Below are 55,793 nucleotides of genomic sequence, written 5' to 3' on the forward strand. Positions count from 1 at the left end.
GCCGGTGTTCAGCCGAGGTCGAAGAAGATCGTCTCCTTCTCGCCCTGCAGGTGGACGTCGAAGCGGTGGACGCCCTCTCGCTCCGGCGTGGCCAGCAGCGTGTGCGCGCGCTCGGACGGCATCGAGTCGAGGAAGGCGTCGTGGGCGAGGTAGATCCGCGTGTAGAGGTGGTGCAGCAGGCCGCGGGCGAACACGCACACGCTGATGTAGCCGTTGCCCGGCACGAGGGTGCGCAGCGTCCAGCGGCCGTCGGCGTCGGTGGGAACCCTGCCGAAGCCGGTGAAGTCGACACCGTTCCTGCCGAGAACCGCGCCGTTCACCGCGTCGCGGCGCAACGTGCCCGGCGCGCCGGTGAGGTCGCCGGACGGGGCGGCCTGCCAGAACTCCAGCAGCGCGTCCGGCACCGGGGCGCCGGCGCCGTCGTAGACGTGGCCGTGCACGATGATCCCGCCGGTCGCGATGTCGCCGCCGCCGGGGAACGGGAGCGCGTAGCCGTAGAAGGGGCCGACGGTCTGCGAGGGGGTGGGGGTCATCGAAACTCCTTGAGCGCGGAGACCCCGGGCTTCGGCCTTGGGGAGGACGTCAACGGCTCTCCTCCGTCCAGGTGGCGGCGGGGCCGTCCAGGACGATGTCCCACCGGTAGCCGAGGGACCACTCGGGGACGGACAGGTCGTGCTCGTAGGCGGCGACCAGGCGCTGCCTGGCCCGGTCGTCGGTCACGGAGTTGAGGATGGGGTCGTAGGGGAACAGCGGGTCGTTCGGGAAGTACATCTGGGTGACCAGGCGCTGGGCGAAGGCGGTGCCGAAGACGGAGAAGTGGATGTGCGCGGGACGCCAGGCGTTGACGTGGTTGCGCCACGGGTAGGCGCCGGGCTTGATCGTGGTGAAGGCGTAGCCGCCGTCGCCGTCGGTGAGGCAGCGGCCCACCCCGGTGAAGTTGGGATCGAGCGGGGCCGGGTGGTCGTCGCGCTGGTGCGGGTAGCGGCCGGAGGCGTTGGCCTGCCATATCTCCACGAGCTGGCCGCGCACCGGGCGCCCGTTCCTGTCCAGGACGCGGCCGTGCACGGTGATGCGCTCGCCCAGCGGCTCGCCGAGATGCTGCCTGGTCAGGTCGGCGTCGAGCGCGGTGACGTCGGTGACGCCGAAGACCGGCCCGGTGAGTTCGGCCGCGTCCGGGTCCTTGAGCGCGATCAGCGGTTGCCCTGGGTGACGGAGCGCGGTGCTGCGGTAGGGGGCGTAGTCGCGGGACGGGTGGTGCCTCTCCCCGCCGTCCCCGGCTACGCGGAGCTCGCGGAGCTCGGCGATCTCGCGGTCGATGTCGGCCTGCGTGGGCGGTGTTGACATGAACTCCTACCTTCCGGGAACGAGGGCCGGACTCCGGCCGGAGCCGGACGCGAGGGTCCTGGTGTCGTACGCGGCGGGATCGTCGGCGCCTTGACGGCCGGACGGTGCGCGTACGGCGTCCTCGGCGAAGACCGTCCTCACCCTCTCACCCGCGCGCCCGTACGATCGCGCAGTTGCGCCGGGCTCACCCCGGGCGCGGTCTCCACCAGCGCCAGTCCTTGCCCCGTGACGTCGAGGACTCCGAGGTCTGTGATGATCCGGTGCACGCACTCCTTGCCCGTGAGGGGCAGCGAGCACTCCTCGACGATCTTCGGCGAGCCGTCCTTCGCGGTGTGCTCCATGATCACGATGACCCTGCGGGCGCCGTGGACCAGGTCCATCGCGCCGCCCATGCCCTTCACGAGCCTGCCGGGGACCATCCAGTTGGCGAGGTCGCCGCGCGCCGAGACCTGCATCGCGCCCAGCACCGCCACGTCGATGTGCCCGCCGCGGATCATGCCGAACGACAGCGAGGAGTCGAAGAACGACGCGCCCGCGAGCACGGTCACGGTCTCCTTGCCGGCGTTGATCAGGTCGGGGTCGACGTCGCCGGGAGCGGGGTAGGGGCCGACACCCAGGATGCCGTTCTCCGAGTGCAGGATCACGTCCACCTCCGCCGGCAGGAAGGAGGGGATGCGGGTGGGCAGGCCGATGCCGAGGTTGACGTAGTCGCCGTCGCGCAGCTCGGCCGCCGCGCGTGCGACCATCTGGTCACGGCTCCAGCTCATGAGGCGTCCTCCCCCGGGGAGGCGGGAGCGGAGGTGGTGCGCCGTTCGACGGCCTTGTCGGCGGCCTGCTCCGGGGTGAGCCGCACGACGCGCTGGACGAACACGCCCGGCAGGTGGACCTCGTCGGGGTCGAGCTCGGCCAGCTCCTCGACCTCGGCGATCGTGATCCGTCCGGCCATCGCGGCCAGCGGGTTGAAGTTCGCGGCGGCCTTGTTGAACACGAGGTTGCCGTACCGGTCTCCCCTGGCCGCCCGCACCAGCGCGAAGTCGGTGGTGATGCCGTACTCCAGCACGTGGTCCCGTCCGCCGAACTCGCGCACCTCCTTGGGCGGCGAGGCGAGCGTCACCGAGCCGTCCGGGCCGTGCCGCAGCGGCAGCCCGCCCTCGGCGACCGGCGTGCCGACCCCGGCCGGGGTGTAGAAGGCGGGGATGCCGCAGCCTCCTGCGCGCAGCCGCTCGGCCAGGCTGCCCTGCGGGGTCAGCTCCACCTCCAGCTCCCCGCTCAGATACTGGCGGGCGAACTCCTTGTTGTCACCGATGTAGGAGGCCGTCACCCGGCCGATCCGCCCGGCCGCGAGCAGGACGCCCAGGCCGCCGCCGTCCACTCCGCAGTTGTTCGACACCACGCCGATGCCGCGTACGCCCGTGTCGTACAGGGCCTGGATCAGCACGTTCGGGATGCCGCTCAGGCCGAACCCGCCCACCGCGAACGACGCGCCGTCGCGCACGTCCGCCAGCGCCTCCGCGGCGTCGGCGACCACCTTGTCCCTGCGCACGACACTCCGTCCCGTCATGCGTTCGCTCTGCGAACTCTAGTTCACTATTCGCATCCGAGTATGTTTATCCCTGACTTTCCTGTCAAAGCACCTTCGCCGCCCGGAGGGGGAACCGGCGCCGGCGCCCGGTCCGTCGCAACGCGCCACGGCGGCCTTCTCGGTCATGGCGTATCGGGCGCGCAGATCCCCGCCCTCGCCCCACGTCACCACGCCCGATGCCCGCGGCCGGTCCGTCGACGCCCCGGCCCCCATCACCACACCGACGACCTCGCCGCGCCGCTCACAGGTGTCGTAGCCGATCGCGGAGTGTACGCGCGACCTGCGCCATGAGCGCCTCGGCCCCGGGCTGGTCGATGGCCGGCACACGAGACTCGGTGAGCACGACGACTCCGAAGACCTGACCGTCGGCGTGCTCGACGACGCCGATCTCGTGGCGGAGGTTGAGAAGCGTTCCGGTCTTCGAGGACCACTTCGAGGCGTCGGAACTGAAATCGGGTGCCAGCCGATGCCGCAGCACGTTGTCGGCCATGAGGGTCCGTACGCGCTCGCTGACGCCGGCGTCGATCCGGGACGGCGTCCACAGTGCCTGCAGGAGTTCCATCAGCGCTCGCGCGGTTCCCGAGTTCGCGTGGGTCACGTCCAGGAGCGGGAGGCGATGTCCTCGCCCGGCCGTACCCGCTTCGATGGCGAGGAAATGGGCCAGATGGGCGTCTGTCGGGTCGAGGCGTGCCGTCGGGGTCTCGGAGAGTTCCCGCATGGTGTGACGCACCGCGATGCCCTGAAGCCCCAGTCCGTGCAGCAGCGCCGAGACCTCGGCGGGCGGGGTGAAGGTGAACAGCGCGTCCGCCGCGATGTTGTCGCTCACGGCGATGCTGAGGTAGAGCAGGTCGTCGATGGCGATCCGGGCCGGGTGCCGGAACCTGCTCAGCCCGGTCGGCCCCGAGGTGGTGATCCCGCCCGGTCGCACGATGACCTGGGTGGAACCGTCGAGTTCGCCCCTGCGGATGCGTTCGAGCGTCGCGACGGCGAGCGGGATCTTGACGACCGAGGCGATCGGGAACTCCAGATCCGGCTCGATACCGATCTCCTCGCCGGAACGCAGGTCCCGGACCAAGAACGATCCGTTCAGTCCGGCGTCGTCGAGCGTTCCTCGCAGTTCGCGGATCAGGGTCTCGACGTTCACGGCGTCCCTCCGTCCTGGTCGTGCGCGCCCAGGCAGCGGGCGATCGCGTGCCACAGCCGGGTACGGATGCGTTCCGCGTCGTCCCTGACGGCGGCGACGACATCGAATCCGCGGACGGGCTGGATCTCACCGATGGGGCGCCAGTGCAAACCCAGTTCCTCGGCCTGCTTGGACGAGCACAAAAGGAGATCCGTCGAGCCGAGGACCTCGGCGGTGGCGGCGGCGAGCGCGGTGGAGACGGTGACCTGCGTGGGCTGGAGACCGACGGCGTCCCGGATCCGGAACATCCGGTCGCGGATGTGGGGGACGTCGTCCTCGGGCTGGATCCAGACCCGGCTCCTGCGCGACGACCGCGCGGCTCGACCGGCCCGCAGGGTCTCGACGTAGACGGTGTCCGCGATCTGGTCCGTGGCACCGGCGAGTCCGAGCCTCACCGACCAGGTCGCGTCGCTCGGCGGTACCGCCGCGAGGGCGGCGCGGACCTCACGAGAGCGGACGAGTTCCGTCCGCCCGGCCGGGGCGGCGGCCTGAAGGTCGAGGTAGACGCCGTTGCGACGCGCCTCCGCGTCGAGCCGTGCCAGATCGCGCGTGGTGCAGACGTCGGGAACGACGAGGCGAAGGGGGTTGCGCCTGGCTCGTTTCGCCTCGTGCTCCATGTCGTCCACCAGGCGCACGAGACGCTTCGCCCACGGCAGCATGTCACGGCCGAACTGCGTGAGCCTCGCTCCGCGCGACGACCGATCGAACAGCCGCTCCCCGAGGTGAGTCTCCAGGGCGGCGATGCGGCGGCTCGCGACCGACTGCGGCACCCGGGTGGCCGCCGCGCCCTCCGTGAAGCTCCCCCGCTCGCTCACGTTGACGAACGCTCTGCACGCTCCGACGACGTCCACGCCGCAAGCGTATGCCATTTCAGCATGGAATCGGCCATTTCTGTCTTTGACGGCATCAAACGCCAGCGCGAGACTCTCACCGAATCCCATCGACCGCCGGAAGGCATCGCATGCTCACTCGTTCCGTTCGACGCGCCACCCTCTCGGCGCTGGCCTCACTCATGCTCATCCCTGTGGCAGGTGCCCCCTCGGCAGCCCACGCGACCTCCGCTCCGCCGGTGACGACACCGGCGGCTGCCGAGCGGGTCTTCAAGGAGTTGCGCGCGCTGGAGACGTCCTTCAAGGGCCGGATCGGCGCGTACGCCGTGGACACGGCCACCGGCAAGACGGTGACGTACCGGGCCGGTGAGCGTTTCCCGCTGCTGTCCACCTTCAAGGCGCCCCTCTGCGCGGGCGTGCTGCACAGGGCGCGCACCGTTGAGCCCGGCCTGATGAACAAGGTCGTCAAGTGGACGGCCGCCGACGTGAAGCCCGGCTCGCCGGTCACCGAGAAGCACACCGACGACGGGCTCACCGTCGCGCGGCTGTGCGAGGCGACCATCACCCGGAGCGACAACACCGCGGCCAACATGCTGCTGAGGCAGATCGGCGGTCCCGCCGGGTTGACCCGCTACTTCCGGACGCTGAAGGACCCGATCTCCCGGCTGGACCGGTGGGAGACCGAGCTCAACAACTGGAGTCCCAAGGAGAGGCGCGACACCACGACGCCCGCGTCCATGGGCCGTACCCTGCGCGCGGTCACGGCGGGGAACGCCCTCAACGCCAAGGACCGGGAACGGCTGAACACCTGGCTGGTCGCGAACACGACGGGAGACAGGCGCATCCGGGCGGGCCTGCCCAAGACCTGGAAGATCGGCGACAAGACCGGCACGAACTCCGACGGATTCGGCGGCGGGCACGATATCGCCGTCATCTGGCCCAAGAAGGGCGTCGCTCCCGTCATCATGGCGATCTACACCAACCGCACTCCGGGCCTCGCCACCGACGACAAGGCCATCGCGAAGACCGCCACCATTCTGGCCCGCGGGCTCGGCAAACTCTGAGGCCCCGCCCGGGCAACCTCCGAGCTTGAAGATCCCGACCTCATCCAGGCTCTCAGCCGCGTCGTCCGGGGCGGCTGAGAGCCGGTCGTCGCCTCCTCAGGTCCGCCGGACGCCGATGAGCCGCTGCAGCAGGATGAAGGCGAACAGCAACAGGCCGATGAAGATCTTGGTCCACCAGGAGCTGAGGGTACCCTCGAAGCTGATGATCGTCTGGGTCAGACCGAGGACGAGGATGCCCAGAACGGTGCCGAAGAGATACCCGGAGCCGCCGGTGAGCAGCGTGCCGCCGATGACCACGGCCGCGATGGCGTCCAGTTCCATGCCGACGGCGTGCAGGCCGTAACCGGACAGCATGTAGAAGGACAGCAGGATCCCGCCGAGCGCGGAGCACAGCCCGCTGATCGTGTAGACGGCGATCTTCGTTCGTCCCACGGGGAGACCCATGAGCAGCGCGGACTGCTCGCTGCCGCCGACGGCGTAGACCGTGCGGCCCAGACGCGTGTAGTGCAGCACGTACGCGGCGACCAGCACCACCACCGTGGCGATCACCACGCTGGGCGAGATCCACATCTCTCCGACCAGGTCGATCCTGGTCTGCGCGAAGGCGGTGAAGAGACCGTCGGTGATCGGGATCGAGTCGGTGCCGATCGTGTAGCACAGCCCGCGCGCCAGGAACATCCCGGCGAGGGTCGCGATGAACGGCTGGACCTGGAAGTAATGGATGATCGCCCCCATCCCTGCTCCCAGCGCCGCGCCGACGGCCAGCACCAGCACGATCACCACCGGCGCCGGCCAGCCCTGGTTCGTGACGAGGCTGGCCGTGATCATCGTGGACAGCGCCACCACCGCGCCCACCGACAGGTCGATGCCGCCGGCGAGGATCACGAACGTCATGCCGACGCCGACGACGAGCAGGAAGGCGTTGTCGACGAAGACGTTGAGTATCACCTGGCCGCTGGCGAACCCCTCGTACCGGATGCCGCCGGCCGTGAACATCGCGATGAGCAGGCCCGCGGTCACCGCGACCGGAACGTACCTGCGGGGGATCGCGAACCGCCCGGCGGGACCGGCCGTGATGGTGTCCGTCGTCATCTGTTCCTCACCGTCTCTTCCCGTACCTGCCCGCCCTCTTCCCGCGCCTGCTCGGCGACGGCGCCCGGACCTGCGGAGGGGCGGCCGTGCTCCTCCTTGGGAACCGGAGGCGGTGGGGCAGGACGTCTGTTCCCCCCGAACACCTTCTGCCGGAAGGCGGGCGACTGCAGCAGGCACACGATGGTCACCACGAGGGCCTTGAACAGCAGCGTCGTCTCGGGCGGCACACCGATCGAGTAGATCGTGGTGGTCAGGGTCTGGATGATCAGGGCCCCCAGCACGGTGCCGCTGAGCGAGAACCGGCCGCCCGCCAGCGAGGTGCCGCCGATGACGACGGCCAGGATGGCGTCCAGCTCGATCCACAGGCCGGCGTTGTTGCCGTCCGCGCTGGACACGTTGGAACTGATCATCAGACCCGCGATGCCCGCGCACAGCCCGCAGAAGGTGTACGCCACGATCAGCACGCCCCGGGAGCGGATCCCCGACAGCCTGCTGGCCTCGGCGTTGCCGCCGACCGCCTCGATGAACATGCCCAGTGCGAGCCGCCGGGTGAGAAAGGCGGTCAGCGCGATCAGCGCGATCACGATGAGGATGCCGAACGGCAGCGTGAGCCAGTAGCCACCGCCGATCAGCTTGTACGGGCTGCTGTTGATCGTGATGATCTGCCCGTCGGTGATCAGCTGGGCCAGGCCCCGTCCCGCGACCATGAGGATCAGTGTCGCGATGATCGGCTGGATGCCGATGGCGGCCACCAGGAACCCGTTCCAGGCCCCGAGCACGAGTATCACCAACAGCGTGAGGCCGATCGCCGACAGCACGCCGCCGACGGCGTTCTGGTCGGTCAGGTCGCTGATCTGCATGCAGGCCAGCGCCCCGCTGATCGCCACCACCGATCCGACCGACAGGTCGATGCCGCCGGTGGCGATGACGAGCGTCATGCCCAGCGAGACCAGGATCAGCGGCGCCCCGAAGCGGAGGATGTCGATGAGGCTGCCGTAGAGGTGGCCGTCCCTCATCTGCACGTTCAGGAAGTTGTCGGTGAACACCACGTTGAGCGCGAGCAGCGCGCCCAGGATCACGGCGGGCCAGAACAGCCGGTGCCGCGTCAGCGCGCCGAGGGCACCGGAGGTGCCGTTTCCCACAGTGCTCATACCGGTGCTCCACTCGCGATTTTCTGCATCAGGACATCGGTGGTGAGCGCGTCGTCGTTGTCGAGCTGGGCGATCAGCGTACGGTCGCGCAGCACCCCGACCCGGTGACTGAGCCGCAGGACCTCCTCCAGCTCCGCGGAGATGAACAGCACGGCCATGCCACCGTCGGACAACTCGACGACCAGCCGCTGGATCTCCGCCTTCGCGCCGACGTCGATCCCCCGGGTGGGCTCGTCGAGGATGAGCAGCCGGGGTTCCATGATCAACCAGCGGGCCAGCAGCACCTTCTGCTGGTTGCCGCCGCTGAGGGTGCGGACCGGCTGCTCGGGATCACCGGGCCGGATGTTCAGCGCGGTGATGTACTTGGCGACCAGCTCGTCCTGCTTGCGCCGGGACAGCGGCCTGCTCCAGCCGCGATCGGCCTGCAGCGCGAGGACGATGTTCTCCCGCACCGTGAGCTCGTCGACGAGTCCCTCCGCCCGGCGGTTCTCCGAGCAGAAGGCGATCTTCTGGTTCATCGCCGCCCTCGGTGTGCGCAGCGCGACCCGCTTGCCCTCGACCCGCAGCGAGCCGCTGTCGGCGTGGTCGGCGCCGAACAGCAGGCGCGCCAGCTCGGTACGGCCGGAGCCGAGCAGCCCGGCCAGCCCGATCACCTCACCCTGCCTGATGGTGAGCGTGAAGGGGCTGACACCGCCCGCCCGCCCGAGGTCGCTCGCCTCCACCAGCGGCTCCGCGACCCGAGCGGGCGGCTTTCCTTCGAGTTTCTCCAGATCGGCCAGCTCCCGCCCGATCATCTTGGCGACCAGATCGACCTGGGAGAGCTCGCGGGTGAGGTACTCCCCCACGAGCTTCCCGTTGCGCAGGATCGTCATGCGATCCGATATCTCGTAGATCTGGTCGAGGAAGTGCGAGACGAACAGGATGGCGATGCCCTTGTCCTTCAGCCGGCGCATCACCCGGAACAGCTGGGCCACCTCGCCGGCGTCCAGGCTGGAGGTCGGCTCGTCGAGGATCAGCACCTTGGCCTCGATGTCGACCGCCCTGGCGATCGCCACCATCTGCTGAACGGCCAGCGAGCACGACGCCAGCGGCGCCGACACGTCGATGCGCAGATCCAGGTCGCCCATCAGTTCATCGGCCCGGCGGCGCATCTCCCGCCACCGGATGCGGCCGAAGCGGCGGGGTTCGCGGCCCACGAAGATGTTCTCCGCCACCGAGAGGTTCCCGCACAGGTTGACCTCCTGGTAGACCGTGCTGATACCGCCCTGCTGGGCGGCGGACGGACTGGAGAAGGCGACAGGCTTCCCGGCCAGCTCGATCTCGCCCTCGTCGACGCCGTACACGCCGGTCAGGACTTTGATCAGTGTCGACTTCCCCGCGCCGTTCTCTCCCATCAGCGCGTGCACTTCGCCCGGCAGCAAACGGAAGCCGACATCGTCCAGGGCCTTGACGCCGGGGAATCGTTTGCCGATTCCGCTCATCCGTACGATCGGTGCCGGTTGGTCCATGCCGCGCTCTCCTCTCTTTCCCAGGTGGGCGGCTCAGTACTGGCGGTTGGGGAGGGCTTCCTTCGCCTGCTCCTGGGTGAAGGTGGTCTCCTCGGTCACCACGCGCTCGGGGACCTGCTCACCGGCGACGACCTTCTTGGCCAGGTCCATCAGCTGAGGGCCAAGCAGCGGGCTGCACTCGACGATGTAGCTGATCTTCCCGTCGGCCAGGGCCTGCATCCCGTCCTTCACGGCGTCAATGGTGATGATCTTGATGTCCTTGCCCGGCACCTTGCCCGCGCCCTCGATCGCCTCGATGGCGCCCAGCCCCATGTCGTCGTTGTGCGCGAACAGCACGTCGATGTCCGGAGTGGACTTCAGGAACGCCTCCATGACCTCCTTGCCCTTGGCCCGGGTGAAGTCACCGGTCTGCGAAGCGGCGATCTTGAACTTCGAGTCGGCCGCGATCACCTCACCGAAGCCCTCCTTGCGGTCGTTGGCCGGGGCCGAACCGGTGGTGCCCTGGAGTTCGACGATGTTCACCGGGTCGGTGGAGTCCTTGTACTCCTCCACCAGCCACTGGCCGGCCTTCCTGCCCTCCTCCACGAAGTCGGAGCCGAGGAAGGTCTTGTACAGGGTCTTGTCCGCGGAGTCCACCGCCCGGTCGGTCAGGATCACCGGGATCTTGGCGTTCTGCGCCTCCTTCAGCACGGTGTCCCAGCCGGACTCCACCACCGGCGAGAACGCGATGACGTCGACCTTCTGCTGGACGAAGGACCGGATCGCCTTGATCTGGTTCTCCTGCTTCTGCTGGGCGTCGGAGAACTTCAGCTCGATGCCGGCGCTCTTCGCCGACTCCTGCACCGACTTGGTGTTGGCGGTGCGCCACCCGCTTTCGGCACCCACCTGGGAGAAGCCCATCACGATCGTGTCGTTGGCACCGGCTCCGGCGCCGCCGGCGTCGGCGGTGTCCGGTCCTTCCGTACTGCTGCAACCCGTCATCGCCGCGGCCATGACGCCCGCCAGGACGAGCGCTGAGATCTTTCGGAACATGGGGGGATGTCCTTCTATGTGAGCGTTAACATTTGAACGGAGGACCATGATTGGCGCCGGTCGTCCGGGTTGACGGCCGCGTCGACGAAGCGCCGCTCACCCGCAAGGCGATCGAGGGTACGCGATGGATGTCCGCGCACCACGCCCGACGCCTGGACCTGCTATGACGGCACGTCGATACCGCGCCACTTCACAGTTCCGCAGTCTCCGGTCGCGTGTTTTCTCCCACGCGCCCGAAGGTCCGTTGTGTAGCCGGGCGACCGTCTGGCGCGACATGCTCGCCTCGGCCGTCACCGGCGGTTGGAGCTCCACACCTGTCTGCACGGCCGCTCCTCATCTTGCGTTGGACAAGACTGTGAACGCTAACAACCGTGCCGTCAAGCGGTCGCCTTATTACGGTCTAATCACACCGGAAACCTGGGCTCTGCTAGACCTCGACCATCCACTGCCACGGGCAAGGACATTACTCACCATGACTCCCGGCTCCGGGAGAGCCCACCTGGACACGGAGCCGGACCGGGATACCCGCTCACCGGAAACGCCGGAAAACGCGCGGAGGGCGGCGGCACGGGACGGCGATCCGCGGCTCTCCCCCGACCACCACGGGCATGCGCTCCGCACCCCCACCCCGATACCGGTTCGGCGCCACCGCGAGCCCGGAGAGCGGAAAAAGGGTATTGACAGCGGTTACGTTAACGACAAAACTCGTGTTTGAAACATATCGGTAACCAGGCCGCCTCTCGCATCGCGATTGCCGCACCGCCACCCGGCGGCGCGCATCCTTCCTTCGCGAGACGTTCTCCCAAGAGCACAATTTTCCAAGAAGGCGGCGTGAAAACCGACGTGAGATGTTAACGCTAACAAAAAGTCTCACCCGGAGCGGCGCGACGGGAGCCCGACCGTGCGCCCCAGGACGTCCGGGCCCGCCGGGAAGCCCCGACGGCACCGACCGCGACGATTCACTCACTTCTCGTCGGCACCCGCCCTCCGCGACACCGGCCCCGGGAAACCCTCCCCCGCGGCACTACTCTTTGGCCCTGGGCTGGGCGCGGACGTGCATGCGCTCCCCCTGGGGACCGAAGAGGCTGAGGATCTCCACCGCCCCCGCCCCCGCGCTGCCGAACCAGTGCGGGAGCCGGGTGTCGAACTCGGCGACCTGACCCGCGACCAGCACGAGGTCGTGGTCGGCCAGCACGAGCCTCAACCGGCCGGAGAGCACATAAAGCCACTCATAGCCCTCGTGAACCCTGGGATCGGGCTCGGTCTGGTCCGCGGGGACGATGATCTTCCAGGCGGCGATGCCCCCCGGCTGACGGGTGAGCGGGACCACGGTCCGGCCGTGCGCGCGGCGAGGCGTGAGCCGGACCCTGGGATCGCCCACCTCGGGCGTGCCGACCAACTCGTCCAGCGGCACCTGGTGGGCCAGGGCGATGGGAAACAACAACTCCAGGCTCGGCTTGCGCTGCCCGGACTCCAGGCGAGACAGCGTGCTCTTCGAGATCCCGGTCGCCTCGGACAGCGCGGCGAGGGTGATCTCGCGCTGGATCCTGAGCCGCTTGAGGCGAGGCCCGACCTCGGACAGAGCTTGAGCGATCTTGTCCATGCCACCAATTGTCACAGGGAACCGCCCCCGCGGCGGGCCCGGTCCCTCACGAGGTTTTTGTCGTACCGGCGTGGCAGCATGCCTCCATGGCGACATCGAAACAGCCGGTGACGGTTCCGACCGGCGTGAGCGCCGACGACTTTATGGCCACGGTCCCCGACCCACGCCGGCGAGCCGACGCGGAGCGCCTGCGCGCGATCCTGTGCGAGGTGACCGGTGAGCCCGCAGTGATGTGGGGTCCGAGCATCGTCGGTTTCGGCAGTTACCGTCGCACCTACGAGAGCGGGAGGACGGACGAGTGGCCCCTGGTGGGCTTCTCGCCGCGAAAGCAGCATCTCGTCGTCTACCTGGTGGGCGGGTTCGAGGAGCGCTACGCATCGGTGCTCACCCGGCTGGGTCCGCACAAAGCCGGAAAAGGCTGTCTCTACCTGAAAAGGCTCGACGACGTCGACGAGAGCGCACTGCGTGAGCTCGTCGACCGCGCGGCTCGGGTGCACAGGGGCGTCGACCGGGCCGGGTGAGCGCCGACGATCACCGTTGCCCATCCCGCGAGGGCGGCTCCGCGGCACGACACGCCTGCCGACGACCCCGCGCGACCCGGCGGCGCCGCCGGACGCGCGCGTCCACGGCTTTCCTGGCCGCCTCGCGGTTCGGTCAGCGTTCTTCCAGCATGTCGGTGACCGGCCGGCGGACTCCCTTGCCCTCGTCGAAGGTGACGCCCAGACGCATGATCATCTGGGGATACTCCTGCGAGCACAGCTCCTGTCGCAGGAATTCCCGCAGGTGAAACATCTCCAGAGCCTGGGTGTGGAAGGCCGCGCTGAGACCGTGGGCGCAGGCGCGCAGCAGGACGCGCTGCAACGCCTGACCGGCCGTGATCCAGTCCTCGCGGGAGTCGCCCTTCGTGGTCAGGACCGCCACGACACCGGTGGAGACGGAGAAGAACTGGTCGCTCTCGTTGCCCCAGGGATGACCGTGGGTGTAGTCACGCTGGGCGAAGTGCGGGCGGGTCCGCCGGGGAGTGCGCGGGTAGCCCTCGGCCGGGACCCCGTCCGCGCGGGCGCTACCCGGCGGCCGCGCCCAGCGGATCAGCTCCAGCGACAGCGCCCGGTCCTGCGACTGCGCGTCCTGGGCGGCGCAGGTGATCGCGGCGAGCACCCGGATCGCCGCCTCGGAGCGGACCGGTGTCAGCCGCGCCCCCTCACCGTCCGCCTCGGCCACCAGCGTCTCGACAAGACGCTCCGGGACGGGCAGTTCGGTGAAACCGGCCCGGTGGGTGCGGCGACGCTCGATCTCGGCATACAGCAGCCGGGCGCTCTCGTCGGCGGGTATGGCCGCTCCCGGCCGTATCGTGGCCAGCAGCGCCGGGCGGTCGGGGTCGGGCAGCACGCGCACGTGCGGCTCGTAGCCGAGCGCGCGCAGCGCGAGCCGCACGTTCATCAGGGCCGCGCCACAACTGATCAGCATCTCCCGGCCGGCGGCGTCACCGATCCGCAGTTTCCTGTCGCTGTCGGCGCGCAACGCGATCTCGTCGCCATCGACACCGAAAGACCACGGCTGGGTGTTGTGCACCGACGGCGCCCACGTGGCGGCCTGGAGCGCCGTGCGGATCACCGAGGTGATCTCCTCGCCGGTGCGGACGTTCATGATCTTCCCCTTGTCCATGGTCTCACTCCTGTCACAGGAACGGCGGAACGGGAACGAGGTCATCGGATCGGCAGGTGAGGGCGTTCTCGACCTTGAGGACACCCTCGATCTCGCCGACCGCCGCGACCAGGGGCGCGATCTGCGACCGGAAGGGGAGCCGTCCCCTCAGCGTGACCACCCCCGCCTCGACGGCCACGCTCATCGCCTCCGGGGCGACGGCGAGCCGGTCACGGACCTCGGCGACCTCGCGTTCGATCTCCTCGGGCGGGCGGGCGAAGACCTGGAGCAGATCGCTCTGGTGAACGGTGCCGGTGATACGCCCGGTGACCGCGTCGATCACCGGTAGCTGCTTGATCCGATGCCGGTGCATCAGCCGTGCCGCGTCCCGCACGGCGGTGTCCTTCGTGATGGTGATCGCGGGGGTGGTCATGATCTGCCTGGCCGTGCCGCCCGCGGCCTTACGGTGCTCCTGGCGTCTTTTGTGACTGTCGAAGACGCCGCCGGCGCGCGCGCCCGAATCGGTCTCCCTGAGCAGGAGATCATCGTCGGAGACCATGCCGATGGGATGGTCGTCGGCGTCGATGACGGTGAGCGCGCCGACCTTGAAGCGTCGCATGGCGTCGACCATCTCGGTGAACGTCGCCTCCGGCCGCACCGCGATCGCCGTGCCGCCCATGACTTCCCTGACCTTCATGACGCACCTCCTCACGACGAGCATCGCAAGGCGGTCCTGGAGGCGTCAGCGGCGAAAGTCCCTGAACAGGAGGACTTATGGTCTGCGCACGACGATGATCTCCCAGATCTCCCGTCCCGGCACCCCGCACCCGTCCGAGGGCGGACGCGGGGCGCCGGGACGGGTCCCTTTAGTGGGGCCAGGTCCAGTCGCGGATCTCGGGCAGGTCCTCACCGTGCTCACGGGTGTAGGCCCGGGCGGTCAGGCGGGCGTCGGCCATGTGCTGGCGCAGGTGCGCCGACCGCTCGGCCAGCCCGGGAACCCGGTCGATGACGTCCATCACGAGGTGGAACCGGTCGATGTCGTTGAGCATGACCATGTCGAACGGCGTGGTCGTGGTGCCCTCCTCCTTGTAACCGCGCACGTGGATGTTCTCGTGACCGTTGCGCCGGTACGTCAGGCGATGGATCAGCCACGGATAGCCGTGAAAGTTGAAGATGATCGGCCGGTCGGCGGTGAACACCGTGTCGAAGTCCGCGTCCGACATGCCGTGCGGATGCTCCGACGGCGGCTGCAACCGCATCAGGTCCACCACGTTGACCACCCGGACCCGCAGTTCGGGCAGATGCTCACGCAGCAGCGCGGCCGCCGCCAGCGTCTCCAGGGTGGGCACGTCGCCCGCGCACGCCAGCACCACGTCCGGTTCGACGCCGGCGTCGGTGCTGGCCCACTCCAGGATGCCCAGCCCTCGGGTGCAGTGCGCGATCGCCTCGTCCATCCCCATCAGATCCAGCACCGGCTGCTTACCCGCCACGATCACGTTCACGTAGTCGCGCGAGCGCAGGCAGTGATCGGCCGTCGACAGCAGCGTGTTGGCGTCCGGCGGCAGATACACCCGCACTACCTCGGCCTTCTTGTTCATCACCACATCCAGGAAACCGGGGTCCTGGTGGGAGAAGCCGTTGTGGTCCTGGCGCCACACGTGCGACGACAGCAGATAGTTCAGCGAGGCCACCGGACGACGCCAGCCGATCTTCCGCGAGGACTCCAGCCACTTGGCGTGCTGGTTGAACATCGCGTCGATGATGTGGATGAACGCCTCGTAGCAGTTGAACAATCCGTGGCGGCCGGTCAGCAGGTAGCCCTCGAGCCAGCCCTGACACAGGTGCTCGCTGAGCACCTCCATGACCCGGCCGCCCGCCTGGAGGTGGTCGTCGCCGTCGCGGATCTCGGCGTTCCAGGCGCGGCCGGTGACCTCGAAGACCGCCTGCAGCCGGTTGGAGGCGGTCTCGTCGGGGCCCATCAGCCGGAAGGTCTCGGGGTTGGCGGCGATGACCTCGCGCAGAAACTCGCCCAGTACCCGGGTGGGCTCACTGCTCGCGGTGGCCGGTGAGGTGACCTTGACCGCGTGCTCGCGAAAATCGCCGAGCGCCAGCGGCCGCAGCAGTTCGCCGCCGTTGGCGTGCGGGTTGGCGCTCATCCGCAGTGGTCCTTCGGGCACCGTGTCCAGGATCTCGGCCACCGGCCGTCCGTCGGCGTCGAACAACTCCTGTGGCCGGTACGAGCGCATCCACTCCTCCAGCATCGCCAGGTGTTCGGCGTTGTCGCGCACCCCCGACAGCGGGACCTGGTGCGAGCGCCAGGTGCCCTCCACCGGCAGGCCGTCGACCCGCTCGGGACCGGTCCACCCCTTCGGCGTCCGCAGAACGATCATCGGCAACCGCTCGGCCCGCCCCCGCCGGTAGTCGGCGATCTGCTCCCAGACCGTCTCCAGCGTCTGGGCCATGAGCGCGTGCATCGCCTCGGGCTCGTCCCCGGCCACCACGTGCGGACGGTATCCGTACCCCTCCATCAACGCGAGGAGCTCTTCTTCCGGGATGCGGGCCAGCACGGTGGGATTGGCGATCTTGTAGCCGTTCAGGTGCAGGATCGGCAGCACCACGCCGTCACGCCTTGGATCGAGGAACTTGTTGGAATGCCAGCTGGCCGCGAGCGGCCCGGTCTCGGCCTCCCCGTCCCCGATGACACTCGCGACCACCAGCTCCGGGTTGTCGAACGCGGCCCCGTAGGCATGCGCCAGCGCGTACCCGAGCTCCCCTCCCTCGTGGATCGAACCGGGCGTCTCGGGCGCCACATGGCTGGGAATGCCACCGGGAAAGGAGAACTGCCGGAACAACCGCCGCATCCCCTCCCCGTCACGGGAGATGTCGGGATAGCACTCGGTGTAGGAACCCTCCAGCCAGGCGTGCGCCACCGCCGCCGGGCCGCCGTGACCCGGACCGGCGATGTAGATCATGTCCTGGTCGCGTTCGGTGATGATCCGGTTCAGGTGGGCGAAACAGAAGTTCAGTCCCGGGGTGGTCCCCCAGTGTCCCAGCAGCCGCGGCTTGATGTGCTCGGGCCGCAACGGCTCGGTCAGCAGCGGGTTGTCCAGCAGATAGATCTGACCGACCGACAGATAGTTGGCCGCGCGCCAGTAGGCGTCGACATGCGCGAGTGCGTCCATACATCGACAGTTCCTCGGCTGAGGCGTTCAAACCCCGATACGGCGAACACGTTCGTCACATCGCGCGGCGCGGGCGCACCACGCGCACGACGGCGTACCGGGACCAATCGGGGCAGGCGCGTCGAAACACCGGACCTCGCCTCGCCATGATCGACAGCGCCTTCCCTCTACCGGATCGGGATGGAATAGACGAAGATCTCCGGGTGAGCCGAGAGTGCCGTATGGACGCGTTCGAAGTCGCCGCGGTTCACATCGCCAGGAGCATCGGGACGCCGCCCCGGCAGCACAGCGGTACCTCGGGGTGAGACGCCATCCGACGAGAGGAGCCCCTGAGTGAAGGTCGCCATTGTCGGCGGAGGTCTCGGCGGGTTGACCGCCGCCCTGCTCCTGCGGCAGGCCGGTGTCGAGGCCGTCGTGTACGAGCAGGCCGCCGAGCTGCGCGAGGTGGGAGCGGGGATCGGGGTGAGTCCCAACATGGTCCGCCCCCTGGTGCGTGCCGGACTCGGCGAGCGACTGGCCTCCTTCGCCGTCCCCATGGATGCCGCCTGGGAGTTGAGGCGCTGGGAGGACGGCCGGGTGCTGGCCTCCCAGACGATGGGCGAGGAGTGCCGGCGGCTGTACGGCAGCGACTTCTACGTCGCGCACCGCGCCGACCTGCTCGACATGCTGGTGAAGGCGCTGCCCGAGGACGTCATCAGGACAGATCGGCGACTGGAGGTGCTGAGGCAGGACCCTGACGGGGTCGAGCTGACCTTCGGCACTGCCACAGGCGCGAAGGCGACGGTGGTCGCCGACGCGGTGATCGGCGCCGACGGCATCCACTCGGCGGTCCGGCCTGCGGTCGTCGACGAGGAGCCCCCGCGCTTCTCCGGGCTCTGCGCCTACCGGTGCCTCATCGACGCCGAACGGGCCCCTGAGCTGTCGGTGCGCCGGGTGCAGACGCTCTGGCTGGGGCCGGGGCGCCACTTCGTCCACTACCCGATCAGGGACAGAAAGCTGATCAACGTCGTCGCGATCGTGCCCGCGGGCGAGTGGCGCGTCGAGTCGTGGACGGCCGACGGGCGGCTTGAGGACCTGAGGGGCGAGTTCGAGACCTGGGACCCTCGGCTGAGAGGGCTGATCGACGCGGCCACCGCGACCAAGCGCTGGGCCCTGTACGACCGCTCTCCCCTGGAACGCTGGACGTCGGGGCGGGTGACCCTGCTGGGGGACGCCGCCCACTCGATGCTGCCCTTCCTCGGTCAGGGCGCCGCCCAGGCGGTCGAGGACGCGGTGGTGCTCGCGATCTGCCTGCGCGAGGCCACCCGCGAGACGGCGGCGAAGGCGCTGGCCCGCTACGAGAGGATCCGCAGGCCCCGGGCCTCGCAGGTGCAGCTGATGAGCCGGGGCCGCGAGGTGCTGAACCATCTGCCCGACGGGCCCGCCCAGCTGGAACGCGACGCGACCCTGGCCGCCAGTAGTCCGCTCCGGCAGAGCGCCTGGCTTTACGGCCATGACCCCGAGACCGCCGTGACGGACTGAGACGACGATCCCGGCCGCGGACCGGACGGCGGGCCCGACAGCGAGCTCGGAGCCGGGCTCACCCGCGGACGACGCCTCGGCGAGGCTCGCCGTCGCGCTCGGGCAGGGCCCCGTTCATCTGCCGGCCTCGGCGCGCAGCTCGGCGAGCAGCTCGCCCTGCTCGGCGAGAACCTCGGCCAGGATCGATCGCGCCACGGACATCAGGTCGGCCAGGTCCCTGGTGGACAGGGCGTAGACGACGGTGGCGCCGTCCCGGGTGGCGGTCACGACTCCCGCGCGGCGCAGCACGGCGAGTTGCTGGGAGAGGTTGGAGGCCTCGACGTCGATGGCGCTCAGCAGGTCCCGCACCGGCCGGGGGCCGTCCTGGAGAAGCTCCAGGACCTGGATGCGGACCGGATGGCCGAGGGTGCGGAAGAATTCGGCCTTGGCCTGGTGCAGCGGCACCGGCATGATCACGCAGCTCCGGCGGCAGGCCCGCCACCGGCGTGTCGTACGTCGACGCCGTGCTGGTCGGCGATGCGCAACAGGTTCTCCAGGCGCCCGGACAGGACCTCGATCGCGTGGTCGTCGAAGGCCTGGCGCATGAGCTCCAGCTCGCCGTCGACATCGGCGATGCGTGCCCGTAGCTCCGCCGCGAACTCGCTCATGTCCCCCACCTCCCGTGGATCAGGTCACTCCCCGGCGTCTGGTTTTATCGGCACACCGTTCCTCATGATGTGGCAAATTGCATAATTCTTCAAATCGTAATGACGTTGGCTATGATGGCGAAGGCCGTTTTCCACCAGGGCCCGCGGCCGGTTCGAGCCCGATCGATGACGGATCGACCGCGAAGCGGGATACTTGGTACGGCTACCGCAGACTGACCTGCGGCGTCAGAGCGCGCCAGCCGGCGATGCGACAGTGACGAGGGGCCGAGCACGGCCTGCGCGAGGGAGTACAGCCAATGGGACGGGGCCGAGCCAAGGCTAAGCAGACGAAGGTTGCCCGTGAGCTGAAGTACAGCAGCCACAGCATGGATCTTGACCGGTTGCGCAAGGAGCTTGGCGCCGGCGACGATCCCGCGCCGGAGAGCGAGGCCGACGACCCCACCGGTGAGCCCACCGGCAGGTGACACCGCGGACGGGCCCTGCCCCCCGACCGGCCCCGCCCGGCCGCCATGACACCGGCGGACTCCGGCCCTCGGACCTCGCGACTCCGTCGTGAGGGTTCTTCTCGGCGTATCGTGCGGCCGTGAGCCGCTCGAGGGACATATCGATCGGCGGTGAACCCCCGAGGCGGTGTCCGCCGCGCCGGGGCGGAATTCCGCGCAACATCCGGCAACATCATTGAGGCACCCGCCCAGGGCTGCTTACCGTCACGGTTGTGCGTACCGCAGCGTCGCGGTCGCACTCCCGGTCAGCGCGTCGACGGAGAGCTCTGGCGGGTCCCATTCATCTCTCGGTGGCCGGCTTCCCTTCCTCGCCGGGCATCCGGGATCCGCCAGTTCACACGCCGTGGCCCCGGGACGAATCGCCGGATCGCGCGAGGTCGTGCCTCGCGCGGGCGGAAAGTCTCCCCGGGCCACGGCCACCATCGACCTCCCGGCCTTCACCGCGCCTCAGCGTGCCTTGCGCCCTCTCGCCCGGGATCGCCGAAGCCCTCCGGACAGACAGCACGGCCGCCCCATGTCCTGACTTGTCCGGTTATGCTGGCTGGTCCGATGGACCTGACCGGGTGGAGTTCTCGATGACGATCTCCTGCGGGGTGGCCGGAGCCACCCCGCGAGCCGTGCCCGGCGGCGACGGGCCGCGACACGCGCGGGCCGGGACCTTCCCGCCGGAGGAACAGTGACGAACCGCTACGGGCCCCAGTTCGGGCCCGACATCACCTTCCTCGGCGTCGAACGGTGCTCACTGGACGATCCCGCGACCTACGCGGGCGCCGACGTCGTGATCGTGGGCGCGCCGTTCGACGGCGGCACCTCACACCGGCCCGGCGCGCGCTTCGGACCGCAGGCGATCCGGATGACCGACTACCTGCCGCACGACGGGGCGCGCCCCAGCCTGGCGCTGCGCACCGACGGTCTGCGCGACCTGCGCGTCCTGGACGCGGGTGACGTCGAGATGCCGCCGGGCGACATCGCGACGTCACTGGCCGCGCTGGAGTCCGCCGTCGAGAAGGTCGCCCGTTCGGGGGCCATCCCGGTGATCCTGGGCGGTGACCACTCGATCGCCTTCCCCGACGCCAAGGGGGTGGCCAACGTCCTCGGGCACGGCCGGATCTCGATGATCCACTTTGATGCCCACGCGGACACCGGCGACATCGAGTTCGGCTCGCTGTGGGGCCACGGGCAGCCGATGCGCCGGCTCATCGAGTCGGGGGCACTGCGCGGCGACCGTTTCCTGCAGGTCGGCCTGCGCGGCTACTGGCCGCCGCCGGAGACGCTGGACTGGATGGCCGAACGGGCGATGCGCTCGTACGAGATGACCGAGATCGTGCACCGGGGCCTGGACGAGTGCCTGACCGAGGCCTTCGCCATCGCCGTCGACGAGTGCGACGGCGTCTTCCTGTCCGTCGACATCGACGTGTGCGATCCGGGTCACGCCCCCGGCACCGGAACCCCGGAGCCGGGTGGCATCACCGCGCGCCAGCTCCTGGACTCCGTACGGCGCATCTGCCTGGAGCTGCCGGTCGTCGGCGTCGACGTCGTGGAGGTCAGCCCGCCCTACGACCACGCCGACATCACCGCCGCGCTGGCCAACCGCGTGGTCCTTGAGGCGTTGAGCGCCATCGCGCGGCGGCGGCGCGACGCCCGGGACGGGACCGTCTGGAACCCGCTGCTGCCGCTGCTCGCCGAACGCCCGGACCGCGGGGCCGACCGGCCGGGCGGTCCGGACCGCTGACCCGCCCCGGAGACCTATCTGGCTCTCGGGCGGTTGCCCCATTTGGGCCTGCGGAACAGGTCTCGGCGTTCCAGCAGGTAGACGAGCTTCGAGGCCGCGGTCCTGACGGCCTCCTCGTGGCGGTGGCGCTTCTGCGGGACGACGGCGCTCCAGCGCTCCAGCAGGAGGGCGATCTCATCGGCGAGTTCACCGATCACCCGGTAGCGGGTGCTGAAGGCGTAGAGGTCTCCGTGTATCTCACCCACCAGGTCCTCGTCGACCCGGTGGGCGAGCGGCCTGACCCTGCTGAGGATCCCCGCCTCCATCGCCGGGGTGACCGGTGCCCGGCGGGCGTCGCCCTCGGGCACCATGATCAGGGCGCGGACCCGTGCGACGGCCAGGGCGCGCTCGGCCTGCGGGGTCGCGGGGTGCTCGGCGAGGTCCAGGAGGCGGCGGAGGGTCTCCTGCGTCTTGTCGTCGAACATGGGAAACTCGTTCCGCCTTCGCGTCCGCATTGCCGCCGGACCGGGAGGAAAAGGGGGAAAGGTCTCGGCATCGGCACCCACGCATGCCGCGCACGTGCCATCACATGCTATTCGACCCGATGGACTCTGATAGGCGGGACGCGTACCGGTGTGACCGGTGAGCACGGGGTGAGTCGAGATATGCCCAGAAAGTGAGAGAGCCGCCGGCGTCCCGGACCTCATCCGTCGCCGGACACCCGGGGTGTGGTGTCGCGCCGGGACCGGGGCGGACGGCCGGACGATGCTACGTGCTGCCGGGACGCGTTTCCCGCCTTTCACCGGATCCGGTATGGGATGACCTCTCAGCTCGGCTTTTTCCGCAAATAGCCCCACTTCTCAATTTTTCTGCGAATACAGTCCAGTTTTGTCGGACGGCGCCCCCTTCTCTGAAGGGTGGAGGAGAGTGGACGGGGTGGCTCACAGCCATGGATCCGATCGGTGACGATCTGCTCAGGACCATCAAGCCCGAACTCGGGTACCGGGAGGGGCCGGGCCAGCACAGCAAGTTCGGCGAGTGGTACGCGGTCAACGTGGCCCAGGACCCGCAGTACAGGACCGCCCCCTGGTGCGCGATGTTCATCGCCTGGGCGGCGGAGAAGGCGGGGGTGCAGGAGTACGTGGGGCAGTTCGCCTGGACCCCTTCACAGGCCCGCTGGTTCGAGAACCACGGCGCGTGGACACGGACGCCGGAGCCGGGGGCCCTGGTCTTCTTCGACTGGTCGGGCGGCAAGGACATCAAGGGGATCGACCACGTCGGCATCGTGGAAAGCGTGAACGGTGGAACGATCCACACCATCGAGGGGAACGTCGACCGGGTCTGGCTGAAGCGTAAGACCCGCGACCAGAGCAAGGTCGTCGGCTACGGCCTGCCACGCAAGGTCAAGGAGAAACTGACGGCCGTCCCGGGAAAGGACGGCACCGCTCCACAGGTGGCGGGGCGGATCGAGGTCCGTCCCGCGCTCGCCCCCGGCGCGACGACCTCTTCCGACACCCCTGCAACGCTTCCCGTCTCCATGGAGACCGCCGCGATCGCCGGACTGCTCGCCTTCATCCTCGGCACCACGTTCGTCCTGTCCCGGCTGCGCCTTCGTGCCTCCCGCGTCCCGGCGGGGCGGCATCGCAGGAGGAACGGGCGGGGGGAACGCGCCGATCCGTGGATCGGCATGGCACCTCCGGTCGCCGAGACGCTCCCTCGCGCGCAGACACCTCCGGACCGGCAGGCGCTCCCCTCGACCCTGGTGTCCCATCCGGGCGACCGGCCGGACGGCGCGCCCCGGATCCGCGAGACGATCCGGGTGAGCAGGCCGAGCTGGGCGTACGAGCCGTACCGCGCGAGCCTGCCCGAACGCGCCGACGGCGTCTTCGGCCGCACCGGCACCCGCATCGCCGGGCCGGACCCGGAGGGGAGGTCGCGGCGCGGCACGCTGGAGACACACGAGGGCGAGGAGGCGCGGGCCGCGTGACCGATCTCGCCCGTAACGGGGGAGACCCGACAGGATCACCTGGGCACACGCAGGTACATGCAGGAACGAAAAGATCGAACAGCCGCGGACAGCATCAGATGGCCACATGTCAGGCCACGACGGGTTGCTCAATAAGGTTAGGCAAAGCTAAGTTGCTGAGGACGGCATTCCCTCGGTGAAGGCGGCACGATGACAGCGGGCGGCGAGCAGACCCTTGAGCGCGCGGCGGAGGTCCCGGCCTATCGCGGCCACCAGGTGGCGGTCCTGCGGACGGAGCGGCTCAGCCCGAGCTTCGTGCGGGTCACCTTCGGCGGCGAGGATCTGGCGGGCTTCGCCGACAACGGTTTCGACCAGCGGATCAAGGTGATCCTCCCGCTGCCCGACGGCAGCATCACCCCCCTGGGCGAGGGTGCCGACTGGTACCAGCGGTGGCGGGCGCTCCCCGACGAGCTGCGCAACCCGATCCGCACCTACACCGTCCGCGCCGTACGGCCCGAGCAGCGCGAACTCGACGTCGACTTCGTCCTGCACGGCGAGACCGGCCCCGCCTCCCGATGGGCGACCCACGCCTCCCCCGGTGACCGGGTCGTGGTGGTCGGCCCCAACGCCGCCCACCCCGGTCCCACCGGCGGCCAGGAGTGGGCCCCGCCCGCCGGGGCGTCGCACCTGCTGCTCGCCGGGGACGAGACGGCCGTGCCCGCCATCGCCGCGATCGTCGAGTCGCTGTCCGGCTCCGTGCGTGCCACGGCGCTGCTGGAGATCCCGAAGGCCGCCGACGCGCTCCGGCTCGACGTCCGGCCGGGCGTGAAGGTCACCTGGCTGCCCCGCGGGGGAGCCCGCCACGGCGACCTGCTCATCCCGGCCGTACGCGAGACCCTGGGCGCGCTCACCGCCGAGCGCGCCGTCACCGGCGCCGCGAACCCGCTGGAGGACGTCGACGTCGACGCGGAGATCCTCTGGGAGGTCCCCGAGGCCCCGAAGGGCGATGGCCTGTACGCGTGGCTGGCCGGCGAGGCGGGCATGGTCAAGCTGCTCCGCCGCCACCTGGTGCAGGAGACCGGCGTCGACCGCTCCTCGGTGGCCTTCATGGGCTACTGGCGGCTGGGACGCTCGGAGAGCGCCTGAACAGGGCCCCTGCCATGTCACCGGCCCCGGTGACGCCGGTGACATGGCCCTCACCGGGGCGCCTTTGCCCTCACCCGCGCGAAACCTGCCGACTCCTTGACGCCAGGGGGACCCCGGCAGGTGTGCGGGCCACGTAGCTTGAGGGCGTGAGGTGCCCCGCTCGCGACGTGAGAAGGCCGACATGACGGCAGCGGAATCCGCTCGTCAGGATCCGGCGGGCGCCTGCGGATACCGGCCCATCGCCGACCACGGGCTCATCGGCGACCTGCGAACCGCCGCGCTGGTGGACACCGGCGGCACCATCGTCTGGTACTGCTGCCCCCGCTTCGACGCGCCCAGCGTGTTCGGCTCGATCCTGGACGCGAGCCGGGGCGGATCGTTCGAGCTGGGCACCTGGGAACCGGCGAGCACCAAGCAGTTCTACTTCCCCGACACCAACGTGCTGATCACCCGTTTCTTCGCCGCCGAAGGGGTGGGCGAGGTCCAGGACTTCATGCCGATCGTCGGCGGCACGTCCGACGACACCCGGCACCGGCTGATCCGGCGGGTGAGATGCGTGCGCGGGTCGCTGTCGTTCCGCGCCCGGGTGGCTCCGCGCTTCGACTACGGCAGGCAGCCCCACGTCCTGAGCCTGTCCCAGGAGCGGGCGGTCTTCGAGTCGCCGTCGCTGTCGCTGGCCCTGTCCTCCAGCACCGTCCTGGAGGCGGACGGCCAGGACGTGCGCTCGGAGTTCAAGCTCGGCGAGGGCGAGTGCGCGGTGTTCGCTCTCGACAGGTTCGGCGACGACCTGGCGCCGCGCTCGTGCCCGATCGAGGAGGCCGAGGAGGAGTTCGCCGCGACCGTGGCGTACTGGCGCCGCTGGCTGTCCTCCTCGACCTACCGGGGCCGGTGGCGGGAGATGGTGCACCGGTCCGCGCTCACGCTGAAACTCCTCACCTACGCGCCGACCGGCGGGATCGTGGCCGCCGTGACGACCAGCCTGCCCGAGCAGATCGGCGGGGAGCGCAACTGGGACTACCGGTACGTCTGGATCCGCGACTCGGCGTTCTGCGTGTACGCGCTGCTGCGGCTGGGCTTCGGCGAGGAGGCCGAGGCGTTCATGGGGTTTCTGTCACGGCACGTCAGCCGCGACGACGGCGGCGGGCCCTCGGGTCCTCTGCAGATCATGTACGGCGTCGACGGGCGCACCGAGCTCCCCGAGATCGAGCTGGCCCACCTGGAGGGCTACCGGGGCTCGGCTCCGGTGCGCGTCGGGAACGCCGCGGTGGACCAGCTCCAGCTGGACATCTACGGCGCCCTCCTCGACTCGGTCTACCTCTACGACAAGTGGCACCGGCCGATATCCAGCGCTCTCTGGGACGACGTCCACATCCTGGTGGACTGGGTCTGCGACAACTGGGACCGGCCCGACGAGGGCGTGTGGGAGACGCGCGGCGGGCGCAAGGACTTCGTCTACTCGCGGCTGATGTGCTGGGTGGCGATCGAACGGGCCATGCGGATGGCCGCCCACCGCGGGCTGCCCGCCGACACGCCGCGCTGGCAGCTGGCCCGTGACGCGATCTACCGGCAGATCATGCGGCGCGGCTGGTCGGAGGAACTGCGGGCGTTCGTCCAGCACTTCGACGACGACGTCCTCGACTCCTCGGTGCTGATGATGCCGATGACGAAGTTCATCTCCCCCACCGACCCCAAATGGCTGTCGACCCTCGACGCGCTCGGCGCGCACCTGGTGTCCGACTCGCTGGTCTACCGCTACGACCCCGAAGCCAGCCCGGACGGGCTGCGCGGTGAGGAGGGCACGTTCTCGATCTGCTCGTTCTGGTACGTCGAGGGGCTCACCCGGGCCGGGCGCCTGGACGAGGCTCGGCTCGCGTTCGAGAAGATGCTCACCTACGCCAACCACCTCGGCCTGTACGCCGAGGAGATCGGGCGGACCGGCGAGCAGCTCGGCAACTTCCCGCAGGCCTTCACCCACCTCGCACTGATCAGCGCCGCGTTCAACCTCGACCACGCCCTGGGCTGAACCGCTCCCCTTGGCGTTCCTCCCACGCCCCCGAGGGTGGGAGGAACGCCAAGGATTCTGGCCGGACATCGCCGAAACGGTGAAACCGTGGAGCCCGTGAAAGCGCGGCACCGCCCCGGTCAGACTCCGCCCTCCAGGTCTCCCTCGGACTTGAGGTAGACCTCCTGCAGATCGCGCAGGACGGCGGGGTCGGGATGCTCCCACATGCCGCGACCGGCCGCCTCCAGCAACCGCTCGGCGATCCCGTGCAGCGCCCACGGGTTGGACCTGGCCATGAACTCCTGGTTCTCCGGGTCCAGCACGTAGGTCGCGGCCAGCTTGTCGTACATCCAGTCGGCGACGACGCCGGTGGTGGCGTCGTAGCCGAACAGGTAGTCGACGGTGGCGGCCAGTTCGAAGGCCCCCTTGTAGCCGTGCCTGCGCATCGCGGCCAGCCAGCGGGGGTTCACCACCCTGGCGCGGAAGATCCTGGACGTCTCCTCGGAGAGCGTCCTGGTGCGGACCGCGTCAGGCCTGGTGCTGTCGCCGACATAGGCGGCCGGGGCCTTGCCGGTGAGCGCCCGGACGGTGGCGATCATGCCGCCGTGATACTGGAAGTAGTCGTCGGAGTCGGCGATGTCGTGCTCGCGGGTGTCGACGTTCTTGGCCGCCACGGCGATCCTGCGGTAGGCCGTCTCCATGTCCTGCCTGGCGGGAACACCGTCGACGTCCCGGCCGTAGGCGAAGCCGCCCCAGACCGCGTACACCTCGGCCAGATCGGCGTCGTCGCGCCAGTTGCGGCTGTCGATCAGCGGCAGCAGCCCGGCGCCGTAGGCCCCGGGCCGGGAGCCGAAGATGCGCATGGTGGCTCTGCGCTCGTCTCCGTGCTCGGCCCGGTCGGCGAGCACGTGCGCCCGCACGTAGTTGAGCTCCTCGGGCTCGGCCAGCCCGGCCACCAGCCGTACGGCGTCGTCCAGCATCGCCACGACGTGCGGGAAGGCGTCGCGGAAGAAGCCACTGATCCGGATGGTGACGTCCACGCGCGGACGGCCCAGTTCAGTGGCCGGGATCGGCTCCAGGCCGGTGACGCGGCGCGAGGCCTCGTCCCAGAGCGGCCGCACGCCCAGCAGCGCCAGCACCTCGGCGACGTCGTCGCCCGCGGTGCGCATCGCGCTGGTCCCCCAGACCGACAACCCGACCGAACGCGGCCAGTCGCCGGTGTCGGCGCGGTAGCGCTCCAGCAGGGAGTCGGCCATCGCCTGACCGGTCTCCCACGCCAGTCTGCTCGGCACGGCCTTGGGATCGACCGAGTAGAAGTTGCGGCCGGTGGGCAGCACGTTGATCAGCCCGCGCAGCGGCGAACCGCTCGGCCCGGCGGGCACGTAGCCGCCGTCGAGAGCGTGCAGGATCGCGTCGATCTCGTCGGTGGTGCGCGCCAGCCGGGGCACGACCTCGACGGCGGCGAACCGCAGGATCCGCTCCACCTCCCCCAGGTTCGCACCGCGTACGTCGGCCGCGGCGGGCACCCCGGATCCGCCGCCCCGGCCGGTCACTCCGGCCGGGCCCGCCGAGGCGCCGGCGTCGTCGCGGCCGGTGTCGTCGGCCCGGCCCAGGACCTCGGCGGTCACCTCCCCTGCCGCGGCCGGGTCCCAGCCGCGGTGTTCCATCGCCTCGACCAGGGCTCGGGCCAGGGTCTCGGCGTCGTCGACACCGATCCGTCCCGCGCTGCCGTCCTCGGCCAGGCCCAGTGCCTCGCGCAACCCGACGAGCGCCTCGCCACCCGCCCACATCTGCCGGGCGCGAAGCATGGCCAGGACCAGGTCGACGCGCGGCCCCCCTTCGGGGGCGGCTCCCAGCACGTGCAGGCCGTCGCGGATCTGAACGTCCTTGACCTCGCACAGCCAGCCGTCGATGTGCAGCAGGAAGTCGTCGAACTCGGCGTCGTGGGGACGGTCGGCGACCCCGAGGTCGTGGTCGAGCCTGGCGGCCTGGATGAGCGTCCAGATCTGGGCGCGGATCGCGGGCAGCTTGGCCGGGTCCATCGCCGCGATGGAGGCGTGCTCGTCGAGGAGCTGCTCCAGCCTGGCCATGTCCCCGTAGCTGTCGGCGCGGGCCATCGGCGGGACGAGGTGGTCGACCAGGGTGGCGTGGGCGCGGCGCTTGGCCTGGGTGCCCTCGCCCGGGTCGTTCACCAGGAACGGGTAGACGAGCGGCAGGTCGCCGAGCGCGGCGTCCGGGCCGCAGGAGGCCGACAGGCCCGCCGACTTGCCGGGCAGCCACTCCAGGTTGCCGTGCTTGCCCACGTGGACCACGGCGTGCGCGCCGAAGCCGTCGGCCAGCCAGCGGTAGGCGGCCAGGTAGTGGTGGCTGGGCGGCAGGTCGGGATCGTGGTAGATCGCGATGGGATTCTCGCCGAAGCCGCGCGGCGGCTGCACCATGACCACCACGTTGCCGGAGCGCAGCGCGGCCAGCACGATCTCGCCCTCGGGATCGCGTGAGCGGTCCACGAACAGCTCGCCGGGCGCCGGGCCCCAGTGCTCCTCCATCCGGGCGCGCAGGTCCGCGGGGAGGGTGGCGTACCACTCGGCGTACCGGCTCGCCGCGATGCGCACCGGGTTTCCCGCGAGCTGTTCCTCGGTGAGCCAGTCCTGGTCCTGCCCGCCCGCGGCGATCAGCGCGTGAATGAGCGCGTCGCCGTCCTGCCCGCTCACCCCGGGCAGCTCGTCCTCGGCGCCGATGTCGTAACCGCGCTCGCGGAGCGCGGCCAGCAGCCTTACCAGGCTGGCCGGGGTGTCCAGGCCGACGGCGTTGCCGATGCGCGCGTGCTTGGTGGGATAGGCCGACAGCATCAGCACCAGCCGCCGCTCGGCGGGCGGGATGTGCCGCAGCGCGGCGTGGCGCACCGCGATGCCCGCCACCCGCGAGGCCCGCTCGGGGTCGGCCACGTAGACGGTGAGCCCGTCCTCGTCGATCTCCTTGAAGGAGAACGGCACCGTGATGATCCGTCCGTCGAACTCGGGGATCGCGACCTGGGTGGCGGCGTCCAGCGGGGACAGGCCGTCGTCGTTCTCCTCCCAGGAGGCCCGGCTGCTCGTCAGGCACAACCCCTGCAGGATCGGCACGTCCAGCTCGGCGAGCGCGCCGACGTCCCATGCCTCGTCGTCCCCGCCCGCCGACGCGGTCGCCGGGCGGGTGCCGCCCGCGGCGAGCACGGTCACCACCAGGGCGTCCACCGTGCGCAGGACCTCCAGCAGGCCGGGTTCCGCGGTGCGCAGCGAGGCGCAGTACACCGGCAGCGCCCGCGCGCCCGCGTCCTCGATCGCCGAGCAGAGCACTTCGACGAAGGCGGTGTTCCCCGCCACGTGGTGGGCCCGGTAGTAGAGCACCCCGACGACGGGTCCGTCCTGGCCGCGCGTCTCGCGCGCGAGCGTTCCCCAGGTGGGGGTGGGCTCGGGCGCGGCGAACCCGTGGCCGGTGAGCAGCAGCGTGTCGGACAGGAAGTGATGCAGCTCGGTCAGGTTGGCCGGGCCGCCGTGGGCGAGATAGGCGTGCGCCTCGGCGCAGACCCCGCCGGGCACGGTGGACAGCTCCATCAGCTCGGCGTCCGGCGCCTGCTCGCCGCCGAGGACGACGACGGGCCGGGGTCCGGCGAGCAGCGCGTCCAGCCCTTCCTCCCAGGCGCGGCGCCCGCCGAGCAGGCGGACCACGACCAGGTCGGCGCCCTCCAGCAGCGGCGGGAGGTCGGCGGCGGTGAGTCTGGCGGGGTTGCCGAGCCGGTAGTCCGCGCCGCTCGCGCGGGCGCTCAGCAGGTCGGTGTCGGAGGTCGAGAGCAGCAGGATCACGCGCCACACCCCGGCAGAGGAGTGGCGGTACGGCCCGCGGGAGCCGCGATGCGGCGGGAGAGCGGCGACGTCGCGGTGTGACGCGGGAACGGCGGTGTCACCCCGTGATGCGGCGACCGCGATGCCGCGTCGTGATGGGAAGACCACGATGCCGCGTCGTAGCGGGGGAACGGCGATGTCGCGGTGTGGCGGGGGAACGGCGAAAAGCGCACGGAGCTTCCTCCCTCGGGGTCCTCGCCCCGGGTCGTCGTCGGCCACGACGGCTGGAGTCTCCTGGCTCCCGGATCGGTGCTCACCCCGGCCTTCCCGTCCTTCGTCGGACAGTGGCCCGGGTGGGGTTCGCTCCCCGGTTACAGTGGCGGGACCGCGCCGGATTCACACCGGCTTCCTCCCTTGCCGTCGCCATCGATGACACTACGGCAGTCCGGGGCATTGCAAGAAACTGGCATTAACATCCTCTGAGTGTCCATTGCCGACTTTTCCGGACGATCGCGACTCGACGCGTGCCCCGGGGCCCTCCAGGTCCACCCCGCCGCGGACGGCGGCCTGGCCCGCGTCCGCATACCCGGAGGTCGCCTCACCCCCTACCAGCTGCGCGAACTCGCCGACGCCGCCACGGCGTACGGCAACGGCGTCATCGAGCTCACCTCCCGGGCGAACGTCCAGGTGCGCGGTCTCGGGCCGGAGAATCCAGAAAGCGGTCCGGAAAACGGATTCGCCGCGCGGATGGCGAGAGCGGGCCTGCTGCCCTCGGCGACACACGAGCGCATCCGCAACATCCTCGCCTCCCCGCTGACCGGAGTGGACGGACCGGCCGAACCAAACGAACCCGGCAGACCGGCTGGATCGGCCGAACCAAACAAATTCGGCAGACCGAACAGACCAACCGGACCCCCCGAACCAAGCGGAATCAACGAGCCAAGCAGGCCGAGCGGACCGAACGGCGGGGATGCTCCGAACGGCACGAAAACGAACGGCCGTGGGATCGCCGACATCACCCCTCTGATCGGCGAACTGGATCGACGACTGTGTGCTCGCCCGGCCCTCGCCGCCCTGCCGGGACGGTTCATGTTCGCCCTCGACGACGGACGGGGAGACGTGGCCGGCCTGGGCGCGGACGCCACGATCCTGCCCACGGCGCCGGACGAGGCCGCGCTGCTCCTCGCCGGAACCGACACCGGCCTGCGCGTACCGCTCGACGAAGCCGTGACCGTCCTGCTCGCCGCCGCCGAGGCGTTCCTCGACGAACTGGCCACCCGGGACGTCACCGCCTGGCGGATCGCCGAACTTCCCGACGGGCCCTCCCGGATCGCCACCCGGGTGCGAACCGCTCTCGGACTCCCCGACACACCTCCCTTCGAGCCGGTGAGACCGCACGTCGTGACCTCCGGGCCGGTCGGCGTCATCGAGAGCACGGACCGGCGAGGGAACCGAACCGGCGTCACCGGAGAGACAGGTCCCGGAAAGGCCGCAGGCCACGGAGACAGGGACACGGACGGTCCAGGAAACGAGGGCACGCGGGTGGCGCTCGGAGTGGCGATCCCCCTGGGGCGGCTGACCTCCGCGCAGGCACTGCTGCTCGCCGACGCCGCCTCGGGCGGGGAGATCCGGCTCACGCCATGGCGCGGTGTGGTCCTGCCCGGCCTGGACCGCGCCGAGGTCACGGGCACGGCCGCCCGTCTGGAGGCCGCCGGGCTGGTCGTCGACCCCGCCTCCCCCTGGATCGGTGTGACGGCCTGCACCGGCCGCCCCGGCTGCGCCAAATCCCTCGCCGACGTCCAGGCCGACGCCGCCACCGCCATCGGCATGGCCCCGCCGTCCACGATGGGGCCGGGCACCGATACGCTCCCCGTGCACTGGGCGGGCTGCGCCAGGCGCTGCGGCCGCCCGAGGGGACGGGTCGCAGACGTGATCGCCACCGGTGACGGTTACCGCCTGGAACTGGACGGCACCGCCCTGACCTGCTCCGGCATCGAGGAGACCGCGGCCGCGGTGGCGGCCGCCAGAGGGGAAATGTGATCGACTACGTCCGCGACGGCGCGGAGATCTACCGCCGCTCCTTCGCCACCATCCGCACGGAAGCCGACCTGGACGGCCTGCCCGCAGACGTCGCCCGGGTCGCGGTCCGTATGATCCACGCCTGCGGGATGGTCGACCTGGTGAGCGACCTGCGCTGGTCGCCCGGTGTCGTGGCCTCGGCGCGCGAGGCGCTCCAGGCGGGCGCTCCGGTGCTCTGCGACGCCATGATGGTCGCCTCGGGGGTGACCCGGCGCCGCCTTCCCGCGGGCAACGAGGTGATCTGCACCCTCGGCGACCCCCGCGTGCCGGAGCTCGCCGCGCGGCTGGGCACCACCCGCAGCGCCGCGGCACTGGAACTGTGGCGCGACAGGCTCCAGGGCTCGGTGGTCGCGATCGGCAACGCGCCGACCGCGCTGTTCCGGCTGCTGGAGATGGTCGAGGAGGGCGCGGGCCGCCCGGCCGCCGTACTCGGCGTCCCGGTCGGCTTCATCGGCGCCGCCGAGTCCAAACAGGCCCTCGCCGAGCACCCGGCGAGGTTGGAACACCTCGTCGTGAACGGACGCCGGGGCGGAAGCGCGATGACCGCCGCCGCGGTCAACGCGATCGCGAGCGAGGAGGAGTGAGCGACGACGTGAGCACACGCGTGACCGGACGGCTGTGGGGCGTGGGACTCGGCCCCGGCGACCCCGAGCTGGTGACCGTCAAGGCCGCCCGCCTGATCGGCGAGGCGGACGTGATCGCCTTCCACAGTGCCCGCCACGGCCGCAGCATCGCCCGCTCGGTGGCCGCTCCCTACCTGCGGCAGGGGCAGGTCGAGGAGGCGCTCATCTACCCGCTCACCACCGAGACCACCGACCACCCCGGCGGCTACCAGGGGGCGATCGACGACTTCTACGCCGCCTGCGCGGTGCGGCTGGCCGCCCATCTGGACGCCGGGCGCGACGTGGTGGTGCTGTGCGAGGGCGACCCGCTCTTCTACGGCTCGTACATGCACATGCACAAGCGTCTGTCGCACCGCTACGTCACCGAGGTCGTGCCGGGCGTGACGTCGGTGAGCGGCGCCTCGGCGGTCCTGGGCCGCCCGCTGGTCGAGCGGGACGAGGTCCTGACCGTGCTGCCGGGGACGCTCCCCGCCGAGGTGCTCGCCGAGCGCCTGGCGGCCACCGACTCGGCCGCGGTGCTGAAACTCGGCCGTACCTTCACCAAGGTCCGCGACGCGCTGGCCGAGGCCGGGCGTCTCGACGAGGCCTGGTACGTCGAGCGCGCCACCACCGGGCAGCAGCGCCTGGCGCCTTTGGCCGAGGTCGACCCCGGCAGCGTCCCGTACTTCTCACTGGCGCTGATCCCGAGCCCCGTCAACGCGTCGAGCCCCGCGCCCGCCGCCATAGCCGAGACCCAGGGCGAGGCGAGGGCGCGCGGCGAGGTGGTCGTGGTGGGACTCGGCCCCGCCGGACGTCCGTGGCTGACCCCGCAGGCGCAGGAGGCGCTCGCCGAGGTCGACGAACTCGTCGGGTACGGCCCCTACCTGGACCGCGTCCCGCCCAACCCTCGCCAGCGCCGCCACCCCACCGACAACCGGGTGGAGGCCGAGAGGGCCGCGCACGCGCTGGAACTGGCCGCGGCCGGGTCGAGGGTGGCCGTGGTCTCCTCGGGCGACCCCGGGGTGTTCGCGATGGCCAGCGCGGTGCTGGAGGTGGCGTGCGAGCCGAGGTTCGCGGACGTGCCGGTACGGGTGCTGCCCGGCCTGACCGCGGCGCACGCGGTGGCGAGCAGGGCCGGCGCGCCCCTCGGCCACGACTACTGCGTGCTGTCGCTGTCGGACCTGCTCAAACCCTGGGAGGTGGTCGCCGAGCGGATCAGCGCCGCGGCGAAGGCCGACCTCGTCCTGGCCCTCTACAACCCGGCCTCGAAGAGCCGTACCTGGCAGGTGGCCGCCGCGCGGGACCTGCTGCTCGAGCACCGCGCGCCGCAGACCCCCGTGGTCGTCGGCCGCGACGTCGGCGGGGCCGACGAGCACATGACCGTCACCACCCTCGGCGACCTGGACCCCGGCACGATCGACATGCGCTGCCTGCTGCTGGTGGGCTCGTCCACCACCCGGGTGGTCGAGCGAGGTGACGGCGACCGGGTGGTGTTCACCCCCCGCCGCTATCCCGCCTGACCCGGACGTGACGGCTCCTCCTCAACCGTCGAGGAGCCGTCACGCGGTGAGGGCGAGTCCGGCCCTCACCGCTCGCCGGCGTGCCGGGCCCGAAGCCCCGGACCGGCCCCCGCACCCCCACCGGGACCGGTCGCGCTCTCCAGCCAGGCGAGCGCCGCCTCGACGGTCCCCACCGAGACCACCCCCTCGGGCAGCGGCGGCCGGCGTACGATCACGACCGGCAATCCGAGCTCACGGGCGGCGAACAGCTTCGCGGTGGTCATCTCACCACCGCTGTCCTTGGTGACCAGCACCTCCACCCGATGCTCGCGCATCAGGGCCAGCTCGCCGTCCACCGTGAACGGCCCCCGGCTCAGCAGCACCTCCAGACGTCGCGGCACCACCGGCCCCGGCCGGTCCACCGAACGGGCCAGGAACCACTGCCCGTCGAGACCCGCGAAGACCGGCAGGCTGCGACGTCCCGTGGTCAGGAACACCCGCTCCCCCAGCGAGGGCAACAACTCGGCGGCGGCCTCCAAAGAGGGCACCCAGCGCCAGTCGTCACCGGGAGCCGCCCGCCAGCCGGGCCGTCGCAGGATCAGCGACGGCAGACCCGTACGGGCCGCCGCCTCGGCCGCCGAAGCGCTCATCCTGGCCGCGAACGGATGCGTGGCGTCCACGACGACCTGGACGCCGTGCTCCACCAGCCACGCCGCGAGCCCGCCGGGACCACCGAAGCCTCCCTCGCGCACCTCCCCCACCGGCAGCTTCGGATCACGCACCCGGCCCGCCAGCGAGGACACCACGTGCGTCCGCGGGCGACCGGCGAGCACGGCGGCGAGCCGCCTGGCCTCGTCGGTGCCCCCCAGGATCAGGACCTTCAGCACGGGGTCAGTCACGGCAGCGGGCCGCGGAGTACAGGTGACTGTCGGGAAACTCCGAGGCGGTCAGCACCCGTCCGACGACGATCACCGCGGTGCGGAGGATCCCCGCGTCGCGGACCTGCCCGGCGATGTCGGCCAGGGTGCCGCGCAGGATCACCTCGTCGTCGCGGCTCGCCCTCGCCACCACCGCCACCGGACAGTCGGCACCGTAGTTGGGAACGAGCTCCGCCACGACGGCCTCGACACGCTGCACCGCCAGGTGCAGGACCATCGTGGCCCGGCTACGACCGAGCGTGCCCAGATCCTCGCCCTCGGGCATGGGAGTGGCGCGCACCGAGGTGCGGGTCAGCACCACCGTCTGCCCCACCCCCGGCACCGTCAGCTCACGCCCCAGCGACGCCGCCGCCGCCGCGAAGGCGGGCACCCCCGGGATCACCTCGTACGGCACTCCCTCGGCGTCCAGCCGCCGCATCTGCTCGGCCATCGCGCTGAACACCGACGGGTCACCGGAATGCAGCCTGGCCACGTCCTCCCCCGCCCGGTGGGCGGCGACCATCTCCGCGACGATCTCCTCCAGGTTCATCCGCGCGGTGTCGACCAACCGCGCGCCCCGCGGGCACGACTCCAGCAACTCGGCGGGGACCAGCGATCCCGCGTACAGGCACACCGGCGCGGACGCGATCGCCCGCGCTCCCCGCACGGTGATGAGATCCGCGGCGCCCGGCCCGGCGCCGATGAAACGTACCGTCATCGCTTCTCCTCCAGGGCGGGCGGCTTGAGCACGGTCCAGATCGTGACGGGCATCATGGGCCGCCAGCCGGTGAACCCACCGACCGGAGAGGTCCTGCTGACCGCGAGCCGGACCATGTCGCCACCGAGCCCGCCGTGCCAGCGGGCCAGGACCGCCTCGGACTCGACGGTCACCGCGTTCGCCACCAGCCTGCCCCCCGGCCTCAGCGCCTCCCAGCACGCCTCCACCATCCCGGCGACCGTCAGCCCCCCGCCGACGAAGACCGCGTCGGGCGTCTCCAGCCCGGCGAGCGCGGCCGGAGCGGCACCGGTCACCACGTCTAGACCGGGAACGCCCAGCGCCGCGGCGTTGCGTGCCACCACCGCCGCCCTGTCCGGACGCGACTCCACCGCGACGGCCCGGTTGTCCGGATGCGCGCGCATCCACTCGATGCCGATGCTGCCCGCCCCCGCACCGACGTCCCACAGCAGCTCCCCGGGAACGGGAGCCAGCCGGGACAGGGTGACCGCGCGCACCTCGCTCTTGGTGAGCTGCCCGTCGTGCTCGAACGCCTCGTCGGGCAGGCCGGGAAGGCGCGGCAGCGCGACCGTCCCGGCGTCCGCGCGGCACTCCACGGCGACGACGTTGAGATCGTGGGTCACGGCCGGCGACCAGGTGTCCGCCCTACCCGAGACCACGCGCTCCCCGGCGCCGCCCAGCCGCTCCAGAACCGTCACCGTGCTCGCGCCGTGACCTCGGGCGGCGAGCAACGCCGCGACCCGGGCCGGAGTCCGGCCGTCGGCACTGAGGACCAGGACGCGACGGCCTTCGTGGACGACCGGGTGCAGCACCTCGACGGGACGCGTCACGAGGCTGACCACCTCGACACGGTCGGCCGCCCACCCGAGCCGCGCGCAGGCGAGGGAGACCGACGACGGGTGCGGCAGGACCCGCACCCGGCCGGCGCCGAGCAGCCGCACCAGGGTCGTACCGATGCCGTGGAACATGGGGTCGCCACTGGCCAGTACGCAAACCCTGCGGCCCCGGTGGGAGGCGAGCAGCGAGGGCAGGGCGGGCAGAAGCGGCGAGGGCCAGACGACGCGCTCGGCACCACGGTCCGCACCGGAGTCGACACCGAGTTCGGCTCCCCGCTCGACGCCCGACTCGCCACCGAACCTCGCACCGTGGTCGCCACCGGGTTCGGTTCCCGGCTCGACACCGTGCCCGGCAGCGCGCTCGATGCCGATCTCCGGGACGAGCCGCAGTTGCCTGGCGCTGCCCATCAGAACCTCGGCGGCGCACAGCTCGCGTCGCGCCGCCTGCGACAGACCGGCCCAGCCGTCGTCTCCGATCCCGACGACGACAACGGCGGGATCGACGGCGGTGGAATCGGCGGAGGAGGGCTCAGACATTGCCCAGCACCCGGGTGAGGCGGATCTCGACCACGACGCGGGCGGGATTCTCCCTCGGCACCCGATAACGCTCGGCGTAGCGGCGCTCGGCGTCGGCGACCGACTCGGGGTCGGTACGGATCACCGCACGCCCCTCCAGGGTCGACCAGCGGCGCCCGTCCACCTGGCAGACCGCGACGGCCGCCCCACCGTCACCCGCCGCGAGCACATGGCGGACCTTGTGCGAGCCGCCCGAGGTGATCACCCTCGCGATCCCCGAGTCGGCGTCCAGCGTCACCCCCACCGGAACGACGTGCGGCGTGCCGTCGGCGCGCACGGTGGTCATCGTGCACAGATGACGCTCCCGCCAGAACGCGCGGAGGTCCTCCCCGAGATCCTTCAACAGCCGATCCTTCCCCGATTCCGCTCTACCGGGCGACATGCTAGCCGCGGACCGCGTCCCCCCTCGGACCCGGTCACCGGCCGGGGCGATCACGCTCCCCTCGCGGCCACGGAGACTCCCGCGCGCCGCTCCGGCGGGAACCGATCGACACGGAAATCGACATAGAAACGGCCGTTCTCCCGGCCATCACCCCCCGGGCAGGCGGCATCCTGATAAGCATGAGTTATCACATATGCGTGGTGTGCCTGGGAAACATCTGCCGCTCCCCCATGGCCGAGGTCGTGCTGAGGAAGACCCTTGACGACCACGGCCTCGGTGACCTCGTCACGGTCGACAGCGCGGGCACCGGCGGCTGGCACCAGGGCGGCCCGATGGACGCGCGGGCCGCCGAGACGCTCTCCGACCACGGCTATGACGGCTCGGAGCACCGGGCCAGGCAGTTCCTGAGCGACTGGTACGACCGGGTCGACCTGGTGCTGGCCATGGACGCCCACAACCTCGGCGCCCTGCGCCGCCTCGCCCCCGCGGGCGCGGACGTGCGCCTGTTCCGCTCCTTCGACCCCGCCGCCCCCGAGGGCGCCGAGGTGCCCGACCCCTACTACGGCGAGCGCGAGGGCTTCACCGAGGTGCTGGAGATGGTCAGGGCCGCCTCCGAGGGACTCGCCAAGCACCTGGCGACCACCCTGAGGTGAGGACTCTCCACCGGACTCGCGTTCGCCTCCGTGACAGGCGAAGAACCGGGGTTTCCTGGCGGGGGGATTTTCACCGACCCGACGCCTTTACAAAGTAGATCACTAGTCGGTCTCCGTCATCCGTCCGCGAGACGGGCCTGGTCACGGCGCGCCCGTCCCGCTCATGGCGCCACGCCACGAGTGGCCCGCCCCGACCCCACGTCGTACCTCCGGGAGGCGTCCCGGAGGTATCGGCCCCACCTTCCCGCGCCACCGGTCCCCCTGGATCCGCCGGGCACCTACCCCGTACGGCCGAGCCCGTACGACGAAGCGGCGGAGGAGGCCTCGCGGGCGTCGAGGAGCTCCTCCCAGTGCTCCTGCGCCCAGGCGCACGCGGCGTTCATCGGTTCGAGCAGGCTGCGGCCGAGCGGCGTCAGCGCGTACTCGACCCGCTGGGCGGGATGAACGGTGCGCACGATCAGGCCATCGCGCGCGAGCGTCCGGAGCGACTGGGTGAGCACCTTCGCGGTGATGCCGCGCAGGGGGATCCGAAGCTCGGAGAACCGTCGCGGCCCGCCTTCGAGGCAGCGGATGATCATCCCTGCCCATTTGTCGCCGAAGCGGATGGGCGTGAGGTCGGACGGGCAGACCGGATCGAACATCTCCGGATCGAGGGGCTCTGTCACCCCTTCACGCTAGCCGGGGATCCCGCTGGGGACCACCGCCGACCGTCGCGCCGAACCACGGGTGGCCGGGTATCCCGGTGGTAACCACCTGCCCGGTTAATCTCCCGGCAGCGGCCGGCGATCAGGTCCGGCCCTGGACACGAGGGGTTCCAATGAGCAGGATCATCGTCTTCGGTGCCGGCGGCCGGGGCGGCCGGGCGGCCGTCCACGAGGCCCTCCGGCGCGGGCACCAGGTCACCGCGGTCGTGCGCGACCCGGCCGGGCACGGTGACCTGGCCGCGGACGGTGTGCGGATCGTCGCCGGCGACGTCACGGACGCGAACGGTGTCGCGCGGCTCGCCGAGGGTCACGACGCCGCGATCAGCTCCGTCTACGACGCGGGCGCGGCGCACGACGTCTTCTTCGCCGACGCCGCCCGCGCCCTGCTCGACGGGCTGACGAGGGCGGGAGTGGCCCGGCTGCTGACGGTCGGCCTGGCGTCGGTGCTGGCGACCTCCTCGGGGACGCTCCTGATGGACACGCCCGGCTACCCGCAGGAGTACCGGTCGTTCTACCTGGGGCACGCGGCAGGAAACGAGGTGCTGCGCACCACCCCCGCCTCGCTCGACTGGCTGGTCGTCAGCCCGGCCGGTGACTTCGACCACGGCGGCGCCCGTACCGGCCGCTACCGCGTGGCCCCCGCCGAGGCGGCCAGCCGCATCTCCTACGCCGACTTCGCGATCGCGCTGCTCGACGAGATCGACACCCCCGAGCACCACCGCACGCACCTCGGCGTCGAGGCGGCCTGACGAAAGAGGAGGTCGTCGACAGCCCGAACGAACGGGTGGCCCGGCACAGCCGAACGGCACACCCCTGGTTGATCGTCGAGCGTACGGGATGACGCGTCCCCACCGGCGCCCCCGCCGTGACCGGACGGCACGGCGGGGGGCGCCGGGTGGTCAGCGGGTCTCGCCGGTTCCGCTCGCGCGTTCCAGCACCTCCAGGACGGTCCCGGCGAGCAGCGCGATCTTGTAGTGGTTGCGGGCCGCCGGAGCGCACCGGGCGGCCGCCAGCCCGGCCGCCCGGTCGAGGGGCTCGCCCGCCAGGAGTGCCTCCTCGACCTCGGGCAGGCGTACGGGGACGCGGGCGACACCTCCCACGGCCACCCTGGCGAAGGTGATCCTCCCGTCGTCGACGCCCAGCCGCGCCGCGGCCTCCACCAGCGGCCACTCGGCCTCGGACCTGCCGATCGCGCGGTGGTAGGCGGCCCGCTCCCCGGGCACGGGCGGCGGCAGGACGACGGAGGTGAGGATCTCCCCCGGGTCCAGCAGATGGTCCCGGGAGGGGTCCGAACCGTCTCCGTACAGGTCGGCGACGGGGAACGGCTCCCTGCCGTGCGTCTCGGCGGAGGCGTCGCAGGCGAGCAGGGCCACCGCCAGCGACGACGGGTGCGGCGCGACGCACGGGCCGCTGTCGAGGATCGCGGCGTTCGGGGAGAGCCCGGCGCGGGCCGGGCAGTGGTCGCCGCCGTTCTGGTGGCAGGAGAAGGCCGGGTTGCGGAAGTACGCGCAGCGGTTGCGCTGCAACAGGTTGCCCCCGACGGTGGCCACCTCGCGGATCTGGGGTGTGGCCAGACCCGCCGCCGTCAGCGCCAGGCAGGGGTGTGTGGCGCCGAGGCGCGCGTCGCGGGCCACCCGCGCGACCGTGGTGAGCGCGCCGATCCTGACGGAGCCGTCCGGCTGCCAGGTGACGCCGGACAGATCGGGCAGGCCGCGCAGGTCCACGTGCGGTCCGGCCGCGCGGCGGCCCATCAGGTCGGTGCCTCCGGCGCGGAACTCGCCCCCGCGCCGTACGGCCTCGCCGAGGTCGGTGAGTACGGTCATCGAACACCTTCCAGTGTGAGGCGGGGGGTGTGCTCCGGTGAGAGGGCCGTCGGCCGTCCCCTCCCGGGGGCCGGGTACGGGTCCGGCCGCGTCCGCGCGGAGGGGGTCAACGGGTGATCCCTTCGAGGAGCCGGTCGGGACGGATGGGCAGGTCGTGAGGGCGCCAGCCGGTGGCGTTGTGGACGGCGTTGCCCACCGAGGCGGCCACGCCGACCGTGGAGATCTCTCCGACCCCGACGCCGTTGCCCTTGACGTGCTCCCACCCGTCGCGGTGGAAGTGCACAGTGATCTCGGGGGTGTCGCCGATGCCGGGGATGCGGTAGTCGTCGAGGTTCGCGGTCAGCACGTTTCCGGTGACCGGGTCGACCAGCCGCTCCTCGTACAGGGCGTAGCCGATGCCCTGCACGACACCGCCCTCGCACTGGCTGCGTGCCGGCCGCTCGGCGTAGATGTGACCCGCCGCGATCCCGGCCCACACCCGAAGCGGCCTGACGGTGCCGAGGCGGGTGTCGACCTCGACCTCGGTGACGTGGACGGAACCGCTGAACCCCCGGCCGATCGCCATGCCGCCCACCGGGAACGGGGTGACGTAGCCGCGCCGGTCGCGGCGGCGCCCGCCCACCACCCTGGCGCCGTCGGTCAGGCCCAGCTTGCGCAGGCGCCGCGCGGCGTCGCGCGCGGCGGGGGCCACCGAGGCCGTGGTGCGGCTGCCGATCGAGCCCGGCCCGTGCACGGTGCCCGTCCTGCCGACCTCGACGCGGACGCGCTCGGCGGGCAGTCCGAGTTCCTCGCACACGACGCCGGCGATGACGGTGCGGACGCCGGTCCCGATGTCCTGGGTCGCGGTCGAGGCCACGACCACGTCACCCTCGACACGCAGCTCCACCTCTGTGGCGGGGTCGAGCATGTAGAGCCAGTTGGCGGCGGCCACCCCGACGCCCCGGCGGAAACGCCCCGTCTGGGAGCCGGTACGCGGCCTGGACGTCCACTCGGGCAGGGCCGCGGCCAGGTCGTAGAGCGCGTGCCGTTTGCGGTTGCCGTCCCAGCGGCGCCGCAGCGCGATCGGGTCCTCGCCCCTGCGGTGGGCGGCCTCGTCCACCGCCTGCTCCAGCGCCCAGAGCATGGGCGGCGCCCCCGGCCCGCGGAACGGGGTGCCCGGCGACTCGTTGGTGACCACGTCGTAGTCGCGGAGCCTGCGGGGCGCGGTGCCGTACACGAGGCGGGCCATCAGCGCGACGGACGACCCGATGGCCACGCCGCCACGCCCGTGGACGTCCATGGTGAGGGCGGTGAGGTCGCCCCGGTCGTCGGTGAGCAGTTCGACGGTGGTGCGGGTGCCCGGACGGTTGCCCGCGTCGGTGAGCTCCTCGGCCCGGCTGAGCACCACGCGCACCGGCGCGCCATGGGCCCGGGCGAGCTCGACGGCCGCGATCGTCTCGACGGTGACGCCGACCTTGGCCCCGAAACCGCCGCCGACGTGGTCGGCGGCGATGTGGACCCGCTCGACCGGCAGGTCCCACCGCTTGGCGGCCTGCTCGGCGGTGATGACCACGGTCTGGGTGGACAGGTGCAGGTGCAGGTCGCCCTCGGCGTCCCAGCGGGCGACGCAGGCGTGCGGCTCCAGCGGGGTGTGGACCTGCACGGCGGTGGTGAACGTGCCGGTCACCAGGCGGGGGTCGGCGTCGCGCCTGGCGGCCTCGATCCGCTTGGCGGCGGTGCGCCCGCGCCAGCTCGCCCTGGTGAAGGGACCGCGCACGTTGCCGTTCCAGGCGCCGGGAAGTGCCAACCCCTCGCTGGAGCTGGGGACGTGCTTTCTGGACTCCTCGTCGTAGACGGGCGGGGCGTCCGGCGCGTCGTCGAGCGCGGCGGGCCTCGGCTCGTAGCCGATCCCGGCGGCCTCCGCGATCGCGAGCGCCTCGCGGCGGGTGGGGGCGGCGACGGCGGCGACGGGCTGGCCCGCGTAGCGGACGACGCGGTCGGGCGGCAGCAGGTCGACCACGTGGGCGGCGTCCACCGTGACCGAGGTGACGCGGGCGTGCGCCCTCGTGGAACGGATGACCACGCCTTCCAGCTGGCCTTCGAGGCGCACGTCGGTCGTGTAGCGAGCGCGGCCCGCGACCTTGTCCATCGCCTCCACCCTGGCGGGTGTCCCCGCGGCGCCGTCGTGCTCTCCCCGGCAGGCGGCAGCGATCGCGGCGTAGATGCCCTCGTACGCGCCACACCTGCACAGATGACCGGCGAGGGCCGCGGCGATCCGCTCGCGCGGTGGCGCGACGTCGCCGTGCTCGGCGCGCCAGGCGTCGACGAAGGCCGCGCCCTCGACCGCGAATCCGGGCGTGCAGTAACCGCACTGCAGGCCGTCGTGGACGGCGAGGGCCCGCTGGACGGGGTGGTCGAGCCCTTCGGCGGTGGTGATCTCGCGCTCCTCCAGCGCGGCCGACGGCAGCAGGCAGCTCGCCTGGGGCACGCCGTCCACCATGACCGTGCACGCGCCGCAGACCCCGGTGCGGCAGGCGGCCTTGGCGCCGGTGAGGCCGAGACCGTCGCGCAGGACGTCCACGGCGGCGTCGTCGGGGCCGGCCTCCACCGTGGTGGGCAGCCCGTTTACCGTTATCTTCATAACTCTCCAGTTGACGTCGTCAACATTATGTTGACAGTGTCAACCAGATACGTTGACGTTGTCAACACAGCCTGCCCGGAAAGGGGATCCACGTGGTGGACGGCACCAGGACCCGCCTGGTCGAGAGCGCGCTGAGACTGCTGCGCGAGGAGGGCCTCGACGCCGTGACGCTACGCGCCGTCGGCGACCTGGCAGGCCTGTCCCGTACGGCCCCCTACCGGCACTTCGCCGACAAGACCGCCCTGCTCGCGGCACTCGCCGTCCGGGTCATCACCGATCTCAGCGCGCACGTCGCCGCCGCGGTCCTGGCGGCCGAGACCCCCCGCGACCGGCTGCGGGCCTTCTACCTGAGCTACGTCGAGTACGCCGTCGCACACCCCGAGGAATACCGGCTGGTGTTCGCCTCGGAGTTCGTCGTCGGGCACCACCCGGATCTGGAGACGGCGATCGACCAGGTGATGACCGCGCTCGACATGGAGGGCCCGTGGGAGGGGCCGGTGCCCAAGGCCAGGGTGATGGCCCTGTTCTCGACCGCCCACGGTCTCGCTGAGCTGGCGGTGGCGGGACAGTTCTCCCACAAGGGGATCGGATACTCCGACGTCGTCGACGTCCTGGTGAACCCCGGCGAACGGTGACGAGCGGCCGCAGACGGTCAGAGAGGGACGGTGTCCCTCGGGCCGCCGTCATGGGGGGCACCGGCCGGGGAGGGGTGTACGGCGGACCGGCCGCCGCGCTCGGCGGCCCTCGCCACGTTGCGCAGCATCGGCCCGAAGACCAGGCTGTGGAAGGGCGCGACCGACCACCAGTAGAGGTGCCCGGCCAGGCCACGAGGATGGAAGATCGCCCGCTGGCCGTAGACGGTCTCCCCCCGGTACGTGAGCACCCGCATCTCCAGCCAGGCGAGGCCGGGCAGGCGCATCTCCGCGCGCAACCGCAGCAGGCGCCCCGGCTCGATCTCCTCGACCCGCCAGAAGTCGACGGAGTCGCCCACCCAGAGCCGCCGGGGATCGCGACGCCCTCTGCGCAGGCCCACGCCACCGACCAGCCGGTCGAGCAGACCGCGCAGGCTCCAGGCCAGGGGCAGGGAGTACCAGCCCACCTCGCCGCCGACGGACTCGATCACCGCCCACAGAGCCTCGGGTGAGGCGTCGACCCGACGGGCCCGCGCGTCGACGTACAGGCTGCCGCCCGCCCAGTCGGGGTCGGTGGGCAGCGGGTCACTCGGCGCCCCGGGGGTGGAGGCCGAGGACCAGCGGGTGACGACCTTGGCCTCCTTGACGCGCTGGAGGGCGAGTTCGACCGCCCGCCTCAGCCCGATCAGCCCGCCCGGCGGGTCCTCGACGTAGCGGGCGATGTCGTGCTCGCCGCAGACGGCCTCGTTGCGCAGCGACTCCACCAGCGGGCGGGCCAGGCTCGCCGGGACCGGGGTGACCAGCCCCACCCAGTGGCTGGAGAGGCCGGGGCTCAGCAGCGGGACCGGGATGATCAGCCTGCGGGGCAGGCCGGCGACCTCCGCGTAGACCCGCATCATGTCGGCGTAGGTGAGCACGTCCGGGCCGCCGATGTCGAAGGAGCGGTTCACCTCCTCCTCGACGGAGGCCCAGGCCACGAGGTAGCGCAGCACGTCGCGGATCGCGATGGGCTGCGTCCTGGTGCCCACCCACCGCGGCGTCGTCATCACGGGCAGCCGCTCGGTGAGGTGGCGCAGCATCTCGAAGGAGGCCGAGCCCGATCCGATGATGACCGCGGCCCGCAGCACCACCGCGGGCACCGAGGAGCGCAGGAAGATCTCCCCCACCTCGACGCGGGAGCGCATGTGCGGCGAGAGCCTCTCGTCCGGCGCGAGGCCCCCGAGATAGACGACCCGGCGAACCCCGGCGCGCTCGCACGCGGCGGCGAAGGTGGTGGCCGCCTCGCGGTCGGCGGCGGCGAAGTCACTCCCCCCGCCCATCGTGTGGATCAGGTAGTAGACCACATCGATGCCTTCCAGGGCCTTCGCCGCCTGCTCGGCGTCGGCCGCGTCGGCCTGGGCGACCTCGACCCGGGAGACCCACGGCTGGTCGCGCAGGCGGCCGGCCGACCTCACCATGCAGCGGACCTCGTGCCCCGCGTCCAGCAGTTCGGGAACGAGCCGCCCTCCGATGTATCCGGTCGCGCCGGTCACGAGACATCTCATGCGTACATTTTCGTACGGCGCCCCCCGGTGGTTGCGGCCGGACCCTTTCCTGTGCCGCGCACGGGCTCACCGTCCCCTTGGCCCGCCGTTTCCACGCAGCCGGGTTTCCCCGCCGACGTTTCCAGCCCGCCGTTGCCCCGCCGTCGTTCCGCGCCCGCTTCCGGCTCAGAGCCTCGCCTGGAACCCCTCTCGGATCTCCAGGAGGATCTCGCGGGTGCGCGTGGCCGGCTCGGCCTCGATGCACAGGCGCTCCATGACCTCCAGGTAGCTGTCGACGTCGTCGCGCTTCTCCAGGTAGACGGCGCTGGTGAGCTGCTCCATGTAGACGATGTCCGGCAGGTCGGGCTGGGAGAAGCGCAGGATGCTGAAGGGACCTCCGGCCGCAGCGTGGCCGCCGACGCTGAAGGGCACGATCTGGACGGTCACGTTGGGCAGTTCGAGCGCGCGCAGGATGTGGTCGATCTGCTCGCACATCGCCTCGGCCCCGCCGAGAGGGCGGCGCAGCACGGCCTCGTCCAGCACGGCCCACAGATGGGGCGGGTCCTGGCGGTGCAGCAGCCGCTGACGTGCCATGCGCAGTTTCACCCTGCGGTCCAGCTCCTCCGGGGAGGCCGAGGGGAAGCCCAGCCGGATGACGGCCCGCGCGTAGCCCTCGCTCTGCAGCAGGCCGGGAACGAACTGGACCTCGTAGTTGCGGATGCCGCTGGCCGACTCCTCCAGGCCCACGTACGTCTCGAACCAGGCGGGCAGCACGTCGTTGTAGTTGTGCCACCAGCCGGCGAGGTTGGCCTTCTCGACGAGGGAGAGGAACGGCTCACGATCGGCGTCGCTCGTCACCCCGTACAGGGTGAGCAGGTCGGACACGTCCCTGATCCGGAAGCTGACCCTGCCGAGCTCCATGCGACTGATCTTGGAGTGCGAGGCGCGGATGGAGTGCCCCGCCTCCTCCAGCGTGATGCCCCGCTGCTCGCGCAGGCGGCGGAGCTGTGCGCCCAGGACGATCCGCAGCACGGTGGAGCTGCCTCGCGGTGCGGCCATGGAGGTCGTGGGAGCCGTGGAGGCCGCAGAGGTGGGACCGACCGGCCGACCGTCGGCGTTTGGCATGATCATCTGCAGTCCTTCGGGCGCGGAACGCGATCCTGCGCCCACTCTTTGTGGCGATCGCGAGCCTTCACGGTACTCCGCTCGCCACGCTCAGACCATAGAAGATTTTATCTTTCAATCACAGTGGCGGATCTTCAATTGATCAGGTCGTCGAACTCCCCGCTCTTCACCCCTCGGACGAAGTCGTCGGCCTCGCGGCGGGTGTAGATCAGCGCGGGGCCTTCGGGGTCGCGGGAGTTGCGCATCGCGACCCTGCCGTCGGGCAGTTCCGCGAGTTCCACACAGTTGCCGCTGGGGTTGCTGAAGTGGCTCTTGCGCCATATGACACCGTCCATCAGGGCGGCCGACATGCCGTTGTACAGCTGGTTCATCCTCGCCTCTCACTGATTAGGGAGGGAAACAACACTCCGAGTGTAGGGCTTTTTGTGCAGATGCACGTGCATCTGTACTTGCCTATGCACATTACGGAAGGCAAGATGGCAGACGGATCAACCTCGCCACATGATCGTCCCCTCCTCAAGGTCGCCGATGACTGGTTACCGAAGACGCGAAGCCACACCCATCCGAGCTGAGATCGGAGGGTGGGAACGGTGGTTGTCGATGCTTAATCACCTGCTCCCCCCGAGCGGCCTGCCCCCCTGGGCCGGTAGGGAGGACCACGCCGGCCAGTTACAGATGGCCGTCCGCAGCCTCCGTTACGACTCGTGCGCGGCGCGGACCGCCCGCGAGTTCACCACCAAGGCGCTGCGGGCCTGGGAGCTGGAACCGCTGATCGACGACACCGGCATCGTGGTCTCCGAACTCGTGACCAACGCCGTACGCCACGGCACGCGAGGTGTCCCGCACGCCCGTTCCTTCCCCGAGGTCAGGGTGATCCTCTGCCACACCGAGCGCTCGGTGCTGTGCGCGGTCACCGACCCCAGCGACCAGGGCCCCTGTCTGCGCGAGCCCGACTACGAGGCGGAGAACGGCCGGGGACTCCAGTTGGTCGACGGTGTCAGCGAGACGTGGGGCTGGGCACCGCTGGAGAGCCGGGGCAAGGCGGTGTGGGCGGCCTTCGCCCTGCCCCCGGCAGGAGAACGCCACCTGGAAGCCTGCCACTGACGACGCGCGAGAGCCCGTCACCGAAGGTCGAGTGCCGGGAAAGTTACCCGAGTGGAAGGAGGCTCTGGCAGGAAACACCTCACCCCGTGGGCAGAAGGTCGATAATGTCCGCTGGAACCGCATGCCGGACGGAGGACACCATGGCGTCGTCGCAACCTGAGCGCCTCAGGTTCGATCCCACGATCCCGAACGCGGGCCGGATATCGGACTACTTCCTGGGCGGCAAGGACAACTTCGCCAGCGACCGGGCCGCCGCGCAGGTGGCGCTCTCCATCGCCCCCGAGCTCCCCGCCATGTCGCGGGAAGGGCGCAGATTCCTCGACCGCGTCGTGCGCTTCCTGGTCGAGGCCGGCATCCGTCAGTTCGTCGACATCGGCTGCGGCCTGCCGACCCAGGGCAGCGTGCACCAGATCCTGCGCGGCCTCGCACCCGAGGCGCGGGTCGTCTACGTCGACAACGATCCGATGGTCGTCGTCCACGCCCAGGCCCTCCTGAAGGAGGACAGCCCGGCCATCGTCGTCGAGGCGGACATGCGCGACCCCGAGCGGCTCCTCGCGCATCCCGGCCTCACCGGCCTGATCGATCTCGACGAGCCCGTGGCGCTCCTGCTCTTCTCGGTCCTGGCCGACCTTCCCGACGACGTCGAGGCGACGCAGGCCGTCGCCGCCCTGCAGAAGGCCGTCGCGCCGGGCAGCTACATGGCCCTCTCCCACGCGGTCTCCGATCTGTGCCCGGACAGGACCGCGCGGCTCGCCGCCCTCTTCCAGGACAGCGGGTCGATCACCGGTCCCCGCCGTGCGAACCTGCGCACCAAGGCCGAGGTCGAACTCTTCCTCGACGGGCTGAGGCCGGTCGAACCGGGCGTCGTCTACATTCCCGAATGGCGGCCGGAGGGCGCGATACCGCACCGGCCGGATTCCGTCTGGGTCGTCGGCGGAGTCGCACGAAAAGAATAGGCTTTTTTGGGAAACAATCGAGTTTTGCCTGCATTTGCTGCGCCTCGGCACCTGTTCACGCGACGCGCGATTCTCTAATGTCGCAGGCAACAGCGGAGGTGAAACCCGTTGAACGACACGTCCCGGCGGCCGGGGGTAGGCCTGGACACCAGCGTTCCCAACATCGCCAGAATGCACGACTACTTTCTCGGCGGGAAGGACAACTTCGCCGCCGACCGCGAGGCGGCCGAGGAGGTGCTCGCCGTCGCGCCCGAGATCAGGACCATGACGCACGAGGCCCAGGCGTTCCTGCGCCGGATGGTGCGATATCTCGTCGAGCGAGGCATGACCCAGTTCGTCGTCATCGGCTCCGGCCTGCCCAACCGCCGCAACGTCCACCAGGTGGCCCAGGAGATCGTCCCCGACACGCGCGTGGTCTACGTCTCCAACGACCCCGTGGTGCTCTCCCACGCCCGCGCCACGCTCGCCACCAACCCGTACACCACCGCCGTCGAGGGTGACGTCCTGCACCCCCGCGAGTTGCTCACCGACCCGGAACTGCTGCGCCTGGTCGACCTGGAGCTACCGGTGGCCGTCCTGATCCTGTCGGCCCTGCAGTTCATCCCCGACGAGGACGACCCGCACAAGAGCGTGGCCATCCTTCGCGACGCGGTGCCGGTCGGCAGCCACTTCGGCATCGGCCACGTCGTCTTCGACACGCGGCCGGAGGCCAAGGGCCCGCTGGTCGAGATATTCCAGCGGGTCCTCGGCCGCACCGAGGACGCCTCCCGGCGAAGCGATGAGGTGCTGCGCTTCTTCGACGGGCTGGAACTCGTCGATCCCGGCCTGGTCTACATCCGCCACTGGCACCCCGACAACCCGCTCACCGCGCAGGGCCGCGACAGGACGTGGACGATGGGCGGGGTGGCCCGCAAGGCCAAGGACTGACGAGGACCGGCGCGACCCGCGGATCCCTCCCACCGGCCGGCCTCCGGGAGGCGGACCTAACCCGCGACCAGGAGGTCGTCGCGCTCCACGGCCTCCAGCGAGAGGGTCTTGTAGCCGACCTCGTCGAACAGCACGGTGATCCGGTCGCTCTCCCTGCTCATCACCATCCCCGGCCCCCAGGCGCTGTGCCGCACCCTGGCGTGCATCGCGAAGGGCCCCTCGCCCGCGGCCTCCGGCTCCTGGGGCAGGCCTGCGCGGCAGGTGTCGCAGGCCTCGCAGCCGCGCTCGCGCGGCTCGCCGAAGTATTCGAGCAGGAAGCGGCGGCGGCAGCCCGTGGTCTCCGCGTACGCGCGCATCATGTCGATCCTGGAGTCGTCGATGCGACGCCGGGTGTCGTCCAGCTCGACGGCGCGGGCCGCGGCCGCCTCGGGCTCGGGACCGCCGGACACCCGGCGCAGGTCGCCCTCGCCGGTGACCTCGATCGCGTTCGCCCGCTCCAGGAGGTTGACCAGCCGGGTGAGCCGGGTGGCGCCGACGTCGAGCAGGGTCCGCATCTCGCCCGCGGGTACGGTGCCGCCGTGCTCGTGCACCAGCGTGGCGACCCGTAGCAGCAGTTCCTCGTCGGCGCGTCCCCCGACGAAGAACCTGCGCAGCCCGAGGTCCTCGGAACGGTAGAAGAGCACCGCGGCGGCGGGCCCGCCGTCCCGCCCGGCCCGGCCGATCTCCTGGTAGTAGGAGTCCGGCGACTCCGGCGGGGCGGCGTGCAGCACGAACCGCACGTCCGGCTTGTCGATGCCCATGCCGAACGCCGAGGTCGCGACCACGACGTCCAGCTCGTCGTCGCGGAACATCTCGTGGATCCTGTGCCGCTCGGCCGCCTTCATCCCCGCGTGGTACGCCTCGGCCCTGCGACCGGCCTCGCGCAGCGCGGTGGCGTACTCCTCGGCGGCGCGGCGGGTGGCGACGTAGACCAGCCCGAGTCCTGAGCGGGACGCCGCGTCCTCCACCAGCGCCCGCCTCATATCCTCCTGGGTGACGAAGCGGCGCACCTGTAGGTCGATGTTGGGCCGGTCGAAGCCCCGCACGATCTGGCGGACGTTCCTCAGCCCGAGGGCGGTGACGATCTCGTCGCGTACCGCAGGGGCGGCCGTGGCGGTCAACGCCACCACCGGCGGATGCCCCAGCTGCTCGATGACCTGGCCCAGCCTCAGGTAGTCGGGCCGGAAGTCGTGGCCCCACGCCGACACGCAGTGCGCCTCGTCCACGGCGATCAGCGAGGGACGCGCGGCGCGCAGCCGCTCGACCGTCTCCGGTTTCGCGAGTTGCTCGGGTGAGAGGAAGACGAACTCGGCCGCGCCCGCGCGTACGGCCTCCAGGGACGCCTCGCCACCGGACTGGGCGGAGTTGACCGCGACCGCCCCGCCCGCGTCGGCCTCGGCCAGCCCGGCGACCTGGTCACGCTGGAGGGCGATGAGCGGCGAGACGACGACGGTGGGCCCGTCGAGCAGCAGTGCCGGCACCTGGTAGACGGCCGACTTACCGCTGCCGGTGGGCATGACCACGAGGGCGTCGCCCCCGGCGAGCAGGTGACGCATGGCGTCGAGCTGCCCGGGGCGCAGGTCACGCCAGCCGAAGACCTCGCGGGCCACGGCGCGCAGCTTCCGCGCCCTCGGCCCGAACCTGTCCTTGATGCTCATGCCCTCCGCCTTCCCGCCGTGTGACGGCCAGGTACCCGCGGATCGGGGCACTAGTCGCGCGACGTCCCCTCGATCGAAGGAGGGCGCGGGACGGGTACGGGCGGGAAGCGGGAGACACCGATGAGGGGCGCCCCGTCGCGGACACCCCTCCTTCGGCCGGATCGCGGCCCGGCCTGTCAGGTCGCGGTTCGGCCCGCCGGGTCGCCCCGGGTCACCCCGGTCCGCCGTGTCAGGTCGCCACGCCTGCCGCGTCGCGGCTCGACCGACCTGTCGGGCCGCTGTCGGGTCACTGTGGGCCGGTCGCGGTTCGGGCCGCCGGGGCACAGCGGCTCGACCGGCCCGCCGGCATCGTGACGGCCGTCGCGATCGTCGTGACCGCGACGTCCGTCACGGCCGCCGCGTGTTCACCGCCTTCGCCGCGGTCACTTCGGCATGAGCACCGTGTCGACGAGGTAGACGACGGCGTTGGAGGTCTGGATGTTGCCGCAGAGGACCTTGGCGTCGTCGACGGTGAAGTCCTCACCGGAGCCCTTCACGGTCAGTGTCCCTCCCTGCATCGTGGTCAGCGTGCCTTGGGTCAGGTCCTCGGGGGTCTTCTTCCCCTCGACGACGTGGTGGGTCAGGACCTTGGTCAGCTCCGCCTTGTCGGACAGGAGCTTGTCGAGCTTCTCCTTCGGAATCTTGGCGAACGCCTCGTTGGTGGGGGCGAACACCGTGATGTCCTTGGCGGAGTTGAGCGTCTCGGTCAGGCCGGCCTGCTCGATCGCCTGGGCCAGCGTGGAGAGGGAGGGGTTGGAGGCGGCGGCGGTGGCGACCGGCTGTGAGGCCATCTCGCTGAGGCTGCCCTCGCCGCTGGCGGGCAGGGACGCGCACCCGGGGCCGAACGGCTCCGTCATCATGCCCGAGGGTTCGGGCGAGGCGCCCTCGGTGGGCATGGTCGAGTCTGTCGGGACCGGTGTGGGAGAGGTGATCCACCCGTGGGCGGCGACCGCCTGCGCGGCGGGGGCTGCGGTCAGGGCGAGTACGGTCAGGGCCGATGCCAGAAGAGACTTCTGCTTCACGGTTTTCTCCTTGGTTGGGCGGATGAGCCATCCGGGTCCGTCGGCGGGTTCCCGAGCCACTCATGTCCTGTATTGGAGATCAATTCCCTGAGATTTGAGGCTAAATGCCCCACTAGAGGACTCTTGACCACATATCTCCCGAGAGAGATAGCTATTTTCCATTCGACGGGGCGTTAATCAAGGCCCTCCGCATCCCCCCGTAGAGTGGGAATCATGAGCCCGAAGATCGCGACCAACGAGGTCGTCTCCCGCGACCGGCTGCTGGATTTCCTCCGTGACCGCCACCGCGCGCTGGTCATCACCGCGCGGCGCGACGGCAGGCCACAGGCGTCCCCGGTGACCTGCGGCGTCGACGCCGAGGGCCGCATCGTGGTGTCCACCTACCCCGAACGCGCCAAGACCTCCAACGCCCGCCGTGACCCGCGGGTGAGCGTCGTGGTCCTGTCGGACGACTTCGACGGCCCCTGGGTGCAGGTGGACGGCACGGCCGAGGTCCTCGACCTGCCGGAGGCCCTCGAACCGCTGGTCGACTACTACCGGTCCATCTCCGGTGAGCACCCCGACTGGGACGAGTATCGAGCGGCGATGACACGGCAGGGCAAGTCGCTGTTGCGCGTCACCCCGGAGCGCTGGGGCCCCATCGCCACCGGCGGCTTCCCCGCTCGGCTGGCCTGAGGGCCTGGCGCCCGGACAGGCCCTCAGGCCAGGCTGCACTGCCCGGCCGCGTCGCGGTCGATCGACTCAACCGGACAGGCCCTCAGGCCGGGCGGGCCCCTTGGACCGGTCTGTCGGCCAGGAGACGACCTCCAAGGATCACCCCAGGTCGGCCAGGACGGCCTCGGCCGCCCTGCGCCCCGAGACCAGGGCTCCCTGCTGCGAGCCGGTGTCGCGGTGGTCTCCGCACACATAGCGGCCCGGCGCGAAGCGCACGGGGCGCCGCAACGAGAACGGCGGCACCATCGCGGGCAGCGCCTCCTTGACGGCGTACGTCGCCAGATGGTCCCAGTTCGAGGTGTCCGTCCCGTAGATCTGTGAAAGCCGCGCCCTGACCCGGGGCTCGTCCGCGTCGGAGAGGACTCCCAGCACCGACGTGGAGACCAACGCCCGGCCCGGCGGCGCGTACGCGGGCGCGGCGTCGCTGATGACCAGGGTGTCGGTGATGTGGCCCTCCGCGTCGACGATCTGCGTGGGGTCGTCCATGGGCGAGCGGGAGGCCGCGTGGTAGAAGGTCGTCACCGAGCGCATCGCCGGAGTCTCCAGCCCCGGATAGAGTGCGGCGGCCATGGCGGGGTCGGTGGCCACCACCACCGCGCGGGCCTGGATCGTCTCGCCCCCGGCCGTCTCCACCCCCTCCTCGGTCACGGCGAGGACCGGGGTCTCCAGCGCGAGCGCCCCCGGAGGAAGGCGTCCGGCGAGCTGCCGGGTGATCTCTCCCATGCCGAGCGCGGGCACCCCGACCGTTCCCCGGGCGAAGGCGCGCCAGATGAGGTGGAAGAAACGGCTGGAGGTCTCCAGTTCCCGCTCCAGGACGACACCGGAAAGGAACGGGCGGATCAGTTTCTCGACCATCCTCGGTGAGACGCCCCAGTGCCGCAGTTCCTCGCGCGTGGTGCGTTCGCGCCCGTCGCGCAGCCGGCTCACCGGCAGCAGGAGGTCCCGTGCGGTCAGCGCCGCCAGGGCCGCCTTGTCGCGCGGAGAGCCCACGTCGGCGAGGAGCCCGCTGAGCGCCTGGCCCGGGTGGCGCCAGGGCAGCATGAACCGCTCCCGCCGCCCCCTCTCGAAGGAGATCAGGCCGGACGGGATCGGGCGCAGGTCCAGGGCTCCGATGTCGAGGACCCGCGCGGCCTCCGGGTAGGCGGTGTTGAAGACCTGGAAGCCGCGGTCCAGCCGGAAGCCGTCCACGACGTCGGTGCGCACCCGCCCGCCCGCCTCGTCCGCCGCCTCGACGACGCGGACCTCCACTCCCGCCGAACGCAGCCGCAGGGCGCATGCCAGACCGGCGAGACCCGCACCGACGATCACCACCGTGTCCGGCATGACGCACCCCCTCAAGGCGACGGCGGCACGAGACCTCAGGGGCCCGTGGAACCCCTAGGGTGAGGGAATCCGCCATCCTTGTCTTCGAGCGGCGGGTGCCGGGGGTTGCGCCCGCCGATCCGTTCGTCGTACGGCCTACCCCAGCTTCACGGTGATCTCGCCTCCGAGCTGGAAACCTCCGATCAGTTCCAGATCGTCACCGCTCCAGAAACGGCCGGGGTCGTACCAGTTCGGCCGCCGCCCTCCGGGCAGCAGTCCCATGGCCTCGTACGTGACCGCGACGACCTCCGCGCAGTAGGCGCTCTCCAGGGCGCTCTCCTCGGCGCCTCGCTTGAAGATCTTGGGCACCCGCCCCTTCATCCAGCGGCCGGCGAGCCTGGCCGTCGAGGGGAAGGGCGTGCCGTCCAGCCTGGCGACGGTGCGCAGGACGGCGTCCTCCATCTCGGGGGGTGCCTGCGGCTCCAGCTGTCTCAGCCAGCCGCGCTGGCCGTATCTGGTGGCCCAGACCGTCACCGCCTCGCGCAGGTCGTGCAGCTGGACGCCGCGCTGGTGGGTTCCCGACCACAGGTCGGGCAGGGAGCGACCCAGTTCGGCGTGCCACATCAGGGGCGGCATGTCGTCGATGACGACCGACATGCCGACGTGGTTGACGGGGCTGTTCGTCATGGTCTGGATCGCTCGATCGGGCACCGTTCGACCGCGGAACAGCCACACGTCGCCGGTGCGGGTCAGGTTGACGGCCTCATCGAGGCTGATGCTCTTGCCGGACATT

The 55,793-nt window shown here is 71.0% G+C and carries 50 protein-coding genes and 1 riboswitch; of the genes, 18 read left to right on the forward strand and 32 right to left on the reverse strand.

Annotation, left to right across the window (positions count from 1 at the left end):
- Positions 1–8 precede the first annotated feature (8 nt).
- From pcaG to AB0B96_RS21270, 6 genes are all read right to left on the reverse strand, one after another.
- Positions 9–533, reverse strand: a complete 525-nt coding sequence (pcaG, locus tag AB0B96_RS21245) for a protocatechuate 3,4-dioxygenase subunit alpha (protein WP_362901014.1) — start codon at positions 531–533, stop codon at positions 9–11.
- Positions 534–582: 49 nt separating this feature from the next.
- Positions 583–1,344, reverse strand: coding sequence for a protocatechuate 3,4-dioxygenase subunit beta (pcaH, locus tag AB0B96_RS21250; RefSeq protein ID WP_362901016.1), 762 nt, complete (start codon positions 1,342–1,344; stop codon positions 583–585).
- Positions 1,345–1,481: 137 nt separating this feature from the next.
- The gene (locus AB0B96_RS21255) at positions 1,482–2,111 is read right to left on the reverse strand and encodes a CoA transferase subunit B (RefSeq protein WP_362901018.1); all 630 of its coding nucleotides are present in this window, start codon (positions 2,109–2,111) and stop codon (positions 1,482–1,484) included.
- On the reverse strand, positions 2,108–2,905 hold the full coding sequence (locus AB0B96_RS21260; protein ID WP_362901020.1) for a CoA transferase subunit A: 798 nt from the start codon (positions 2,903–2,905) through the stop codon (positions 2,108–2,110). The genes AB0B96_RS21255 and AB0B96_RS21260 overlap by 4 nt, the downstream gene beginning before the upstream one ends.
- Positions 2,906–3,167: 262 nt before the next feature.
- Positions 3,168–4,070 carry a serine hydrolase gene (locus AB0B96_RS21265; protein ID WP_350946198.1) on the reverse strand — a complete coding sequence of 301 codons (903 nt, stop codon included), beginning with the start codon at positions 4,068–4,070 and terminating at the stop codon, positions 3,168–3,170.
- Entirely contained in the window at positions 4,067–4,960 is an 894-nt protein-coding gene (locus AB0B96_RS21270) for a LysR family transcriptional regulator (RefSeq protein ID WP_362901022.1), read from the reverse strand. Before AB0B96_RS21270 ends, AB0B96_RS21265 begins: the two co-directional genes overlap by 4 nt.
- 218 nt (positions 4,961–5,178) lie before the next feature.
- Here AB0B96_RS21270 and bla point away from each other — a divergent pair, with 218 nt between their 5' ends.
- Positions 5,179–6,003 carry a class A beta-lactamase gene (gene bla, locus AB0B96_RS21275; protein ID WP_362901024.1) on the forward strand — a complete coding sequence of 275 codons (825 nt, stop codon included), beginning with the start codon at positions 5,179–5,181 and terminating at the stop codon, positions 6,001–6,003.
- Between the two features lie 96 nt (positions 6,004–6,099).
- On the opposite strand, the gene yjfF is transcribed toward bla, so the two are convergent.
- The 5 genes from yjfF to AB0B96_RS21300 all read right to left on the reverse strand — a co-directional run bounded on the left by yjfF (position 6,100) and on the right by AB0B96_RS21300 (position 12,389).
- Positions 6,100–7,095: a galactofuranose ABC transporter, permease protein YjfF gene (gene yjfF, locus AB0B96_RS21280; protein WP_362901026.1), complete on the reverse strand. Its 996-nt coding sequence runs from the start codon at positions 7,093–7,095 to the stop codon at positions 6,100–6,102.
- Positions 7,092–8,246 carry an ABC transporter permease gene (locus AB0B96_RS21285; RefSeq protein ID WP_362901028.1) on the reverse strand — a complete coding sequence of 385 codons (1,155 nt, stop codon included), beginning with the start codon at positions 8,244–8,246 and terminating at the stop codon, positions 7,092–7,094. Before AB0B96_RS21285 ends, yjfF begins: the two co-directional genes overlap by 4 nt.
- Positions 8,243–9,754 (reverse strand): sugar ABC transporter ATP-binding protein, encoded by a 1,512-nt coding sequence (locus AB0B96_RS21290; protein WP_362901030.1) that lies wholly within the window; start codon positions 9,752–9,754, stop codon positions 8,243–8,245. The genes AB0B96_RS21285 and AB0B96_RS21290 overlap by 4 nt, the downstream gene beginning before the upstream one ends.
- Before the next feature lie 33 nt (positions 9,755–9,787).
- A complete protein-coding gene (locus tag AB0B96_RS21295; protein ID WP_362511165.1) occupies positions 9,788–10,786 on the reverse strand; it encodes an ABC transporter substrate-binding protein in 999 nt (332 codons plus the stop codon).
- Between the two features lie 1,024 nt (positions 10,787–11,810).
- The gene (locus AB0B96_RS21300; protein ID WP_350946205.1) at positions 11,811–12,389 is read right to left on the reverse strand and encodes an XRE family transcriptional regulator; all 579 of its coding nucleotides are present in this window, start codon (positions 12,387–12,389) and stop codon (positions 11,811–11,813) included.
- Positions 12,390–12,475: 86 nt separating this feature from the next.
- Here AB0B96_RS21300 and AB0B96_RS21305 point away from each other — a divergent pair, with 86 nt between their 5' ends.
- Positions 12,476–12,910: a DUF1801 domain-containing protein gene (locus AB0B96_RS21305; protein WP_362901033.1), complete on the forward strand. Its 435-nt coding sequence runs from the start codon at positions 12,476–12,478 to the stop codon at positions 12,908–12,910.
- A 133-nt stretch (positions 12,911–13,043) separates the two neighbouring features.
- On the opposite strand, the gene AB0B96_RS21310 is transcribed toward AB0B96_RS21305, so the two are convergent.
- From AB0B96_RS21310 to AB0B96_RS21320, 3 genes are all read right to left on the reverse strand, one after another.
- Positions 13,044–14,054 (reverse strand): nitroreductase family protein, encoded by a 1,011-nt coding sequence (locus AB0B96_RS21310; RefSeq protein WP_362901035.1) that lies wholly within the window; start codon positions 14,052–14,054, stop codon positions 13,044–13,046.
- 13 nt (positions 14,055–14,067) lie between these two features.
- Positions 14,068–14,730 (reverse strand): CBS domain-containing protein, encoded by a 663-nt coding sequence (locus AB0B96_RS21315; protein WP_362901037.1) that lies wholly within the window; start codon positions 14,728–14,730, stop codon positions 14,068–14,070.
- A 169-nt stretch (positions 14,731–14,899) separates the two neighbouring features.
- Complete coding sequence (locus AB0B96_RS21320) at positions 14,900–17,215, reverse strand: phosphoketolase family protein (protein ID WP_362901039.1); 2,316 nt, start codon at positions 17,213–17,215, stop codon at positions 14,900–14,902.
- Between the two features lie 333 nt (positions 17,216–17,548).
- On the opposite strand from AB0B96_RS21320, the gene AB0B96_RS21325 reads away from it, so the two are divergent.
- Positions 17,549–18,736, forward strand: coding sequence for an FAD-dependent monooxygenase (locus AB0B96_RS21325; protein WP_362901041.1), 1,188 nt, complete (start codon positions 17,549–17,551; stop codon positions 18,734–18,736).
- 114 nt (positions 18,737–18,850) lie between these two features.
- On the opposite strand, the gene AB0B96_RS21330 is transcribed toward AB0B96_RS21325, so the two are convergent.
- Together AB0B96_RS21330 and AB0B96_RS21335 are read right to left on the reverse strand one after the other, a co-directional pair.
- Positions 18,851–19,186, reverse strand: a complete 336-nt coding sequence (locus AB0B96_RS21330) for a metalloregulator ArsR/SmtB family transcription factor (protein WP_350946379.1) — start codon at positions 19,184–19,186, stop codon at positions 18,851–18,853.
- Between the two features lie 2 nt (positions 19,187–19,188).
- Entirely contained in the window at positions 19,189–19,383 is a 195-nt protein-coding gene (locus AB0B96_RS21335) for a hypothetical protein (protein ID WP_350946211.1), read from the reverse strand.
- 296 nt (positions 19,384–19,679) lie between these two features.
- On the opposite strand from AB0B96_RS21335, the gene AB0B96_RS21340 reads away from it, so the two are divergent.
- Entirely contained in the window at positions 19,680–19,847 is a 168-nt protein-coding gene (locus tag AB0B96_RS21340; RefSeq protein WP_350946212.1) for a DUF3073 domain-containing protein, read from the forward strand.
- A 715-nt stretch (positions 19,848–20,562) separates the two neighbouring features.
- Positions 20,563–21,618, forward strand: a complete 1,056-nt coding sequence (gene speB, locus AB0B96_RS21345; RefSeq protein ID WP_362901043.1) for an agmatinase — start codon at positions 20,563–20,565, stop codon at positions 21,616–21,618.
- A gap of 14 nt (positions 21,619–21,632) precedes the next feature.
- On the opposite strand, the gene AB0B96_RS21350 is transcribed toward speB, so the two are convergent.
- Positions 21,633–22,082 carry a hypothetical protein gene (locus AB0B96_RS21350; protein ID WP_362901045.1) on the reverse strand — a complete coding sequence of 150 codons (450 nt, stop codon included), beginning with the start codon at positions 22,080–22,082 and terminating at the stop codon, positions 21,633–21,635.
- A gap of 464 nt (positions 22,083–22,546) precedes the next feature.
- Between AB0B96_RS21350 and AB0B96_RS21355 the strand changes: the two genes are divergently transcribed.
- The 3 genes from AB0B96_RS21355 to AB0B96_RS21365 all read left to right on the forward strand — a co-directional run bounded on the left by AB0B96_RS21355 (position 22,547) and on the right by AB0B96_RS21365 (position 26,732).
- Complete coding sequence (locus tag AB0B96_RS21355; protein WP_362901047.1) at positions 22,547–23,584, forward strand: CHAP domain-containing protein; 1,038 nt, start codon at positions 22,547–22,549, stop codon at positions 23,582–23,584.
- 189 nt (positions 23,585–23,773) lie between these two features.
- A complete protein-coding gene (locus AB0B96_RS21360; protein WP_362901049.1) occupies positions 23,774–24,709 on the forward strand; it encodes a siderophore-interacting protein in 936 nt (311 codons plus the stop codon).
- 181 nt (positions 24,710–24,890) lie between these two features.
- The gene (locus AB0B96_RS21365) at positions 24,891–26,732 is read left to right on the forward strand and encodes a glycoside hydrolase family 15 protein (protein ID WP_350946217.1); all 1,842 of its coding nucleotides are present in this window, start codon (positions 24,891–24,893) and stop codon (positions 26,730–26,732) included.
- A 119-nt stretch (positions 26,733–26,851) separates the two neighbouring features.
- Here the strand turns inward: AB0B96_RS21365 and cobN are convergent, their stop codons facing one another.
- Positions 26,852–30,562, reverse strand: a complete 3,711-nt coding sequence (gene cobN / locus AB0B96_RS21370; RefSeq protein ID WP_362901051.1) for a cobaltochelatase subunit CobN — start codon at positions 30,560–30,562, stop codon at positions 26,852–26,854.
- Positions 30,563–30,798: 236 nt separating this feature from the next.
- Positions 30,799–30,994, reverse strand: a riboswitch (cobalamin riboswitch).
- A 21-nt stretch (positions 30,995–31,015) separates the two neighbouring features.
- On the opposite strand from cobN, the gene AB0B96_RS21375 reads away from it, so the two are divergent.
- The 3 genes from AB0B96_RS21375 to AB0B96_RS21385 are packed head-to-tail and all read left to right on the forward strand — an operon-like array spanning position 31,016 to position 34,733.
- Positions 31,016–32,572, forward strand: a complete 1,557-nt coding sequence (locus AB0B96_RS21375; RefSeq protein ID WP_362901053.1) for a precorrin-3B synthase — start codon at positions 31,016–31,018, stop codon at positions 32,570–32,572.
- Positions 32,569–33,195: a precorrin-8X methylmutase gene (locus AB0B96_RS21380; RefSeq protein ID WP_362901055.1), complete on the forward strand. Its 627-nt coding sequence runs from the start codon at positions 32,569–32,571 to the stop codon at positions 33,193–33,195. The genes AB0B96_RS21375 and AB0B96_RS21380 overlap by 4 nt, the downstream gene beginning before the upstream one ends.
- Before the next feature lie 20 nt (positions 33,196–33,215).
- A complete protein-coding gene (locus tag AB0B96_RS21385) occupies positions 33,216–34,733 on the forward strand; it encodes a precorrin-2 C(20)-methyltransferase (protein WP_362901192.1) in 1,518 nt (505 codons plus the stop codon).
- A gap of 65 nt (positions 34,734–34,798) precedes the next feature.
- Here AB0B96_RS21385 and AB0B96_RS21390 read toward each other — a convergent pair whose 3' ends face one another.
- The 4 genes from AB0B96_RS21390 to AB0B96_RS21405 are packed head-to-tail and all read right to left on the reverse strand — an operon-like array spanning position 34,799 to position 38,159.
- Positions 34,799–35,596 carry a cobalt-precorrin-6A reductase gene (locus tag AB0B96_RS21390; protein WP_362901194.1) on the reverse strand — a complete coding sequence of 266 codons (798 nt, stop codon included), beginning with the start codon at positions 35,594–35,596 and terminating at the stop codon, positions 34,799–34,801.
- A gap of 7 nt (positions 35,597–35,603) precedes the next feature.
- Positions 35,604–36,347, reverse strand: a complete 744-nt coding sequence (gene cobM, locus AB0B96_RS21395) for a precorrin-4 C(11)-methyltransferase (protein WP_362901057.1) — start codon at positions 36,345–36,347, stop codon at positions 35,604–35,606.
- Entirely contained in the window at positions 36,344–37,738 is a 1,395-nt protein-coding gene (cbiE, locus tag AB0B96_RS21400) for a precorrin-6y C5,15-methyltransferase (decarboxylating) subunit CbiE (protein WP_362901059.1), read from the reverse strand. Before cbiE ends, cobM begins: the two co-directional genes overlap by 4 nt.
- Positions 37,731–38,159: a TIGR03618 family F420-dependent PPOX class oxidoreductase gene (locus AB0B96_RS21405; protein ID WP_362901061.1), complete on the reverse strand. Its 429-nt coding sequence runs from the start codon at positions 38,157–38,159 to the stop codon at positions 37,731–37,733. The genes cbiE and AB0B96_RS21405 overlap by 8 nt, the downstream gene beginning before the upstream one ends.
- Positions 38,160–38,338: 179 nt before the next feature.
- On the opposite strand from AB0B96_RS21405, the gene AB0B96_RS21410 reads away from it, so the two are divergent.
- The gene (locus AB0B96_RS21410) at positions 38,339–38,812 is read left to right on the forward strand and encodes a low molecular weight protein-tyrosine-phosphatase (RefSeq protein ID WP_362901063.1); all 474 of its coding nucleotides are present in this window, start codon (positions 38,339–38,341) and stop codon (positions 38,810–38,812) included.
- A gap of 278 nt (positions 38,813–39,090) precedes the next feature.
- Here the strand turns inward: AB0B96_RS21410 and AB0B96_RS21415 are convergent, their stop codons facing one another.
- Positions 39,091–39,477: a helix-turn-helix domain-containing protein gene (locus AB0B96_RS21415; RefSeq protein WP_350946229.1), complete on the reverse strand. Its 387-nt coding sequence runs from the start codon at positions 39,475–39,477 to the stop codon at positions 39,091–39,093.
- A gap of 152 nt (positions 39,478–39,629) precedes the next feature.
- Between AB0B96_RS21415 and AB0B96_RS21420 the strand changes: the two genes are divergently transcribed.
- Positions 39,630–40,265: an NAD(P)H-binding protein gene (locus AB0B96_RS21420; protein WP_362901065.1), complete on the forward strand. Its 636-nt coding sequence runs from the start codon at positions 39,630–39,632 to the stop codon at positions 40,263–40,265.
- Between the two features lie 150 nt (positions 40,266–40,415).
- On the opposite strand, the gene AB0B96_RS21425 is transcribed toward AB0B96_RS21420, so the two are convergent.
- A complete protein-coding gene (locus tag AB0B96_RS21425) occupies positions 40,416–41,339 on the reverse strand; it encodes an FAD binding domain-containing protein (protein WP_362901067.1) in 924 nt (307 codons plus the stop codon).
- A gap of 106 nt (positions 41,340–41,445) precedes the next feature.
- Positions 41,446–43,959: a molybdopterin-dependent oxidoreductase gene (locus tag AB0B96_RS21430; RefSeq protein WP_362901069.1), complete on the reverse strand. Its 2,514-nt coding sequence runs from the start codon at positions 43,957–43,959 to the stop codon at positions 41,446–41,448.
- Positions 43,960–44,051: 92 nt separating this feature from the next.
- Here AB0B96_RS21430 and AB0B96_RS21435 point away from each other — a divergent pair, with 92 nt between their 5' ends.
- Positions 44,052–44,594 (forward strand): TetR/AcrR family transcriptional regulator, encoded by a 543-nt coding sequence (locus AB0B96_RS21435; RefSeq protein WP_362901071.1) that lies wholly within the window; start codon positions 44,052–44,054, stop codon positions 44,592–44,594.
- Positions 44,595–44,611: 17 nt separating this feature from the next.
- Here AB0B96_RS21435 and AB0B96_RS21440 read toward each other — a convergent pair whose 3' ends face one another.
- The 3 genes from AB0B96_RS21440 to AB0B96_RS21450 all read right to left on the reverse strand — a co-directional run bounded on the left by AB0B96_RS21440 (position 44,612) and on the right by AB0B96_RS21450 (position 47,610).
- Positions 44,612–46,135 carry an SDR family oxidoreductase gene (locus tag AB0B96_RS21440; RefSeq protein WP_362901073.1) on the reverse strand — a complete coding sequence of 508 codons (1,524 nt, stop codon included), beginning with the start codon at positions 46,133–46,135 and terminating at the stop codon, positions 44,612–44,614.
- A gap of 165 nt (positions 46,136–46,300) precedes the next feature.
- On the reverse strand, positions 46,301–47,245 hold the full coding sequence (locus tag AB0B96_RS21445) for a helix-turn-helix transcriptional regulator (protein ID WP_362901075.1): 945 nt from the start codon (positions 47,243–47,245) through the stop codon (positions 46,301–46,303).
- Between the two features lie 128 nt (positions 47,246–47,373).
- A complete protein-coding gene (locus AB0B96_RS21450) occupies positions 47,374–47,610 on the reverse strand; it encodes a DUF397 domain-containing protein (RefSeq protein WP_362901077.1) in 237 nt (78 codons plus the stop codon).
- A 229-nt stretch (positions 47,611–47,839) separates the two neighbouring features.
- On the opposite strand from AB0B96_RS21450, the gene AB0B96_RS21455 reads away from it, so the two are divergent.
- From AB0B96_RS21455 to AB0B96_RS21465, 3 genes are all read left to right on the forward strand, one after another.
- Positions 47,840–48,343: an ATP-binding protein gene (locus AB0B96_RS21455; RefSeq protein ID WP_350946382.1), complete on the forward strand. Its 504-nt coding sequence runs from the start codon at positions 47,840–47,842 to the stop codon at positions 48,341–48,343.
- A gap of 140 nt (positions 48,344–48,483) precedes the next feature.
- The gene (locus AB0B96_RS21460; protein ID WP_362901079.1) at positions 48,484–49,299 is read left to right on the forward strand and encodes an SAM-dependent methyltransferase; all 816 of its coding nucleotides are present in this window, start codon (positions 48,484–48,486) and stop codon (positions 49,297–49,299) included.
- Positions 49,300–49,407: 108 nt separating this feature from the next.
- Entirely contained in the window at positions 49,408–50,226 is an 819-nt protein-coding gene (locus tag AB0B96_RS21465) for an SAM-dependent methyltransferase (protein WP_350946238.1), read from the forward strand.
- A gap of 56 nt (positions 50,227–50,282) precedes the next feature.
- Here the strand turns inward: AB0B96_RS21465 and AB0B96_RS21470 are convergent, their stop codons facing one another.
- Together AB0B96_RS21470 and AB0B96_RS21475 are read right to left on the reverse strand one after the other, a co-directional pair.
- Complete coding sequence (locus tag AB0B96_RS21470; protein ID WP_362901081.1) at positions 50,283–51,923, reverse strand: ATP-dependent DNA helicase RecQ; 1,641 nt, start codon at positions 51,921–51,923, stop codon at positions 50,283–50,285.
- A gap of 422 nt (positions 51,924–52,345) precedes the next feature.
- Positions 52,346–52,984: a fasciclin domain-containing protein gene (locus AB0B96_RS21475; protein ID WP_350946240.1), complete on the reverse strand. Its 639-nt coding sequence runs from the start codon at positions 52,982–52,984 to the stop codon at positions 52,346–52,348.
- A 213-nt stretch (positions 52,985–53,197) separates the two neighbouring features.
- On the opposite strand from AB0B96_RS21475, the gene AB0B96_RS21480 reads away from it, so the two are divergent.
- The gene (locus AB0B96_RS21480; RefSeq protein ID WP_350946241.1) at positions 53,198–53,659 is read left to right on the forward strand and encodes a PPOX class F420-dependent oxidoreductase; all 462 of its coding nucleotides are present in this window, start codon (positions 53,198–53,200) and stop codon (positions 53,657–53,659) included.
- Positions 53,660–53,797: 138 nt separating this feature from the next.
- Here the strand turns inward: AB0B96_RS21480 and AB0B96_RS21485 are convergent, their stop codons facing one another.
- Positions 53,798–55,021 (reverse strand): NAD(P)/FAD-dependent oxidoreductase, encoded by a 1,224-nt coding sequence (locus AB0B96_RS21485; RefSeq protein WP_362901084.1) that lies wholly within the window; start codon positions 55,019–55,021, stop codon positions 53,798–53,800.
- Between the two features lie 135 nt (positions 55,022–55,156).
- Entirely contained in the window at positions 55,157–55,792 is a 636-nt protein-coding gene (locus tag AB0B96_RS21490; RefSeq protein ID WP_362901086.1) for a hypothetical protein, read from the reverse strand.
- Between the last annotated feature and the right edge of the window lies 1 nt (position 55,793).

It is taken from the genome of Streptosporangium sp. NPDC049046 (assembly GCF_040649155.1).
Lineage (GTDB): Bacteria > Actinomycetota > Actinomycetes > Streptosporangiales > Streptosporangiaceae > Streptosporangium.

Coding starts and splice junctions, on each gene's coding strand:
- AB0B96_RS21410 (WP_362901063.1), top strand. CDS start 38,339: ATGAGTTATCACATATGCGTGGTGTGCCTGGGAAACATCTGCCGCTCC.
- AB0B96_RS21305 (WP_362901033.1), top strand. CDS start 12,476: ATGGCGACATCGAAACAGCCGGTGACGGTTCCGACCGGCGTGAGCGCC.
- AB0B96_RS21320 (WP_362901039.1), bottom strand. CDS start 17,215: ATGGACGCACTCGCGCATGTCGACGCCTACTGGCGCGCGGCCAACTAT.
- AB0B96_RS21285 (WP_362901028.1), bottom strand. CDS start 8,246: ATGAGCACTGTGGGAAACGGCACCTCCGGTGCCCTCGGCGCGCTGACG.
- AB0B96_RS21360 (WP_362901049.1), top strand. CDS start 23,774: ATGACAGCGGGCGGCGAGCAGACCCTTGAGCGCGCGGCGGAGGTCCCG.
- AB0B96_RS21470 (WP_362901081.1), bottom strand. CDS start 51,923: ATGAGCATCAAGGACAGGTTCGGGCCGAGGGCGCGGAAGCTGCGCGCC.
- AB0B96_RS21440 (WP_362901073.1), bottom strand. CDS start 46,135: ATGAGATGTCTCGTGACCGGCGCGACCGGATACATCGGAGGGCGGCTC.
- cobM (WP_362901057.1), bottom strand. CDS start 36,347: ATGACGGTACGTTTCATCGGCGCCGGGCCGGGCGCCGCGGATCTCATC.
- AB0B96_RS21290 (WP_362901030.1), bottom strand. CDS start 9,754: ATGGACCAACCGGCACCGATCGTACGGATGAGCGGAATCGGCAAACGA.
- AB0B96_RS21335 (WP_350946211.1), bottom strand. CDS start 19,383: ATGAGCGAGTTCGCGGCGGAGCTACGGGCACGCATCGCCGATGTCGAC.
- AB0B96_RS21450 (WP_362901077.1), bottom strand. CDS start 47,610: ATGAACCAGCTGTACAACGGCATGTCGGCCGCCCTGATGGACGGTGTC.
- AB0B96_RS21460 (WP_362901079.1), top strand. CDS start 48,484: ATGGCGTCGTCGCAACCTGAGCGCCTCAGGTTCGATCCCACGATCCCG.
- AB0B96_RS21330 (WP_350946379.1), bottom strand. CDS start 19,186: ATGCCGGTGCCGCTGCACCAGGCCAAGGCCGAATTCTTCCGCACCCTC.
- AB0B96_RS21310 (WP_362901035.1), bottom strand. CDS start 14,054: ATGGACAAGGGGAAGATCATGAACGTCCGCACCGGCGAGGAGATCACC.
- AB0B96_RS21340 (WP_350946212.1), top strand. CDS start 19,680: ATGGGACGGGGCCGAGCCAAGGCTAAGCAGACGAAGGTTGCCCGTGAG.
- AB0B96_RS21315 (WP_362901037.1), bottom strand. CDS start 14,730: ATGAAGGTCAGGGAAGTCATGGGCGGCACGGCGATCGCGGTGCGGCCG.
- AB0B96_RS21295 (WP_362511165.1), bottom strand. CDS start 10,786: ATGTTCCGAAAGATCTCAGCGCTCGTCCTGGCGGGCGTCATGGCCGCG.
- AB0B96_RS21445 (WP_362901075.1), bottom strand. CDS start 47,245: ATGATCATGCCAAACGCCGACGGTCGGCCGGTCGGTCCCACCTCTGCG.
- AB0B96_RS21355 (WP_362901047.1), top strand. CDS start 22,547: ATGGATCCGATCGGTGACGATCTGCTCAGGACCATCAAGCCCGAACTC.
- AB0B96_RS21485 (WP_362901084.1), bottom strand. CDS start 55,021: ATGCCGGACACGGTGGTGATCGTCGGTGCGGGTCTCGCCGGTCTGGCA.
- yjfF (WP_362901026.1), bottom strand. CDS start 7,095: ATGACGACGGACACCATCACGGCCGGTCCCGCCGGGCGGTTCGCGATC.
- AB0B96_RS21480 (WP_350946241.1), top strand. CDS start 53,198: ATGAGCCCGAAGATCGCGACCAACGAGGTCGTCTCCCGCGACCGGCTG.
- AB0B96_RS21300 (WP_350946205.1), bottom strand. CDS start 12,389: ATGGACAAGATCGCTCAAGCTCTGTCCGAGGTCGGGCCTCGCCTCAAG.
- AB0B96_RS21365 (WP_350946217.1), top strand. CDS start 24,891: ATGACGGCAGCGGAATCCGCTCGTCAGGATCCGGCGGGCGCCTGCGGA.
- AB0B96_RS21490 (WP_362901086.1), bottom strand. CDS start 55,792: ATGTCCGGCAAGAGCATCAGCCTCGATGAGGCCGTCAACCTGACCCGC.
- pcaH (WP_362901016.1), bottom strand. CDS start 1,344: ATGTCAACACCGCCCACGCAGGCCGACATCGACCGCGAGATCGCCGAG.
- AB0B96_RS21455 (WP_350946382.1), top strand. CDS start 47,840: ATGCTTAATCACCTGCTCCCCCCGAGCGGCCTGCCCCCCTGGGCCGGT.
- AB0B96_RS21425 (WP_362901067.1), bottom strand. CDS start 41,339: ATGACCGTACTCACCGACCTCGGCGAGGCCGTACGGCGCGGGGGCGAG.
- AB0B96_RS21255 (WP_362901018.1), bottom strand. CDS start 2,111: ATGAGCTGGAGCCGTGACCAGATGGTCGCACGCGCGGCGGCCGAGCTG.
- AB0B96_RS21260 (WP_362901020.1), bottom strand. CDS start 2,905: ATGACGGGACGGAGTGTCGTGCGCAGGGACAAGGTGGTCGCCGACGCC.
- AB0B96_RS21405 (WP_362901061.1), bottom strand. CDS start 38,159: ATGTCGCCCGGTAGAGCGGAATCGGGGAAGGATCGGCTGTTGAAGGAT.
- AB0B96_RS21420 (WP_362901065.1), top strand. CDS start 39,630: ATGAGCAGGATCATCGTCTTCGGTGCCGGCGGCCGGGGCGGCCGGGCG.
- pcaG (WP_362901014.1), bottom strand. CDS start 533: ATGACCCCCACCCCCTCGCAGACCGTCGGCCCCTTCTACGGCTACGCG.
- AB0B96_RS21350 (WP_362901045.1), bottom strand. CDS start 22,082: ATGTTCGACGACAAGACGCAGGAGACCCTCCGCCGCCTCCTGGACCTC.
- cbiE (WP_362901059.1), bottom strand. CDS start 37,738: ATGTCTGAGCCCTCCTCCGCCGATTCCACCGCCGTCGATCCCGCCGTT.
- AB0B96_RS21430 (WP_362901069.1), bottom strand. CDS start 43,959: ATGAAGATAACGGTAAACGGGCTGCCCACCACGGTGGAGGCCGGCCCC.